Origin of the sequence: Pseudomonas gingeri (genome assembly GCF_013385635.1) — a bacterium.
Taxonomy (GTDB): Bacteria; Pseudomonadota; Gammaproteobacteria; order Pseudomonadales; family Pseudomonadaceae; genus Aquipseudomonas; species Aquipseudomonas gingeri_A.
Genome location: NZ_JACAPR010000011.1, coordinates 1 through 57,671 on the forward strand (window position 1 = coordinate 1; position 57,671 = coordinate 57,671).

Sequence of the window (57,671 nt, forward strand, 5' to 3'; positions counted from 1 at the left end):
CGCAATGGGGGTTTTGAATGAGCTTGCAGAGTCTGATCCTCACTTGCCTGGGCGAGCGCGATGCCCTGTCCCTGGGCCAGGAACAGGTCGCGACCTGGGAGAGTTGGTTGACTCCCATCGACGCGGTTTCCCCGATGGGCGAGGCTCCCGGTTACGACGATGACTTCCAGCGTATGCGCGATGAGGTCAATAAACTGTCCGGAGCGGATGCCGGGCAGGTGATCGACCTGGCGCAGAAACTCTTCAGCCAGCGCTGCAAGGATCTGCGCGTGGCTACCTACTATCTGTGGGCGCGTCTGCACAAGGACGGCGAGGCGGGGTTGGCCGATGGCCTGAGCTTGTTGGCGGCGCTGATCGAGCGTTATGCCGCTGAGGTGCTACCGGCCCGACCCAACAGCCGCAAGCTGGCCCTGGAGTGGCTGGCCGGCAGCAAGGTGCTGGACAGCCTGTCGCTGTACCCGGAAGTCGTCAAGAGCGAGGCCGAGCGCACGGTGGCGGCACTGGCCTGGCTGGAGCATGGCCTGGGTGCGTGGCCACCGGAGCAACGTCCGGTCCTGGACGCCCTGTATGGCGCGTTGTCCACCCGGCTGGCGCAATCCGGCGGGGTGGATGCGGTGGTGCCGCAGAACAGTGCCAGCCATGAGTCGAATATTCAGGCTGGCGCGCCGTCTGCTCCGGCGCTGAAGTCCGGGCGCGACCTGTTGGACAGTGGTCGGGCCTTGGCGGCTTACCTGCGCGAGCAACCCCAGGGTTGGCTGGCGGCCCATCGACTGATGAAAAGCCTGCGTTGGGACACCGTGCACCAGACACCTTCCCAGGAAGTCGACAGTAACACCCGCCTGGCTGCCCCCCGCGCCGACTACCGGGCACAGCTCAAACGCCTGCATCTGCAACGGCGTTGGAGTGAGCTGCTCGAACTGGTCGAGCGGGTGTACGCCGAGGGCGTGAACCATTTCTGGCTGGACCTGCAGTGGTACCTGTACCAGGCGCTGAGCAAACAGCCTGCGCCATGGGACGGCTGGGCCGATATCGCCAAGCGTGACCTGGGCATGTTCCTTGAGCGCCTGCCGGGTCTGGAAACGTTGTGCTGGAGTGACGGTACGCCCCTGGCCGACGAGACCACTCGCGAGTGGCTCAGCCAGCAGGTTAGTGGCAATCGGCCGCAGCAGTGGTTGCCCGCGCCGGCGGCGGTATCGACAGCGACGGATACCGAGTGGCTGTCGTTGGAAGAAGAAGCCCTGGCGCAGGCAGACAGCGATGGCGTGGAGGCCGCGTTGGCCTGGCTGGCTGCCCGACCCGACGTGCAATCGGGGCGGCGGCGCTGGCTGCTGCGCCTGCTGATGGCGCGGCTAGCCGAGCAATATGGCAAGAGTGACCTGGCCCTGCACCTGTTGGGCGAACTGGAGGGGATCGCCGGGCGTCAGGCGCTGGTCGAGTGGGAGCCCGAACTGGTGTTCGAGATCAACGCCCGTCTGCTCAAGCTGTTGCGTCTGAAAGCGCAGCGCAACGATACCGACAAAACCACCATGGCCCGAAGGATGGAGGCATTGCTGGCGGCGCTGGTGGCCATTGATCCCGTACGTGCCGCAGTGCTCTGCGGCTGAACCTCATCGATCAGGACGCATTCTGTGAGTAAAGACAATCTGATATTGCAGTATTTCGACGCCGAGATGCGTTATCTGCGCGAAGCCGGCAAGGAGTTCGCTGAAGCTTTTCCGGATCGCGCGGCGTTGCTCAACCTGGACAAACCGGGAGCCCAGGACCCTTATGTGGAAAGGCTGTTCGAGGGTTTCGCCTTCCTGATGGGCAGGCTGCGCGAGAAGCTTGACGACGATCTGCCGGAGTTGACCGAAGGCCTGGTCAGCCTGCTGTGGCCGCATTACCTGCGCACCATTGCGTCCCTGTCGATCGTCGAGTTGTTGCCCGAGCTCGAGACGATGAAGCGCAACCAGATCATCGGCAAGGGTTTCGAAGTGTTGTCACAACCCATCGGACCACAGGGCACCCGTTGTCGCTACACCACCACCCAGGATCTGACGCTGCGCCCACTCACCCTGGAGTTGCTGCGACTGGACCATGAGCCGGACGGGCGTTCGTTGTTGCGTTTGCGTTTTGCCCGCAGCGAGCTGGCGAGCTGGAACGACATCGACCTGAGCCGTCTGCCGCTGTACCTGTATGCAGATGCGCCGCTGGCCAGCGCATTGCACCAGGCGCTGACTCTTAACGCCCGGGCGTTGTACGTGCGCCTGCCGGGGCAGTCGGAGCGTCGTGTGCTGGACGGTCATTTCTCGCCCAAGGGTTTCGCCGAAGAGGATCGCCTGTGGCCCAAGGGTGACAGTGCCTTCAGCGGTTATCAGTTGCTGCTGGAATACTTCACCTTCCGCGAGAAGTTCATGTTCGTGACGCTCTGTGGGTTGGAACAACTGGACATCGACGCGGCAGCACGTTCGTTTGACCTCGAGGTCGTGCTTCGCGAGGCATGGCCCCATGAGTTCGAACTGCGCACCGAACACCTTCGCCTGCATGCCGTGCCGGTGATCAACCTGTTTGCGCTGGATGCCGATCCACTGACCCTGGACCCCTTGCAAACCGATTACCTGTTGCGTCCGATGCGTTTGCAGGATGGTCATATCGAAATCTATTCGGTGGATCAGGTCACCGCCGCGAAGAACGCCCAGCGGCAGGATTATGTGCCGTTCAGCAGTTTTCGCCACAAGGGCGGCATGTTGCGCGACGAGGCGCCCGAGCGTTACTTCCATACGCGCTTGAGGCGTGGCGCCAATGGCCTGCATGACACCTGGCTGATCCTGGGGGGCGACGGCTTTGACCAGGACCGGCTGAACGGCAGCGAAAGCCTGTCCTTGAGTCTGACCGGCACCAACGGTCAGTTGCCACGCAAGGCGTTGCAAAGCACCTTGCTCGATAGCCTGACACTGTCCGGTCAAGAGGGGGGATTGCGGGTACGCAACCTGTGTCCGCCGACCTTGCCGTGCTATCCGCCGAATCGCGACCGGTTTCATTGGCGGGTGCTCAGCCACCTGGGCTCGAATTTCCTGCCGATGCTCGACAGCGCCGAGGTGCTGCGAGGCACCCTGGCGCTCTACGACTGGACAGGCAGTGAGTTGAACCGGCGGCGGCTGGAGGCGATCGTCGAGGTTCGCCATTATCTGCTCCAGCGCTTCGAGAAAGGCTTTCTGCTGCGTGGGGTGGATATCGAAGTCACCCTGGATGCCAACGGCTTCTGCGGCGAGGGCGATATCAGTCTGTTCGGCGAGCTGCTCAATCGCTTCTTCGCGCTGTATGCCGACATCCACCTGTACAACCAACTCACCTTGATCCTGCAACCGACCGGGAAGTGCCTGCGATGGAGCGAGAATCACAGTCAGCGTATTCCCGGCTGAAAGCCGGTGGTTTGCTGGACAACTTTGATGGGCGGGTGGCCGAGGCGAACCTGTATCGCTTCTGCCAGTTGCTGGAACAGGCATTGCCCGATCATCCGCCACTGGGGAGTACCGCCAGCCCGGCGGATGATCCGGTACGTTTTCGACCTGACCCCAGCATGGGCTTTCCTGCCAGCGAGTTGAAAGCCATCGAAACCGACGAGGACAATCCCGGGCGTCCGGCCACGGTGCGCACCCGCCTGCTCGGCTTGTACGGGGTGGGCTCACCGCTGCCGACGGCCTATCTGGACGATATCGCCCAGCGTCGAGAAGGGCATGAGGCACTTGAAGCCTTTCTCGATATTTTCAATCACCGGATTTTTACCCAGTTCTACCGTATCTGGCGCAAGTACTCGTACCCGGCCACGTTCGAAGCAGGTGGCCGCGATGCGACCTCACAGTGCCTGCTGGGACTGATAGGCCTGGGGATTCCCGGTACTGCCGAGCGACTCGCCACGCCGATATCACGTTTTCTTGCGTTACTCGGGGTGATGCGTCTGCCCACGCGCAATGCCGAAGGTGTCAGCGCACTGGTCAAGCTGCTGGCGCCTGGCACCGGGGTACGAGTCACCGCGCACTGGCCACGGAAAATCCCCTTGGCGCAACCGGCCGGTCTCTGCGCGAGCCATCCGGTGAACCTGTCCCAGGGCACGCCGTTGGGGCCTGTCGGGCAAGACGCCAATAGCCAGTTGCACCTCGCGTTGTTCACCGGGGACCGGCACGAGTCCAGAGGCTGGTTGCCGGGCGGTCAACTGTACCAGGACCTGCTGGCGCTGCTGCGCGTGTACTTGGGCTGGCGTTGCACCGCAAAACTGCAACTGTCGCTGCCGGTGTGCAGCCTGCCCGTGCCGATGCTGGGGCGAGCGCCGGTACTGCTCGGCATGACGGCGCTGCTGGGGTTGGGCAGCACAACCTGGCAGGCCACGGAAAACGCCGTTGTCACGATCAATCTCGGCCGCTATCAGGGCCTGCGAAGCAACCCCCAGGACAGGGAGATACACCATGTCGCGTACCCTTTGTAAGTCATTGATGCTCACGGTACTCAGCGCAACGCTTGGCGGTTGCGGATTGATGCAGTCCGTGACGGAAGGCACCCGATCCACCGCCAGGAGTATTTTCTACAAGCAGGTGAATACCCTGCATCTGGACTTCGATGGGCGGGCGGCGATGAATACGGACATGCTGGATATGAGTGCGTTGTCGGCACCGGTCCTGGTGCGCGTGTACCAACTGCGTGACAGCAGGGCGTTGGAGAGGGCCAGCTACGACCGTTTGCTGGATGATGCGTATGGCGTGTTTGGCAGCGACCTGCTGGATGAGCGCGCCGTGATGGTGAGGCCGGGGCAGGGGGCGCAACTGAATGTCCCCATGGACAAGGACGCGCGATTTGTCGCGGCAGTCGCCTTGTTTCGCCAGCCGGATGTCCGGGCCAGTAGCTGGCGTCTGACCCTGGCCCGTGATGACCTGGAGCCGGATCGGGCGCGGGTGATCGAGTTGGGCGACAACCAATTACTGCTGCGCCCCCTGGCGAAGGAATGAGCCATGACCGAGGCCAACCCTTCGCTCTACGAAATGCTCCTGCAGAATTTTTCCGGTGAACTGGATGTGTCCCGAGTCGACGAGGAGGACCAATACACCCTGTCGGTATTGGACAATCTGCAACGTATCCTCAACAGCCGCGCCGGAAGTCTCAGTCATCTGCCGGACTATGGCTTGCCGGATATGGGCAGGGTCCTTCAAGGGCTTCCCACCTCGGCCCATGAGTTGATGGTCACGATGGCCGACACCCTGCTCAAGTACGAACCCCGTCTGGTAACGATTGCCATCGAGCAGTTGCCGCAGGCCCTGCCCGGGCATCTCGAGTATGCCCTCGACATGCAGCTCAGGGGCGGCGGGCGAGTGACCTTCGGTACCACCCTGGAGCCTGAGGGCAAGGTGCTGGTACGACACCTGAAGCGACAGAACTATTTGTCGCACTCATGAATAACCGGATGGGAAGGATGCCGGATGGTGGGGTTGTTTGAAATGCAGGTTCGGGTGGGTGGTGACCCGCGCGGTTTTGATGAATTCACCGCGTTGCGCGATGAGCTGGCCAAATTGAGCCACCCGGCGTGTCCGCCGACGGACTGGGCCTATGTGGAGCGCCTGTGCCTGGCATTGTTCCAGAAAAACGGCGCGGAGCTGCAAACCGCGGCCTGCTTTGCGCTGGCCCGTGGTCAACTTCAGGGACTGGAAGGTGTTGTGCAGGGAGTGGCGCTGATCGAGGCGCTGGCGGAAGAGTGGCCGCGCTTGTGGCCATCCGAGGCAGCCATGCGCCTGGATATTCTGGTCTGGTTGTTCGCCCAGCTACAGCTGTTGCTGCGTCGGCTGGAAACCAGTACACGCAGTCTGGCGGCACTGATTCGTCTGGATGCCGGGCTGGAGCGTTTGAACGAGACGCTGGATCGTCAGGGGCTGGCGTCTTTCGTGGCGCGACAGCTCCTGCGCCAGCAGGTCGGCAGCCTGATCCGACACCTGGAGCGCAACCCCTCTTCGGGCGAAATCGTCGTGCCGCCGTCGAGGCCTGAATCGCCAAGTGTTATTCCGCTGATGATTCTGCTGGGAGAGCGCACTCCCGATAGACCCTTTCCCGTCCCGGCAACCAGGCGCCGCCGACTAGCCCGATGGATGCTGGCGGCTGTCGCCCTGGTTGTGATCGGTGCCGGCTGGTTGATCGCTGCGCAAGACAATGGCCTGTATCGTCGGGCGACATTCTATTGGTCGGAGCGAACGATACCGGCTCCGGTACGCCTGGACAGCTTGTCACTGTTCGATGTCGGCAGTGTCGAACTCAGGCCCGACTCTACCAAAGTGCTGATCGATGCACTGGTGGGCATCAAGGCCCGGCCCGGCTGGCTGATCGTCATTACCGGGCATACCGATGCAACGGGTGATGCCGGGCAGAATCTGCGATTGTCCCAGGCCCGCGCTCAGGCGGTACGTGACTGGATGCAACGCATGGGTGATATCCCCGACGACTGTTTCGCCGTGCAGGGTTTTGCCGCCAGCCAGCCAGTCGCGGGCAATGACAGCGAAGCCGGGCGTGCCGCCAACCGGCGTGTCGATATCCGCCTGGTGGCGCAACCGGGGGCTTGTGGACAGCCTTCCTGGGGGTAGCGCCGGAGTGTCAGACATCAGCCGCGACTTCAGTTCGCAGGTAATAGCGCCGCCTGACTTTAGTATTCCGGATGCTCCAACTGCCCACGCGGCAATAATGGGCTTCGACTCATCGGTGTCTATGCGGGTTGTTCTTTTGTGCGAAAGGCGTGGCGCGCCGCTCATTACTTCCGATTGGATGAAAGGAGCGAGACGCGCCCAGAGAATATTATCAACATAATAATGACGTCAATATGTTGCCAACACCCCTTGTTGTACTCACACATGCCCATGGACAGCTGCATTCTCGCATGTCGACGGGTATGTAACATGCTTTTGCGGAGTGCCTGGCGAGAGGTTTTCCGTGTCTCGTGCCCGGAGTATGAGTATCGACGGATTGTCCGACGTTTTTTCAACTAAGCCGCCACTTGGCCTTTAATTGACACCGCACCAATTTAACCGGAGCCGGTACACACTCAAACGCGTGTCCCGGCTCTCGGCGACACTCCTAGGCGCAGACCTTGGCAATCTGTTCGCGCAGCCAGGTGTTGGCGCTGTTCTGGCCGGCCTTGCGGTCCCACAGCATGTCCATGGTGAAGCTGGGCAGGCCCGCCGGGGGTTTGCAGAAGGCGAACTTGGTTTCGTCGCAGATCAGCGCCTGTATGCGCCGGGGCAGGGTGAGCACCAGGTCGGTGCCGTTGATCATCTCAAGCGCCGCGACATAACTGTTGGAGCGAGCAACTATCTGCCGGGTATAACCCTGTTTGCCGAGCCAGCCGTCGACCATGTTGGTGTCCGACATCCAGGGCGTTGGAAAGATATGTTGGCGCTCGACAAAAGTTTCCAGGTTGAACTTGTTGTCGGGTGGCATGAAGTTCTTGTCGACCACGCACACCAGGTCGTCGTCCAGCAGTATTTTGGATTTGAAGTTCTTCGCGTCGCGATGAAAGTTGGGGCCGGAGCAGATGACCAGGTCGAAACGGCCATCGGCAAGTTTCTCGACCGGAATGTCTTTATGAAACTTGTGGATGTTCAATATGACCGGGAAGCTGCTCTTGATAAAACTCTTCAACAGGTTGGGCAGAATCAATAGTTCAAAATATTCAGGTGCACAGATATTGAACGTGATCTCTTTCTTCGCCGGATCGAAGGGTTTGGTATCCGAATGACAGAGGTTGATGCTCTTGATGATGTTGATGACATGGCTGTACATGCTGGTGGCCTTGCTGGTGGGCCACATGGCATTACGGGTGTGGATGAACAGTTCGTCCTCGAAGCTGGTGCGCAGTTTTTTCAGGCAGTAGCTGACGGTGGACTGGCTGACGCAGAGGGTTTCGGAGACCTCGGTGACACTGTTCTGCTCATAAAGTGCGACGAATACCATCAGGTCCTGCATGTCCAGCTTTCTGAGCAAATTGCTATTGAGCATAAAATCCGTCTCGGTGAATATCCATGGGTATTACTTTTCGTCATGTTTGTAGTAAATCTGCCTATTGGTATATTAGCGGATGCATTTTAGTTTTTAAATAGCCTGTAGGAAGCCTCCTCCATATATTCGCGTCTCGCATTTTGATAACCCCTGCACAGGGACGGAGGAGGACGAAATGTTGGTACGTGTCACGGAAAGTCAGACACCCTTGTGGACGCAGGCGACGGAAGTTGTGAAGGAAAAATTTCGCAGCTCTTATAAGGCAAGCGTGGAACCAAACCCGCAATATTTTGCACTAACGCAAGACGCCGAGGAGCGGATTCTTTCTTGCGCCGGTATAACTTTTGCCGATCATCGAACACTGTTTTCCGAGCAGTATCTGCCGGAGCCGGTAGAGACGATTCTGTCGCGACGCTTCGAGAAAAGCATTGATCGCTCGAACATCGCCGAAATCGGCAGCCTGATCTCCCATCACCTGACGGCGGGCATCATCATGGTCAACATGATTCCCCTGCTGGCCTGGTGCATGGGCGCCCATTACCTGCTGTGCACCGTCACCCCCCGGGTCCGGGAGATGATGGAAAGCTGCCAGATCGTCTTCGAACCGCTGCTCGCCGCCGACCCGCAGCGCTTGGCCGATGAGGCCGGCAAGAAGTGGGGCAGCTACTACTCGAAATTGCCGGTCACCGGTTTTATCCGGGTCGATCCGCAACGCTCGCGATTCGCCGCGCTGACCCTGAACACCCTGTTCAGCCAGCTGCCGACCGACCTGCCAGCGAGGGCGCAACCATGAGCCGCGCGTTCATTGCCGACTTGCGGCTGGCCTTGCAGGTCAATCGTCATGAAGTCTGTTCGGTCGATTGTGTTGCCGCAGGTCCCGAGCATGGGATTGCCCTGACCTATGGCGAGCTGGAATACCGCGCGTTGAACCTCGCCGCCGAGCTGCAGCGCCGTTTCAGCGCCGGTCCCGATGGCGAGCGGGCGGTGCTGGGGATTGCCACGCGCAACAGCAGTGACTGGCTGATCGCCGATCTGGCCTGCCTGTTTGCCGGGATCACTGCCTTGCCGCTGCCCCTGGCATTCAGTCAATCCCAGGCCGAACACCTGGCTGAGCGTTGCGACGGTTTCCTGGTCGATAGCGCGGGGTTGCGCACCCTGGCCGAGCGCTGGTTGCTGGATTTCCCCGCCGACCGCCTGCGCCGCATCAGCGAGCCGGCTGTGGAGCAACCGTTATTGCATGAGCCGGACGACGGCGACTGGATCTGCAAGATCATCCACACCTCGGGCACCACCAGCCGGCCCAAGGGCGTACGCTTGAGCACGGCGGCGGTAGGGGCGGTGCTGACTTCCCTGCGCCAGGGCATGCCGGCCGATGCCCATCGTCGTTACCTGTCGCTGGTGCCCTTGAGCCTGTTGCTGGAGCAGGTGACCGCCGCGTATCTGCCGCTGCTGGCCGGCGGGACCGTGTATTTCCTGCCGGAAGAAGAGGCACTGCTGGGGGAGCCGGGGGCATCGCCCCAGGACTTGATCGACTGGATCCTGCGGGTCCAGCCAACAGCCCTGACGGTGCCGCCGGTGATGCTCAATCGTTTCTACGAGCAACTGACCCGGGTCGATACCCAGGGCGAGCGTCTGTCGCGCTACCTGCATTCGGGGGTGCACATCACTTGCGGCGGCGCGGCGGTCAGCCTCGATATTCTCAACGCCCTCGCCGAAGACGGTATCCCGGTGTTCCAGGGCTATGGGCTGTCCGAGAACGCCTCGGTGGTCAGCATGAACACCGCGCAACACCAGCGCCTGGGCAGCGTCGGCAAGCCACTGCCCCATGTCCAGGTGCGCATCGGCGCCGACCAGACCATCGAGGTCAAGAGCAGCTCGCTGTTCAGCGGCTACTCGGGCCTGGACCCGAGCGCCTGCTCGATGTCCGCGGATGGTTGGATGGACACCGGCGACCTGGGCGAGTTGGACGCCGACGGCTACCTGTATGTCCGGGGGCGCAAGAAGAACGTGATCTGCCTGCCCAATGGTCGAAACGTCAGCCCCGAGCAGGTCGAGCTGGAATACCGCGAATACCCGGGTGTGCGCGATGCCGCGGTGTTCTTCGATGAGGACCACGGCCTGGTGGCCCTGCTCTGCGTCGAGGCGCAACCGGACCAGGCCGAACTGGCCAACTGGTCGGGCCGGCGCTTCTCCGATATCGAGCGCCCGAGCCACCTGTGGCTGCTGACCAAGGACGATCCGCTGCTCGAACAACTCTACACCGTGACCGGCCGCCCGAAGCGCGCCGATATCGCCACTGTCTTCGCCACTCTGCAAGGGAATGCACACCATGAACACGCCTGCCTATCACTCTGAAAACCCGGATATCTCGATTGTCGAACCGCGCCATTTCGGCAGCCTCGGCAAGACCGAACTGTACGAATTGCTCGGGCACTACGGTGTCGTGCTGTTTCGCAACTGCATTCACAACGCCGAGGATTTCAGTGCCTTTGTCCGCCAGCACAGCTCGCGGCTGAGCCTCGATCCGGCCCGGGTCATGGTCGGTGGCGCGGCGCAGCTGGTGGACGCGGGCCGCGATGCCGTCGGCCTGCATTGCGAAAACGGCAACTCGCCGTTCTGGCCGGACATTACCTGGTTCTATTGCCAGGAAGCGCCGCGCAAGGGCTCGCAAACCACCCTGTGCGATGGCGAGCGGGTCCTGGCGAAGCTCTCCCCTGAGTGCCGCGGGTTCTTCGAGCTCAACCCGATCCGCTACAGCCGTACCGTTGCCGGCGACAAGTGGCGCCGCCTGGTCTGCCATTACTCATCGACGCTCTCGGACCCGGCGGCGGTGGTCATCGAGGACCTGTTGCAAGTCATCGGCGATGATCCGCGCACGCAGATCTCCTTCAATCCGGAGGATGACTCGATCCATTACGCCTTCACCACCTCGGCGATCCTGGTCTCGGAATTCAGCCAGCGCCCGGCCTTTGCCAACAGCATCCTCGGACCGTCCTTCAACTATGAGGCGCCGGTGATCGACACGCTGTCCGGGTTGCCGATCCCGGGCGAATTCCTCGCCGAAATCGCCGCCGTGACCGCCCAGGAAACCTACCCGGTGGGTTGGCGCGACCATGACATGGTGATGATCGACAACCGCAGGGTGATGCACGGCCGCCAAGCCATCGTTGACGACCGTCGGCGCATTTTCAACGCCCTGAGCTACCGCTGAGACCTCTCTATGAAAACCAGGAACAAACAAATCATCACCGGCCAGTACGAGACCTATACCGACGGCAACGGTCGCCAGATCGTCGACCTGAGCGGCGGCTTCGGTTTCCAGGTGCCCGAGGTGATCGACGCGGTCAGCCGCCAGGCCGGCATCATGGGCCTGTCCAACCGGGTGCTGATGTCCGAGCCGCTGATCGGCCTGTGCCGCACCCTGGCCGAGCTGTTGCCCGAGCCGCTGGTCAGCTCCTATGTGTGCAGCTCCGGCGACGAAGCCTTCGAGGGTGCGTTGAAGCTGTGCAAGGGCCTCAAGCCCAAAGGCAAGACGATTGTCTTCATCCAGGGCGGCGACTATGGCTCGCTGAGTTACGGGCGCTGCCTGAGTGCGTCCCAGGATTATCAGGAGATCCAGCGCTTCCTCGGCTTCGAGCGGGTGGCGATCAGTCGGGTCGGTGACCTGGACACGGTCGACTGGAACGACTGCTTCGCGGTCTGCCACACCAGCACGGTGATTGACGACAGCGGTCACCTGCGCCTGATCGAACAGGCGCTGCTCGACCAACTGTATGCGCGGGCGGCCAAGGCCGCGGCACCGGTCGTCGCGGTCGATGTACAAAGCTGCCTGGGCAGCCTGGGCCACCTGTTCGGTTTCCAGCGCTACCGCAACACGCCGGATATCGTGGTCCTCGGCGGTGCGCTGGGTGGCGGTGCGATTCCCATCGGCACCTATACCTGCAGCGAACAGATGGCCTATGACGTCTATGGCCGCAGCAGCCCGGCGAAACACGGCAGCACCACGGCGGGCAACCCGATGGCGTGCGTGGCCGCGCTGACCGCGCTGGACTATGTGCGCACTCACGATTCGGCCAGGCAGTGCCTGGACAACGGCCAGCGCCTGGCCCAGGCCCTGGCCTCGGTCGGTGCGGTCGCCTGCGGGGCCTGGGTCAGTGTGCCGCTGCCCGACGACCTGACACCGAGCGAACTGTGCGAGGCGCTGTACGAACAAGGCGTCTACGTCAGCGAACCGCGCGGCCGCGAATTGATCCTGCGTTGCCCGATCACCGCGCGCCCCGAACCCATCCAGCGTGCCGCCCAGCTTATCAAGGAGACTTTCAGCCATGTCCTTAACCCTGCCGCATGAGCAACTGCTGGATGATTGCCAGCGCCACTGGAGTGCCTCGGCGGCCAAGCTCTATCGCCTGGGCAAGACCAGCGTCGAACAGCACACCGATGGCATCTATGTCACCGACCATGCTGGCAAGCGTTTTATCGACTGCGCCTGCAGCTACGGGGTGTTTATCGTCGGTCATCGCAACCCGCTGGTGCGCGAGCAGGTACAGCACCAGCTGAACCGCATGGCCTGGGTCCCCGAAGGTCGCGTGCACCCGTTGCAGGAAGCGCTGTCCGAGCGCCTGCGCGACCTGGTCCCGGGTGACTGGGGCGATGTGCAGTACATGGTCTCGGGGGCCGAGGCCATCGAGCAGAGCCTGCGTTACGTGCTCAAGGTGCAGAAGCACCGTCGCGGCATCGTGGTCATGGGCGATTCCTATCACGGCAAGACCCTGGCGGCGATGAGCATCCTCGGCCAGCAACAGCACCATCGCAGCTACGGCACCCATGCGCCGCAGGTGACCTACGTGCCGTACGGCGACTTCGCCGCCTTGCAGAAGGCGGTGGGCGAGGGCGTGTGCGCGGTGTATGTCGAGCCGATCCTCGGCGGCGCGCACCTGCAGGTTCCGCCGGTGGGCTACATGGCCAACATCCGTGCCCTGTGCGACGCGACCGAGACCCTGCTGGTGGCCGACGAGATCCAGACCGGCTTCGGCCGTTGCGGCAAGTGGTTCGCCGTGCAGTATGACGAAGTGGTGCCGGACATCATGATTCTTTCCAAGGGCCTGACCGGCGGCTACACCTCGTTTGCCTGTGCCATGTACAGCCAGCGCCTGACCCGGCAGCATCCGCTGCGCGAGATCGAGCCGGACCAGCGTACCAACGGCGGTCACCCGGTGGCCTGTGCCTCGGCCCTGGCGGCCATCGATTACATCGAGCAGCACGACCTGGTGGAGCAGTCACGGGTCAATGGCGGCCTGCTGCGCCACGGCCTGCAACGGCTGGCCGAGCGCTACCCGCAGATCGTCGAGGACGTGCCGGGTGTCGGGCTGATGACCGGCCTGCGCCTGCGCGGCTCGGTCTATGAAGCGCTGATGAGCATGGAGCTGGGCAAGCGCGGCATTCATGCCGGGCATTCGATGAACGAGAAGGCCAGTCGCCCGGTGTTGCGTTTCTATCCGCCGTTGAACATCACTCCCGAGGCGCTGCGGCATGTGCTGACCATGACCGAGGAAGCCCTGGAGGCCATCGCCCAGCGGCCGGCCCTGGGGATCAAGGCGTTCTCCCTGGTGGTGCGCAACATGTACCAGATCCCCAACAAGCTGCTGCGCAGCAAGGGGGAGCGCTGAACATGTTCAATCCGGACACTCTGACCCTGCGCGAAATGGCCGGCCTGCTGCGCCGTGGCGCGCTGACCAGCGTGAACCTGCTGGAGTTCTACCTGCAGCGCATTGCCGAGCGTAACCGCTCGATCAATGCGCTGATCCAGCTGGAGTCGGTCGACGAACTGCGGCGTCAGGCCCGCGAGGCCGACGAGCTGGCCAGTGTCGGCAAGCTGTGCGGGCCTTTGCATGGGGTTCCCCTGACCATCAAGGACGTCTGCCATGTGCGTGGTTTTCGCATGTCACGGGGCTTGGAGGAGTTGCTCGGCGAACCCAGCGAACAGGACGCCACGGTGGTGGCGCGACTGCGCGACGCCGGGGCGATCATCCTCGGCATCAGCAACGTGCCCGAACTGTGCATGGCCTTCGAGACCGAGAACCTGCTCTATGGCCGCACCCTAAACCCCTACGATCCGCTGCGCTCCGCCGGCGGCAGCAGTGGCGGTGAAGCCGCTGCCATCGCCGCCGGTTGCTCGCCGGCGGGGCTGGCCTCGGATGCCTGTGGCAGCGTGCGGATTCCGGCGCACTTCAACGGCATCTGCGGCCTCAAGCTGACCCAGGGCCGGGTGCCGTTGACCGGGCAGTTTCCCAATGACCGCTCCGGCCTGTTCCACCTGACCTCGGCGTTTGGCGTGATGGGCCGCTATGTCGACGACCTGGCGTTGCTCGGGACGTTGATCAGCGGTGCCGACGGCCAGGATCCGGATACCGTCGATGTGCCCTTCGTCGAGAGCAAGCCCCTGGCCGAGCTGCGGGTGGCGCTGTCCTGGGAGTCGGCGCGAAGCCGCGTCAGCCCCGGCGTGAAGCAGGTGCTGCAGCGGGTCGAGGCGTGCCTGGGCACGGTGGTCGCCGGGCTCTCCCCGGCGGTACCGCCGATGCTCGACGAGGCCTGCGATGTGTTGTGGCGGGTGTTCATCACCGGGGCCGACGGCGGCCGTGGCTGGCAGCGGTTGTTCCAGGCGATGAACAAGCAGGCCTATACCCCGGCCACGGCGGAGCTGGTGCGGCTCAGCGGCGAAGTCGAGCTGAGTGTCGATGAAATGAAGCGCGACTGGATTGCGATCGATACCTTCCGCTACCAGCTGGCGAAGTTCTTCACGGCGCACGACCTGTTCATCTGTCCGGTGTTCCCGGACGTGGCCTTTGCCCATGGCGAGTCCCTGGACGACCGTGATCGCTACGCCTTCGTCTTCCCGTTCAGCCTGTCCGGGTCGCCGGCGGTGGTGATTCGCGCCGGCCATGATCCGGACAGCGGCTTGCCGATCGGCATCCAGATCGTCGGGCCGCATTGGCAGGAAGAACGCTTGCTGGCCGTCGCCGCGTTCCTTGAGCGCCAGCTGGAACGCTGGACCCCGGTGATGCCACGGGGGGCGACGACACACTGAGGTCTTTTACGCCAGCACGGGTTTGGGGGTACGGCTGGTCATCACCAGCACCCCCATGCCGACCGCTACCAGCACGGCACCGACGGCTTCGACCAGCGTCGGTTGCTGGCTGAGCCAGAACCAGTGGAACAGGGTCACGAACAGCGTGTTCAGGTAGACATAGGAAATCACCGTCGACGGCGCAATCACCCCGATGGCCCGATGCAGCAGCCAGAAGGTGGCCAGGGTGCCGAACAGCGCCAGGTACACCAGCCAGAACATATCCCGCCCCGTCAGCAGCACCCCGCTGCGCCAGCCCCCGCCGAACAGACAGAACGCCAACAGGAACAGCGCGCCGAAGAGCATGTTCCAGAAGGTCATCGCCACCGGATCGCGGCCCGTCAGGACACCGGCCTTGAAGCGCTGGCTCAAGGGTGAATACAGCGCCATCGCCAGGCAGCCGACACTGAACACCAGTACCGGATACAGCGCCGGCAATTCACCCGGCGCCGAACCCTTGAGAATCAGCAGCACGGCGCCCACTGCCGCGAGCAGCATCGGCGCCAGGCGGGTTTTCAGGTTGGGCCCGGGTAACAGGAAAACTTCGAAGCACAGCGTCATCAGCGGCACCAGGGTGTACAGCGTCGCGGTATTGACCGCCGTGGTGTAGCGCAACGCTTCGAACAGCGAACCGAAATACGCCGCCAGCAACAGGCCCAGCACGCCATGGGCGAGCAGGCCTTTGAGCGAGATCGGCGAGGTGTTGTTCAACAGCAGCAAAGGCAGGAACAGCAGGGCGGAAAACAACAGGCGCAGCCCGGTCAGCAGGATCGGATCGATCGACTGGCCGACCTCGGCGGCGGCAAAAAAAGACGCGGCGATCAGGATCGCCCAGATCAACATGCCGCCGTGAGCGGTGGCAAAACTGGCTGGTTTCATGAGTGTTTCCAGGGTTGGGCGTGCGTGGCCATGATGGCCTGCGGGCACGGGTGGGAAGAGGCGTGGCGCAGTGGCGCGGGGAGACTGGAAACGGTCCTTTCAAGGCTGGCCGGGCAGCCGCTGGGGAGACCCTGGAAGGACCGTCGACGCTTACTGGATATGCTGTGCGTAATGCTTGGGGTTGAAGCGCAGCACCATCACGATCATTACCGCCATCACGGCCGCGAGGGACCACCAGGCCCACTCGAAGCTGCCCAACTGGTCGCGGATCATCCCGGCGATCAGTGGCGAGAGGCCGGCGATCAGGTAGCCGATACCTTGCACGAAGGCGGTCAGGCCGCCGGCCCGGCGCGGGTTGTCCAGGTGGTCGAGGGAGACGATCAGGCTCATCGGGAACAAGCCGCCGATCCCCAGGCCCAGCAGGCATGGCCACAGCAGGGTGAAGCGCTCAGGGCTGAGGATCAGGCCGCAGAAGCCGGCGATGATCAGCAGGAGCAGCACCGCCAGCACCAGGCGACGATCCTGGCTGCGGTTGGCAATCGCCGGGGTTACCAGGCCGGACACCACTTCCATGGCGGTCAGCAGGCCCAGCAGCAGGCCAGCGCTCTGTTCGCTCCAGCCTTTTTCCACGTAGTAGGGCGCGAGCCAGGCCAGTACGCAGGTGTAGGACGCGGTACCGAGGCCGAAGAAAATCGCCAGCAGCCAGGCCCGTGAGTTGCCGAAGAACGATTCCTGGCGCTCGCTGGTCGGTGCCTGTGGCAAGTGCGGCACCGCCGAGCGCTGGGCGAACCAGACGACCAGGCCCACCAGCGCCAGCAATCCCCAGACCGCCAGGCTGATCCGCCAACTGCCGGTCTGCGCCAGGACGAACGGCGAGAACGACGCCGCCAGTGCCGCGCCGCCCATGATCGAGGTGACGTAGACGCCCATGAACAGCGAGACATTGTTGCTGAAGCGCGACTTGATCAACGCCGGCATCACGGCCTGGATCAAGGCGATGCCGAGACCGGCCAGTACCGCGCTGAGGATCAGCTCGGCGGTGCTGTCCAGGTACAGCCGCGAAGCGGTGGCCAGGCCGATGACCAGCAGCGACACGACAATGGTGCGGTGCTCGCCGAAGCGCTGGGCGACGCGCATGCCGAGGAACATCGCCAGGCCCATGGCCATGACCGGCAGCATGGTCAGCAACGCGGCGGCGCTGAAACTCAGTGGGATATCGCCACGAATGGCCGACAGTAGCGGGCCGACAGCGGCCATCGACGGTCGCAGGTTGAGTGCGACCAGTACCACGCTGACCATCAGCCAGACGGCATGAGCGCTTGAAGCTCTAACGTTTTCCATGTGGGAGCCTTTGATTACAAAGCTCCGATTAGGCCATCGCGGGTGCGCAAGGGCAATTTGAAAACTAGTGGGTGATATCGAGAAACTAGGATTCGCCGCCTTGCGGCAAGAAACGCCACGGGATTCGGGTGGCGTTTGCCCGCGTCGGTGTTACGGCTTGAGTTCCACCAGCGACTTGCCCTTGTGCACGATATAGGTGGCCAGTTCCGAGGCTTGGTCCTTGCCGATGTTCTTCGCCAGGTGGGCGATGCCCTCGGGGATAAACAGCGAGTCGCCGGCCTTGAGCGTCACGGGCGGCTGCCCTTCGAGCTCATATTGCATGGTGCCCTTGAGCACATAGGCCACTTCCACCCCCGGATGGGAGTGCCGGGGCGCGGCCACGCCGGGTTCGAAGTCGACCCGGGTCTGGATCACTTCGCGGCCGGACGTGGCGTCGAGGTCCTTCTGCACCAGGTCGGTCCGGTGCAGCCCGGTTTGCCAGCTCTTCATGGCCGGTGCCGCGGTTTCCCGGGCCTGGGAAAAACCCGAGAAGGCGGCGAGGGCACTGGCGGCCAGGATCAGGCCGAAGGTTCCAAGGGTATTACGGGACGCAATGACGGACATCATGGTTCTCCTGCACATGCACGGCTGGGCCGCGCGGGACGCCGCGAATACGGCGACCCCATCAGGCGCTCGCCATGTATCGCGTACATGTCGCGCAGGCCTGGGTTTGTATGCGCAGTTGGCTGGCGCCAGTCGGGATACAGTCACATACAAATCCGCCGGCATCGGCCCTCAGTCATCCGTCTGGTCATCGAGCGGTATGCGCCGCAGCCGGCCGGTCAGGGGCGCCATGCCGTTCTGCGGCGTGGGCAGCGTACGGCCGGTCAATCCCATGCCTTCGCTGACCACCACCGCGCCCGGCACCAGGCACAGGTTGGACGGGGTATCCAGGCCACGGGCGAGCACGCTGACCTGACCCGTTCGCAGGTCGCAGCTCAGCAGCCGGCCACTGAACCGCTCGAAGCCGCCATGCCGGGTTTCGCCCGCCCAGCCCGGTGGCAGGGGTTCGAGCAGACGGTCGCAGAGTTCCAGTACCAGCAACTGGCCCGTGGACGTCAGGGCGAGGCCGGTGGGCAGTTGCAGACCGCGCACGACGGTCTCGATCTGCCCGTTGGCCGGCCAGGCGCGGATGACCTGTCCGGCCTTGCCGGCGAAGTCGATCCCCTGCTGTGCCGGAGTACTGTGCAGCTCGCCGGAAAACAGACTGATCAGCACGGCATCGGTCGCGGGTTCATGGACCAGGGTCACCGGCACGGCGTCCTGGCCCTGGTCCAGGTCAGGCAGCTCGACCAGCACCTGCTCCCCGTGTTCGGCGGTGAATTCAACCAGTTGGTTGGCGTCGGGCTTGACCGCCAGCCAACTGCGCCGGGTCGGGTGGTAGCACAGGGCATTGAGATTGCCGCGGCTGCTGAAGACCGGTTCCGGAGGACTGTATTGCAGGTCGAGCAGCCGGGAGCCTTCGACATAGTCGGTCAGGCTGACCAGGTAGCGGCCCTCGCCATGGGCGATATCGGACAGCCCCATGATTTCGTCGCGCAGCATGCGTGCCTGCATGTTCATCGAACGATAACCCTGGGCCAGGATTTGCGCGGGCAGATAGGCGCTCGGGTGCCGTGGATCGGGGAGCAGACGGCTGATACGCCCGCTGAACGGCTGGTCCGGCAAGCCGGAGCCGGCCTCCACCAGCAGCAGGCTGCCGTCGAAACGTGCACACAGGCCGCGCGGGTTCAACAGGCCTTCGGCGATGATATGGCCTGCGCGCAGGTTTTCGATCGGTTGATCGGGAATGGTAAGGGTCATGGCAACACTCCATGTTCAATGGTGCCGGGTGACAGGGAGTCACCCGGCGTTCCGTTGGCGGTGGGCGGGTCAGTATCGGTCGTAGTCACTCATGCTGAGGGGTAGCGGTGGGTAGTTGCGCTTGACCAGTGCCTGCGCCCAGAGCTCCAGCACGGCACGGCGGCTTTGCGACATGTCGCGGGTGATGGGCATCGACAGCGTGCTTTCCTCCTGATACTCCTTGCTGATCAGCACGATCAACTGGTCGACGGCCCCCTCGATCCGCTCCAGGGAGTTGAGGGGCATGTACTTGCTCATGATCGGGTACAGGTAATAGAAGGGCTGCAGGATGCGCGGGTAGATGAAGGTGTCCCAGATCACGGTCCGTGCGCTGGCACTCTGGTAGATCTTGTTCCATTCGTTGACGAAGTCCTGTTCCAGTTGCGGTTCCAGCGGCAGTAGCCGCAACGGCGCGAGGAAGTCGGTATAGGCCTCGGTGTAGTTGAAGCTGAAGGGGATCTTCGGTGGCTGGCTGCCTTCCTGCACGAAGAACCGCAGGGTCGGAAAGCCCGGGGCCTGGCCCTTGGCGGTCAGCAGTGCAATACCGCTGGCGTCGGTCTGTATCTGGGTGACGCTGTAGTTCACGACACTGTTTTTCGGGTCCTGCAGCGTTCCCTGCATCGCTATCGCGTTGTTGAAGGCCAGGCTGGGGGCCAGGGCAACCGAGGCGGCGGTCGGCAGGTACTGTTGATAGGTGATGGGAATCCCCTGATCGGCTTCAACCTCGGTGTCGATGGCCGTGAGCCGGCGACCGCTGCCCGTGCTGGCATGCACGGATTTTTGCAGGCTATCGACAAACTGCGGCAGGTTGGGCTGGTTCTGCTTGCGATTCTGCGGATAGTCGTAGAACAGCGTGAAGTCGGCTGCATTGCTGAACGTCAGGTAGTAGTTGCTGGTACTGAGCATGAAGGCGTTGGCGTACTCCGCGACCCATAGCACGGTGCCGGCCGGTGCCGGCTGGCCATCGCGCTGCACCATGATTTTCAGGGTCCGGCTGTCGCCGACATCGATGAAGCTGCCGCTTTCCACCACTTCGGCGGTCCATTTCTGCTGGGTCGCGGTCGGTAGGGGTTTGCCTTTCTGGCGCAACTCCAGCGCACCGCTCTGCAGCTTTTGCCGCAGTGCCGCATTGAATGGCAGGTCGAGGATGCCGGAGCGCTTGTCAAAGGCGGCCTGTTGATACTGGGCGAAACCGAAGTCGGCCACGGCGGTGAATTGACCGGCGTTGTTGACGCCCAGGGTGAAATCGCCGACCTGGTACTTCTCCGCCACGGGAATATCGGCATTCGGGTTGGCCTGGTAGAAGGGGAAGGTGGTCGAGAGGTCCAGCGATAGCGTATCGCTGTCGGACTGCAGGTGAGTCGAGGTCACCCCCAGTTGGATTGCGACACCCGGTGGCAGCGTGGTATCTCCGGGCACCGTCTTGTACAGGCTGATCGGCGCGGCGGGAACCAGGCGTTGCCCCGCCGGCGCGGAGGGGAACTCATCCTCGAACCACAGCCCCAGGGTGCCGGCGGTACGGCTGTAGGCCGGGTTGAAGAAGATGTCGGCAACGTTGTCCAGGCCCTTCTGGTACATCTCCTGCACCTTGGCGTGGGCCGCGGCGCTGTTGGTGTGGGTATCGATGGGCGGGTAGTTGTTGAAAATGCCGTTCTTGTCGTAGCAGGTCAGGTAGGTGGAGAAGCGGAACATCAGGCCCTTGGCGTTCTGTTGATCCATCTGTTGCTGAAGGTTCTGCAGCAATTGCGAGTCGCCGATCACCCATTGGATATGGTCCCTGGGAAAACAGGTCTGCCAGGTGGTGGTGACACTGATCAGCCCGCCCAGTGGTGCCCATCTGAAGTTGAGGAAACGGTCGAGCATCCGGTGCTGGCGGTTGAGGGTCAGGCCGCACTGGGCGTCGCCCAGCACCAGTTTGTCGAAATACAGCGCCGTGAAGGTGTTCTGCCAGGGGCTGACATCGACAAAGCGCGCCGGCGGCAGGCTGTTGCTGCCCAGCGGATTGCCCAGCAACTGGTAGGGCTTGTTGATCAGCGTATCCTGGTCGATGTACGCACCGGTCTGGATTTCGCCGCCGATGATCACCGAGCGGGTCTGGCCGTAATTGACCGTGCCGCAGGCGTTGTCACCGAACAGGTCCCATTCGGCAGGAATCATCGGGTAGTTCTTCGGGTCGGCGTTGCCCGGTACCTGCAGCACATAGTCGGGAACATCGCCGAACGCCAACGGTTTGATAAACCATGGCATCAGGGTGCTGTCGGCATTGGCCGGGGTGATCTCGTAATTGGCGAGAAAGGGCCAGTTCATCTCCATCTTGACCGCTTCGTAAGCCGGGAACACATCGTTGTTGTTGGCTGTCGGCGGGTTCCAGAACATATGGCCGTTGAAGTAGATGCGAGGGAAATTCAATACGCTCATGTCATGCTCCTTAGCGTTGCCACTGGGCGCGTTTGAGCGACCAGACAAAGTCCAGTTTGTTGTAGCCGGCAAAGTCTTTTTCCGGCACCGGGGCGGTGGGGTAGACGACACCACCCTGTTCCTTCATGGCGAAATTGAAGTAACCCTTCTGGACCGAGTACGCCGCCGTGCCGTGACAGGCAAAACACGACGACTGGCTCTGGAACGCCGACTCCAGTTGGGAGTTGGCGAGCAGGGTCGGATGGGTCTGGACCTGGGTACCGATCAGTTCGTACTTCGCCAGCGCCGGGTAAGCCGCCTGGAACGTGGTGTTGACCGGGACGGAAGCGGGCGTCGGCCCGGTGCTGTTGGTCATCGGCGTGGGCGGTATCGCATTGGTGACGGTGTACTTGCTGTTGTTGATGTTCTCGAAGGTGGTCCAGACCCAACCCGGATTCAGCTTGTTGATCACGTGCAGGCCGCTGAGGGCCGCGTAGCCGACCTGGTACTTGTTGCCTTCCTGGTAGTAGGCCTGGGCGATGTAGTAGCCGTCGTCCTGGAGGGTCTTCTGGTATTGGGTGTCAGTCCCGATCCACAGCCACGAGGCTTTCAGTTCCCAGGCCGTGGACGGGAAGTCCAGGTTGCTGGTCAGGGCGGCCTGGCCGTTCACGTTGTAGACCTGCTTCTGCACGATGTAGTCGAAGGTGCCTTCGGACATCAGCAGTTGGAAGCGCACCGGCTTGCCTTTTTCAGCATCCGGCACGGCGCCGCCCATCTCCAGGATCATGCCGTCGACCTGTTGCGTGGCATTGAGGTTATGGAACAGCCGGTTGGGGTTCAGGCCCAGTGTCTTCGCCTGGGCGAGCACCGCGCTGGGGGGCGGCACGCTCTGGTTGTAGGGCAGGGGCTTGGCGCCGTCGCTCAGGTAGACCTGGTCGGAGGGTTTCAGGGTTTCCCAGACCAGGTTGGGGCTGCCGCTGGCAGCAGGCTGGTTCAGGCAGACGAACCAGTTCCAGGTCAGGGTCTCGGGGCCCTTGAGAAACTCGGCCCGGGTCTTGTTGACGTCTCCCCCGAACTGCAGGAAGTCGTTGCAGTTGAAGCTGCTGGCGCTCTGAGCCTGGGCCAACCCGGCCAGGGTACTCAGAACTGTTATCGAAATGGCTCGCCGCATGGAAGCTCCTTGGCATTGGCCTTGTCACGGTAGGGCTGCCCCAGGAAATGTTGCAGGAGCAGTTGCTTTACCGCCGTCACCGGAAGGTGTTCCGGCAGCGGCAGGTCGCAATTGGTAATCAGCAGTGGCCCGTTGGCGGGTTTTTCGGGGAGCCGGCCGTGGCTGCCGCGAATCATCCGGGTGTCCAGCGGGATCAGGTCCATGTAGTAGCGAAAGCCGAGTTTTTTCTGCAGCAGGCGGCGCGCTATTTTCAGTTTGGGAAAGCGGATGGCCGGGTCGACGAACAGCTCCAGCGGGTCGTAGCCGGGCTTGCGGTGGATGTCCACGGTACGGGCGAAGTCGGGTGCCTTGCGGTCGTCGAACCAGTAGTAGTAATCGAACCAGAAACCGGCCGCGGCCACAGCCACCAGCTCGCCGCTGCGTGGGTGATCCAGTTGCCAGGCGCGTTGTTCCTGCTTGTCCAGCGCTTGCTCGACGCCGGGCTGGCGCTGCAGCAGGGCCTTGACCCTGGGGATGTCCCGGGCCTGGCGGACGTAAATGTGGGCAACCTGGTGATCGGCGACCGCAAAGGCCGCGCTGGCACCGGGGTCGAGCAGTTCCCAGGACAGTGACTGGCGCACCTGCAGCAAGCCTTCGGCCCGCAACAGGCGATTGAGCGAGATCGATTCGCGCACCGGCTCGATACCGTACTCGGACAACAGCATCACCGCCGCGCCCTGTTGTTCGGCGAAGTCCAGCAGGCGCCCGACCTCGCTATCGATGGCCCGCAGTTCATCGGCGATGGCCGGGTGTTCGGGGCCCAGGCGTTGCAGGCCGTAATCGAGGTGCGGCAAGTAGACCAGTTGCAGGTCGGGCCGGTTGATCTGGTACTCGGCCATCGCACAGTCGACGATCCAGCGGCTGGAGGCGATGCCGGCGGCAGGCCCCCAGAAACCATGGAAGGGGAACTCGCCGATCTGTCGCTCGATGGTTTCGTGCAGGGTCGGCGGTGACGAGTACAGGCCGAAGACCTTGCGCCCGTCAGCCGGGTAATGTGGACGCGGGGTAATGGCCGCCGCCACGTCCGCGTACATGTTGAACCACCAGAACAACTGGCTGCAGCGAAAGCCCGGCAGTTGCCGTTGCAAGGCCTGCCAGACCTTCTCGCCCTGGATCAGCGCATTGGGCTGCAGCCAGAAACGCACCTCGGCCTGGTCCTGGAAGTACCAGCCGTTGCCGACGATGCCATGGCCGGAGGGCGGCAGGCCCGTGAGGATCGACGCTTGCACCGTCGAGGTCACCGCCGGAAAGACCGGCTGCAGATGGGCCATCCGGGCGCTACCCAGCAGTTGGTTGATGCGTGGCGTCGAAGCGCCGAGCAGGGCCGGTGTCAGCCCCACCACATTGATCAGCAGCAGCGGTTGGCGTTGATCAGCGGACATGGGCGCGGGCCTCCTGCTGGCGTGGCCGGGGACTCAGCAGGCACCGCTCGTGCAACTGCGCTTCGACCCATTGCAGTTCCGTCGCGATGCCTTGCAGCAGTTCTTCTTCGGTCTGCGGACGCAGTTGCGGTGGCAGGACGTTCCAGCTGTAGGTTTCCACCTCCAGCACCGGATGGAAGCGGGGATGGTCGGCGAGAAAATCGAAGGTCTGGAACAGCGCGTCCTGGCTGCCGCCGAGTTCCGGCAACAGCAACTGTTCGCTGAACAACGGGACGTGGAAATGGATTCTCAGTTCGGCACACTGCCCAAGGTCCAGCGCCCGGTGAGCAAGAGCCGCGGGCAGGTCCGCCCAGGCCAGCATCCGAGCCTGCCGGTCACGGGCCTTGACCTGGTGCAGGTAGGTGCTTTCGACAAAGTCGCCCAGGGCCTGCAGCACTTGTGGATGGCGTGGGTGGTTGGGGGCGGGCAGTGTGCAGACCAGGGCGTTGGACAGCTGGATCTTGCCGATCGCAATCCCGGCCCGCAGCAACCTGTCCAGCGACTGGTAGCAGTCTTCGAAGACCACCGCCTGGTGACAGACATCGAAGCACAGCGCCAGGTGGGCATGGTGCGGGTCGCTGGCCTGCCAGTGACGGAAGAACGCGATGGCCTGGTCGGTGGTTTCCAGCACGCAGTCCGGTTCCATCTCCAGGCAGAGTACGATCTGCTTGCCGGTTTCCCGCTGCAAGGCAGCCAGTGCGGCGGTGAGCTGGCGCAGTTGCTGCCCGGCCCGTTGCTGTCGGTGCGTGTCCCAGGTGGCGGCATAACCCAGCGGCACGCTGGAAATCACGCCCCGCGCGCAATCCGCCGGCAACGCCGCCGCCAGCAGTCGCGCCAGTTGCAGGCTGTATTCCAGCCGTCGGGGATCGGCCCAGTCGGGCAGGTAGACCTCGGCCTTGACCGCGCCCTGATGGAACTGACCATAAGGGAAACCGTTGAGCGACGTCAGGCGCAGGCCGCTGTCGCGCAGCAGGTCGAGAAAGGCAGCACGCGCCGCTACGGACTGCAATTCGGCGGCGGCGCGGGCGCTGATCCACAGGCCGCTGTCCTGTTCGGCCAGGCCACGCCGGCGGCGTACGCCCTGGAACGGGTGCTGGATCGAAGCACGCAGGGCGGCCAGGTCGGGGGCCGGGTGGACGTTGCCGCAGTAGCCGAGCTGGGCGGCGCTCCAGCCGCTGCCGGGACTCATTTGACCACCGGTTCCTGGCCCCGCAACGCGGAGTTCTCCTGCCATTGGCGACGCTGGTCGATGGGCAACGGGGTACTGACCAGGGTCTTGTCCAACTGGCCGCTCTGGGCGAAGAAGTCGATCGGGTTGTGGAACAGCACCTGCTCGACCTGGGCTTCGCTGAAGCCTGCCGCGAGCATCGCCTGGCCGGTCTTCGGCACCTTGAGCGGATCGCTGATGCCCCAGTCGGCGGCGCTGTTGACCACCATCTTCTCGGTGCCGTACTCCTGGAGCAGCGCCACCATGCGTTGCTCCGACATCTTGGTGTTGGGGTAGATGGAGTGGCCGCGCCAGCAGTCGCTGTCCAGTACCAGCGGCAGGGTCAGCTCGTTCAGGTGATCGATGATCACCAGGTGTTCGGCGATTCCCACTTCGCGAATCACCGCCAGGGTGCGCTTGGTGCCGCCGATCTTGTCACGGTGCGGCGTATGCACCAGTACTGGCAGGTTGAACTGCCTGGCCAGTTCCAGCTGGGCGGCGAGAAAGCGGTCCTCCTCGGGGGTGATGTCGTCATAACCGATTTCACCGACCGCCACGACTCCGTCCTTGACCAGGTAGCGCGGCAGGAGCTCCAGCACTTCGTTGGCCACCGAGAGGTCATTGGCTTCCTTGGGATTGAGGCCGATGGTACAGAAGTGATGGATCCCGAACATGCTGGCGCGAAAGCGTTCCCAGCCCAGCAGCGTGTCGAAATAGTCGACGAAGCTGCCGACGCTGGTCCGGGCCTGGCCTTGCCAGAAGGCCGGCTCGATGACCCCGGTGATACCGGCGGCGGCCATGTTCTGGTAGTCGTCGGTGGTACGGCTGACCATATGGATATGCGGGTCGAAGTACTTCAGCATGATGAATCCTCGTGCAGGGGACGTGTGCTGTCGGGCAGCGATTCGGTACGGGACGGTTCTAGCCGGGCAGGTGCTCGCGCCAGCCCGGCGGCAGCCGTTGCTGCCGGTCCAGCTTGACCAGGCGCTGCAGTTGGAGGGGACTGAGCAGCGCAAAGGCGATGACGTGGGGCAGACCGGCGGAAACGGCGCGGTCGGCGGCGAGTTGTTCTTCCAGCAGATCCAGCGCCAGTTGGTTGAGCGTGTGGCCGCGACGTTGGGCCAGGCCCTCGGTGCGGCGCACATCGAGGCCCATGCCCAGCGCCTTGAGGATCAGTTGATGGAACGCGCGCTCGTCGTAGTGCCGTGCCGGATAAGGGTTGTCCAGGGCGATGGCGGCAAAGACCTGGCTGTTGTTGGTCCGCCCGGCCTGCAACGCCAGGCCCAGGCAACTGCCATGGCTGTCCAGCCAGTCCAGGGCCTTGAGCAGGGCAATCTTTTCCTGGTCATCGGCCCAACGGAACAACTGTTGTAACAGGGGCAGCCGCTCGGCTTCGGCCTGATGCTCCAGGGCCTGGGCCAAGAGCAGTACATGGGCCAGTTGCGTGTGCGTCCAGGCGCTATTGCCGGGGATGTGCTGGCCGGGCCCGCGCTTGTACTGGCTGCTCAACAGCGCCACGGTGTTGGCATCCGGCTGCCGGGCGAGGCGATCGCGCGCCTGTTGCCACCACTGTCGGGCGCTCTCGTCCAGGGGCTCGATAAAGCGCCGGCGCAGTTCGGCGAGGGTATCGTGACGCATGTCGAGTGCCGGGCGGGGTGTTGGCGTGATGGGCAGGTTCATGTCGGTCTGATCCAGCGCTGGAAGTAGGGGAGCAGGAAAAACACCAGGACACAGGCCAGGCTGGCCAACGGCTGGTTGGCCACCGCCAGCACCAGCGCATCGAACAACGGCAGGGCGGCCAGGCCCGCGCCGATAAACGCCCGCACTTGCCGTTGCGCCGGATTGGCCAGGTGCCGCCGGTAGTTCCAGCCCAGCCAGCCGAGCCAGAACAGCAGCACCAGCCAGAACTCGAGATTGTCGGTATAGGCCGCCAGGGCCAGCGGACTGAGCATCAACAGCAGGGGAATGCGACTGAGCAGCTGGTTGCGGTGTTCCTGGCGGGCCAGGTAGGTCAGGCCGCTGATGTAGGTGCCCAGCAGCACGGCGCAGAGCCAGATCGGTTGTGGTGGCGCGGCCAGGCTGGCGGCGGCGGTGATGTACAGGGCAGAGCGACAGGCGCCCATCAGCCAGACGCTGTGGGCGTACTTCTTGTGCAGCAGGTTGTAGGCCAGGATAAAACCCGCCAGCAGGACGACACTGCCCAGCAGCCAGACCGGTTCGTCGATCAGCCGGCTGAGGCCGCCGACTGCGACCGTGGCGAGCAACAGCAGCAACGCGGTGGCGAGTCCGACTTGCCGTCGGTTGACCAGTCCGAGGGGAATGGGGCGTGGGTTCCGGTGCCGGCGATCCCAGTCGGCGTCCAGCAGGTCGTTCAGCAACATGCCGGCCAGGTAGAGCAGCGACAAGGTGACCAGCAGCAGGATCCAGACCAGCGACGAGGGCGAAGCCAGCGCCCCGGCACTGCTGGCCAGCAGCACGGCGGCCAGGGTATTGGTCCACACCGTCGGCAGGTTGGAGACGCGGCCCAGGGTCATCCAGGTCCGCAAGCTCAGGTGCGGGCCGTTCATTGCGGGCAGTCCTGTATCCCGTCCAGTACCGCTCCCGTGCAATGGGACAGCCGTTGCAGGGCCTGTTCCATCAGTGCCGGGTCGATCTCGTGGACATCAAGGGACTCGCCCATGCGGCTGAGCATGGGAATGGATAACTCGCCGCCCAGGTGCTGACGGAACTCTTCCAGCCCTTGCAGGACCAGGAAACGGCCCTGGGCGTCCTTCACCATCAATTCGGGCGGGTTCAGGCCAAAGCCAAGCCTGGACAACAATTGCAGCAAGCGTTCGTTCTCGCTGTCGGACAGCAGCCCGCGGGCATTGGCATACAGCGCATCCAGGGCCATGCCCACGGCCACCGCTTCACCGTGGCGCAAGCGATGCCGGCTGAGTTTTTCCAGCTTGTGCGCGGCCCAGTGACCGTAATCCAGCGGTCGGCCGTTACCCCGTTCAAACGGATCGCCCGCGCCGGTGATATGTCCCAGGTGCAGTTCGGCGCAGCGGCGGATGGCATAGCGGCTGGCCTGCTGTTCGAAGGTGGCGAGGGCTTCGGCGTGCTGCTCCATCCAGAGGAAAAAGGCCGGGTCCTTGATCGCGGCGACCTTTACCGCTTCGGCCAGCCCGGCGATCTGGTCGCGCGGTGACAGGCTGCTCAGCAACTGGAAGTCGTTGATCACCGCCGTGGCGGGGTAGAAGGCCCCCAGCAGGTTTTTCTGCTCGAAGGCATTGATGCCGTTCTTCACTCCGATGCCGGCATCGTTTTGCGCGAGCACTGTGGTGGGGATACGGATCAGGCGAATACCGCGATGGAAGGTGGCGCAGGCATAGCCCACCGTGTCGAGCGTGGCGCCGCCGCCCAGCGCCAGGACATAGCCATGGCGATCCATGCCTTGCTCCAGCAACTGCGCATACAGCCGCTGCAAGACATCGGGCTGCTTGCTCGGCTCTCCTGCCGGCACCGACAGTGCGGGTGCTTGCAGGCGCAGATCGGCGGGGCAGGCGGCGAAGTAGTCATCGATCTGCCGCGACAGCTGCGGACGGCTGTGCAGCAGTTGCTCGTCGGCGAACACCAGGATCTTGACCGGACCGGCCTGCAGGCGTGTGAGTTGTTCCCGCAGGCAAGGGTTCGTGGGGTCGAACACGTACTCGGTGAACACCACCGGATAGTGGTAGCTCACCTCGAAGCGCCCGTGCAGGGTGTGCGTGTCTTGCGGCCTGGCATGCGCCCGGTAAGTCCGCAGCAGACTGCGAGCTCCGAGGAACAGGCCCGGCAGCACCATGCTGGCGAGGATCGCCACCAGCAGCGCGTTCTGTTCCAGCAGGGCCGTGCCGATGGCGCTGTAGGCCAGTGCCAGCCCGGCATTGGCGAGGGTGGTCACCAGCAGGAACTGGCGCAGCGGGTAGCGTTGCATGCCGGCCGCGACCACCGAGGTTTCCGCCAGCACCGGAACACCCCGCAGGCACACCAGTGACAGCGTCCCCAGCGGGGTGGCGAACGCTCCTGGCGTACGCTTGGCGGGATCCAGCCGGGGCGACAGCAGGCGGAAGTAGCCGGCGCCCAGGCCGTAGCCGAAAGCGGCCCCCAGGCACAGGCCGACGAAGATGACCAGGTAGCCGCCGACGCTGCCGAGCAAGGCGACGGCCAACAGGGCGACCATGCTCGAAGGCACCGGCAGCACCACGTCCAGCACCAGTAGCGCGATCAGCAGGAGTGCCAGGTTGATTTGCTGGGTGGGGGTGGCGGGGTGAGACAGGCTCAGATGTTCGAGGAAACCTTGGATCTGCTGCTCGAACAACAGGAAACTGGCGATGACCAGGCCGGCGAAACAGGCTAATGACAGCCAGTGATTGTTGGCTGGTCCCTTTTTTGAAAACGCACGATACCACCGGCTGCGCTTCATCAAGCGTCCCTCTTGATTATGATGACTGAGTTCCGTTTCAGTATTTGAAAGCGATGTCGTTTTTATTGTTCTAGGAGGGTTCTCCGGTTATTTCAGCGGTGGGCCGGGTGTGTGCCTGGTCACTCTCTCAGTTCAGTAGTGATGAACTTAGACGGCCATGGGCTCTTTGCCATTATTGGTTGGCTATACCACTTATTGCGCCTGGCTATATAAACGTGCCGATAAACAAGGCCCGGGAGCTGATACGTCCCGGGCCTGTCCACGTCATGGCATTTGCGGTAACTCCTCCGGCCGCAGGTCGAACACCAGCACTTCGGCATCCACGCCGTTGCCCAGGGTCAGCAAGCGCTCCTTGCGCACCCGCACGCCATCCCCGGCCTGCAAGGCCAGTCCATTGAGTTCGACGCTGCCACGGGCCACATGCACATAGGCGTAGCGGTCTGCGGCCAGTTCGACGCTGGCGGTTTCCTTGCCGTCGATCAGACCGGCGTAGACTCGGGCGTCCTGACGCACCTTCAGCGAGCCCAGGACTCCGTCGGGAGAGATGATCAAGGCCATTTTTCCGCGCTTCTTCTGGGTACTGAAGTGCTCCTGCTGGTAACGCGGTTTCGCCCCACTGACCGCGGGCACGATCCAGATCTGCAGGAAGTGCACCGGGCGGCTGGCCGAGTGGTTGTACTCACTGTGGGCCACGCCGCTGCCGGCGCTCATCAGTTGCACATCGCCGGGTCGGATCACCGAGCCGGTGCCCAGGGTGTCCTTGTGTTCCAGGGCGCCTTCGAGCACGTAGGAGAAGATCTCCATGTCGCGGTGCGGATGCTGGCCAAAGCCTTTGCCGGCCGCTACCCGGTCATCGTTGATCACCAGCAGGTCGGAAAAACCCTGCTCGTTGAGGTTGCGGTAGTTGGCGAAGGAAAAGGTGTGGAACGATTTCAGCCAGCCGTGATTGGCTATGCCGCGATCGGTGGCTTTGCGCAGGGTCAGCATGATGGATTCTCCTCTGGGGACGTGAATTCGTCCGAGTGAGGAAAAGGTTAATGTTTACCCTTCGCTGCAATAAGTAGATGGAAATGGTAAGACTGTCTCTCTGTAGTTGACAGTTTTTTTATCCCGATGCTGTATTCTCTGGCGGTATTCATCCCGCGCCGGTCAATCGTGGCCGGGTCCCTCGGCAGGTGAACGGGCATGAACAGTCTCAGGCAACCAGGCAGCGACACGGTACTGCGTTTCGGCAACCACGCCTTTCACCTGGGTCAGCGTCTGGTCCTGGCCGGGGATCGTCCGCTGCGCATGGGCGGGCGTGCGCTGGACATTCTCCAGGTGCTGCTCGAACGCGCCGGCGAGGTGGTCGGCAAGGACGAACTGATCGCCCGGGTCTGGCCGACTTCGGTGGTCGAGGACATCAACCTGCGGGTGCATATCGCCGCCTTGCGTCGGGCCCTGGGTGACGGCCAGGACGGCCAGCGCTACATCATCAACCTGCCGCAGCGCGGCTACAGCTTCACCGCCCCGGTACAGTACGAACGCGATGCACGGCCGGTGGCCCTCGATGTGCCAGCCCCGCTCCGGCACAACCTGCCGTCCCGGCTGACAGCGGTTGTCGGGCGTGATGCGCTGATCGGCAGTCTGGTGCGGCAGTTGCCAGTCCGCCGCTGCATGACCCTGGTGGGACCGGCCGGAATCGGCAAGACCACCCTGGCCCTGCGGGTCGCCGAATTGCTCCTGGAGCATTACCGCGACGGTGTCTGGATGATCGACCTGTCGACCATCGATGACCCGGCGCAAGTGACCGATCACCTGACGCGCACCCTGGGGTTGCCGGGCGGGCTGCAAGCCCTGGCGCCACAACACGCCTTGCTGGTGCTGGACAACTGTGAGCACCTGCTTGAGCGTTGCCGCGATCTGGTCGGGCACCTGCTGGTCAGTTCGCCTCGGTTGTCGGTTCTCGTCACCAGCCGCGAGCCGTTGCGTGCCATTGGCGAAACCGTCCAGCGCCTGCCGCCGCTGACGACGCCACCGGCTGGCGCGTTGGGCAGCGTCGCCGAAGCAATGGGCTATTCGGCAGTGCAGTTGCTGGTCAGCCGCGCCCGCGCCTGCCAGCAGGGGTTTGTCCTGCGTGAGCGTGACCTGGTGGCGGTGCGCGAGATCTGCCGTCGACTCGACGGCTTGCCCCTGGCCATTGAGCTGGCGGCGGCGCAGATCGATGCCTTGGCCCTGGTCGGTTTGCAGGCCCAACTGGGCAACTGTTGCCAGTTGCTGACCCTGGGGCGACGTACCGCCGTGCCCCGGCATCAGACCCTGAAGGCCGCGCTGGACTGGAGCTACGAGCGCCTGAGTGCCGATGAACAGACCCTGTTGCAGCGTCTCGCGGTGTTCAAGAAGGGCTTTACCCTGGACGCCGCTGTCGCGGTCGCCGGCTGCGAACGATTGGGCCCGGCGCAGTTGCAGGAACTGCTGCCGTTGCTCGCGCGCAAGTCCTTGCTGGTGGTGGCGCGGGGCGTGGCGCGCTACCGGCTCCTCAACACCACCCGTGCCTATGCCCTGGAACGGCTTGAGCGCAGCGGGCAGAAACCGGCCCTGGCGTAATCCCTGTCAGCCAAGGCGAACACAGCCCCTGTAGGAGCCTGGCTTGCCAGCGATGAGGCCCGTGAGGTCGCCAAAAGCTTCGCGGGCAAGCCCGGTTCCTACAGTTTTCAGGCCTTGGCGCGTCATCGTTCCTCGGGCGCAGCGGGTTTCAAGCTGACTGGCGCAGCGGCAGCGCCTTGAGCAATTGCCGGGCGCTGATCAGATCCGGGGTGGCAAAGCCTTCGCTGAAGCGGGCATACAGCGGTGCGAGCAGGTCATGAGCGGACTGGAAACGCCCCTGTTGCTGCCAGAGTCGGGCCAGGGCCGTGGCGCTGCGCAGTTCCCAGGCCTGTGCCCCTTGCTCCTGCGCCACGCTCAAGGCCTTGAACAACAGCGCCTGCGCTGCGTCCGGAGCCTGTTCCGATAACAATACCTGCGCCCTGGCGCGGAGGATTTCCGCCGTGCTCCAGCCCGCTGCACCGCTCTCGGCCCGTTCCAGCAAGGTGTCATCGACGAAGCGGCTGTCGAGGGTGACCATGATCTCCCTGAGCAGGCCACCAGCGGGGGGAAGGGCAGCATCTGTCGCGATGTTTTCGATTACCTGGGCGTAGTGCTGGCCCCAGGTGTGGAACAGCAGCACCGAGTGCTTTTGCGCCTGTTCCAGCAATAACCGCAGCAGTTCGCGGGCGGTGTGGCTGTCGCCGTTGTAATAAGCGATCGGGCAACCGGACAGCGCCAGGGTGTAGCACACCGAGGTGCCGTGATTGATCTGCAACGCGATGTCCAGGGCCAGGCGTGCGGTTTTCCAGGCCTGTTCCGGATAGCCCTGCAACCAGAGAATACGCGCCAGGACGGTCAACGAGGCCACGCTCTGATCGTACTGGACGCCGAAACCCTGGGTGAAGCGGTTACGGTGACCACTGTGGGCCATGCGCTGGACAACCTGTTCGGCGTTGTCCCGGGCCTGCCCCTGGTCGCCGGCGAAATGCAGCGCCAGGACCCGCAGGCGGTGAGTGCTGAGGGACAGCAGGACGTCGTCGCGCAAACCCAGTCGATCGAACTGCAGGCTCTGTTGCAGGGCTTCGCGATAGTGGCCGCAGCTGAGATTGACCGCCATATGACCGGATACGGCGCGCAACTGGCCGTTCACGTCATCGTGGTATTCGGCCAGGGTCCGGGCGCCGTTGAAGGCCTCGATGGTTTCGTGGGTACCGCCCTGGGTGTGATAGCAGGAGCTGCCCAGGGCCAGCTTGAGGGCGATGCTCAGGTGCGGGCAAGGCTGCGCCGAGCTCTCCAGCAGCGCCAGTGCCTGGCGTACATGGCTGCCGTGTTCCCTGAGCAACGACAGCTCCTGCCACAACGGCGTCGACGCGACGGTCAGGCGGATCGCCAGCTCTTCCGGACCCCGGGGACCCAGCCCCCATTCCAGGGCCGCCCGCAGGTCTTCCAGGCTCCTGGCGTAACGCTCGACCCACACGTCGCTGGCGGTGTGTTCCCACTCGTCCCGGGCCTGGGCCATCAGGGCCAGGCAATGTTCGGCGTGAGCCCGGCGAGTACCGGGCAGCTCACAGGCCAGATCGAGTTTTTCCAGGGCATAGCTGCGAGTGGTGTCCAGCAGGCGATAGAACACTTGCTCATCGCCGACCTCGACGTTCAGCAAGGATTTGGCGACCAGTTGGGTGATCGAGGCGAATACCTCGCGGGATTCGACCTGTGCGCCCATCACCACCGCCGCGGCCGAGGCGAGGGTAAAGCCACCTCTGAAAATGCCCAGCCGGCGCAGACAGATCTGTTCGCCAGGGCTGAGCAGCGCGAAGCTCCAGTCGAGGGTGGCGCGCAAGGTCTGATGGCGCGCGGGTGCGGTCAGGCCGCTTTGGGCCAGCAGGTGAAAGCTGCCCTGCAATTGCGCCAGCAGGCCGCTCAAGCCAAAGGTGTCGACCTGGGCGGCCGCCAGTTCGATGGCCAGGGGAATACCGTCCAGGCGCCGACAGATCTCGATGGCCTGCGGCAGTCCGGCTTCCGTCAGTTCGAAGCTGTCCTGGCTGGCCATGGCGCGCTCGATGAACAGTTGCAGGGCGGCAAAGCCCAGGGCCCGGGTGCGGTCCAGGACCGCGACGGGCGGCGGACAGTCCAGCGACTCCAGGCGCTGTACGAACTCGCCTTCGGCCCTCAGGCTCTCGCGGCTGGTGGCGAGGATATGCACCTGTGGTGCACCGCGCAGGACGCTTTCGCAGAGCAGGGCGACGCTGTCGAGCAGGTGCTCGCAGTTGTCGATCACCAACAGCATCTGGCGCCCGCGCAGGATGTTCACGAGGCTGCTGACAGCATCACCTTCGGGCAGGGCGACACCGAGCAGTGTCGCCAGATGACTGCCGATCATGGCCGGGTCGCCGAGTGGTGCCAGGTCCAGCAGGCGGATGCCGTCGCGGTAACGGCCGATCAGTTGTTCGGCGACGCTCAGGGCCAGGGTGGTCTTGCCGATGCCGCCGGGGCCGACCAGGGTAATGAAGCGTTGTCGCGACAGCTGCGCCGGCAGGCTGTCGAGCAACGGCTGGCGGCCGATCATCCGGGTCCGGCGCACCGGCAGGTTATGGCCCAGGAGTGTCGGCGCGTGGCTGTGTGGCCACGCTTCGCGGGTGTCCAGCTGATAGGGGGCGACAAAGCTGTAGCCGCGCTGGGCGACGGTGACGATATAGCGCTGGCCGGCCTGGCCATCACCGAGGGCCTTGCGCAGCGCGGCCATGTGCACCCGCAGATTGATCTCTTCCACCACGCTGTTGGGCCAGACCCGGGCCATCAACTGCTGTTTGCTGACCACCTGGCCTGCGTGCTCCAGGAGGATCAGCAGGATATCCATGGCCCGTCGTCCCAGGCGCAGGGGGCGCTCGGCCTCCATGACCAGGCGTTGCCCGGGATGGATCCGGTAGGGACCGAAACGTACGGTCTGCTCGGGGGGAAGGCTCAACGGCTGGCTCCTGCTACAGGTCCTGTGATTGCCGTAGTGGCGGGTCTGCACCCGTCTATCACGCGGTACCCGGGTATATTCCTCAGGATTGGCCGGCGGCGCAATCGTCCGCCGAGCAACGGCTGCACAGGTCCGCAAGCCCGTGCCGTGGGCAACAGGCGGGTCGGTCACAGAGGGTGTGGAGAAGAGAACGCCGCCGCCGGGCGGGCTGCGGCGTTGAGGGGTTATCGGGCTGCGGGACGTTCGACGTAGCACAGGTGGCGTGTCGTGCGCCGGGCAGGCGCGGCGCCCAGTTTCTGGCAACGCCAGGCAAACGGATTGATGCCTTCGCTGCGGGTGAAGATATGACAGAAATGTGCCTGGTCGCAGAAACCGCACTCCAGGCTGATCCGCGTCAGGCTCAGGTCGGTGTGCTCGATCAGCGTTTTCGCCCGCAGGATGCGTTGCTGCCGGATCCAGTCCTGGGGCGACAGGCCGGTGGTGCATTTGAAAGCACGGGAGAAATGGCTGCGCGACAGCGCACAGGCACGGGCCAGCTCGGTGACTTCCAGGGTTTCGCTCAAACGCTCGAGAATCAGTTGCTTGACCAGGTTTTCCCGCCAGGGCGCGAGACCGCCTGGCGTGGGCGTCCGTGTTTCGCTGGCAAAGGGTAGGGGATTGTTGTGCTGTAGTTGAATCATGAGCAATGTCCGTGTCGGGAGAAAGACGCTGGCGCACAGCACGTCGAGTCAGCGGCGTTCCTCTGGAAAAACAGGTGAGGGGGCAGAGCGGTTCATTCTTGGGCGGGGGGGCGGGAGCGGGCGAGTTAAACGTTGTTAATTTCGGGACATGTCGTCGTGCGTGGAGGCTCTCGAAAAGGGGCTTTCGAAAGAGAGCACGTACATTCAATTTTTCCCAGCCCGGCGCCGGCACTATCGAATGACGGTCCGGCGTCACGACGCCGGTGGTTTTTCATGGCGATGGGTGTGGCATGGACGTTTTGCGCCTGGCGTGCTTGCCTATTCTCTGTGTGCTGCTGGTGGCGCTGTTGATCGTGCACCCGCAATGGACGCTTGCCGAAGGCCCGTTCGACTGGCTGCTGCCGATCCTGTTCACCAGCCTCCTGATTGCCGGCCCCGGGCGGCTGGCGCTTGGTGAGCGTTTCGCCGGGATCTGGCGTCATGCCTGACACCAGGGACGATCTTTTAATCATGCTCACTCTGTCGAAGGAAACGCGATGAACGCCGATCTGATTCTGTTCAATGGTCAATTTCATACCGTCGACCGTGAAAAGCCCCTGGCCAGTGCCGTGGCCATCCGCGACGGGCGCTTTGTGACGGTTGGCAGCGATGCCCAGGCCATGGCCCTGCGTGGCACCGGCACCCAGGTCATCGACCTCAAGGGCCGCTGCGTGATCCCCGGCCTTAACGACTCGCACCTGCACCTGATCCGTGGCGGCCTGAACTACAACCTCGAACTGCGCTGGGAGGGCGTGCCGTCCCTGGCCGATGCCCTGCGCATGCTCAAGGACCAGGCCGACCGTACGCCGACACCCCAGTGGGTGCGGGTAGTCGGTGGCTGGAACGAATTCCAGTTCGCCGAGAAACGCATGCCGACCCTGGCGGAACTGAACCAGGCCGCACCGGATACCCCGGTGTTCGTGCTGCACCTCTATGACCGCGCCTTGCTCAACCGTGCTGCCCTGCGGGTAGCCGGCTACACCCGCGACACGCCGAACCCACCCGGTGGCGAGATCGTCCGCGATGCCAACGGCGAACCGACCGGCATGCTGGTGGCGCGTCCCAACGCGATGATTCTCTACTCGACCCTGGCCAAAGGACCGAAGCTGCCGCTGGAATACCAGGTCAACTCGACGCGTCAGTTCATGCGTGAACTCAACCGCCTCGGCCTGACCAGCGCCATCGATGCCGGCGGCGGTTTCCAGAACTACCCGGACGACTACGCGGTGATCGAGCAACTGGCCAGGGAGCAGCAGTTGACGGTGCGCATCGCCTACAACCTGTTCACCCAGAAACCCAAGGAAGAATTGGCCGACTTCAAGAACTGGACCGGCAGCGTCACCCTGCGCCAGGGCGATGACTACCTGCGGCACAACGGGGCCGGGGAGATGCTGGTGTTCTCCGCCGCCGACTTCGAGGACTTCCTGGAGCCGCGTCCGGACCTGCCGCAGACCATGGAAGCCGAGCTGGAACCGGTGGTCCGGCATCTGGTGGCGCAGCGCTGGCCGTTCCGCCTGCACGCCACCTACAACGAATCCATCAGCCGCATGCTCGATGTGTTCGAGAAGGTCAATCGCGATATCCCGTTCAATGGCCTGCCGTGGTTCTTCGACCATGCCGAGACCATCACCCCGCGGAATATCGAGCGGGTACGAGCATTGGGCGGCGGTATCGCGATCCAGGACCGCATGGCGTTCCAGGGCGAGTACTTCGTCGAGCGCTACGGTGCCAAGGCCGCCGAAGCCACGCCGCCGATCAAGCGCATGCTCGCCGAAGGCGTGCCGGTGGGCGCGGGCACCGATGCCACGCGGGTGTCCAGCTACAATCCGTGGACCTCGCTGTACTGGATGGTCAGTGGGCGCACGGTCGGTGGCCTGGCCTTGCACGAGGAAGGCCAGTCGCGGCAGACCGCCCTGGAACTGTTTACCCATGGCAGCGCCTGGTTCTCCTCCGAACAGGGCAGCAAGGGCCAGATCAAGGTTGGCCAGCTGGCGGATCTGGCGGCCCTGAGCGCGGACTTCTTCAAGGTCGAGGAAGAGGCCATCAAGTGGATCGAGTCGGTGCTGACGGTGGTCGGCGGCAAGGTGGTCTACGCCGCCGGCGACTTCGAGAAACTCGGCCCGGCCAGCCTGCCGGTGCTGCCGGACTGGTCGCCGGTGGTCAAGGTGCCGGGGCACTGGCGTCCTGCCTCGGCGTTGCAGGCCCAGGTCCATCACTGCAGCGGTCCCTGTGCCGTGCACTCCCACAGCCATGAGCGGGCGCGCCTGTCGAATGCGCCGGTCAGCGACTTCCAGGGCTTCTGGGGGGCGTTCGGCTGTTCGTGTTTTGCCTTCTGATTCCCCACCGGCACCGGGCCTTGCGGTCGGCGCCCGCAGCACTCTCACGTCACCAAGGAGTTTCACATGAGCAACGTTCCCTACAAACGCCTGAACAAAGACGACGCGGTGGTCCTGCTGGTCGACCACCAGACCGGCCTGATCTCGCTGGTGCAGGATTTCTCGCCGAACGAGTTCAAGAACAACGTCCTGGCCCTGGGCGACATCGCCAAGTTCTTCAACCTGCCAACCATCCTCACCACCAGTTTCGACAGCGGTCCGAACGGCCCGATCGTACCGGAGCTCAAGGAGCAGTTCCCGGACGCGCCGTTCATTGCCCGCCCTGGTCAGATCAACGCCTGGGATAACGAAGATTTCGTCAAGGCGGTCAAGGCCACCGGCCGCAAGCAACTGATCATCGCCGGTGTGGTGACTGACGTGTGCGTAGCCTTCCCGACGCTGTCGGCACTGGCTGAAGGTTTTGAAGTGTTCGTGGTCACCGATTCCTCCGGCACCTTCAACACCACTGTGCAACAAGCTGCCTGGGCGCGGATGTCGGCGGCTGGTGCCCACCTGATGAACTGGTTTGCGGTTGCCTGTGAACTGCAGGTCGACTGGCGCAACGATATGGAAGGCCTGGCGAACCTGCTGTCGCAGCGTCTGCCCAACTACCGCAACCTGATCAACAGCTACACGGTGTTTACCGCCAAGTAACTGTCACCGATCCTGTAGGAACTGGCTTGTGTCGGAGTGGGCTCGTCGGGAAGCCGCACCGCCGCAAAGCTTTTAGCGACCTCAAGGACGCCATCGCCGGCAAGCCGGCTCCTACACGGGTTGTGTGTGTCACCGATTATGGGATGTCGGGAAGGAGAAAAGCCGCTATAAAGGGGTTTGCTGTCAACCCGAGCGTGACAATGAATCCTTTCGAAGACATGCGTCTGTTCTGTCAGGTCATGGATTCCGGCAGTTTCACCGCGGCCGCGGATCAACTGGGCCTGTCCAAGCAGTTTGTCAGCCGCCGGCTGATGCAACTGGAGGAGCGCCTGGGCGTGCGCCTGCTCAATCGCTCGACCCGCCGCCTGGATGTCACGCCCCTGGGGCAGAGCTACTACGAGTCCGCCTTGCGCCTGCTCGCTGAAGTCGAGCAGGTGGAGCAGGGTATCGCCGGCCAGAACGCCGAGCCGCGCGGCACCCTTCGCCTGAGCGCGCCGCTGTCGTTTGCCCTGGCTCACCTGGGATCGCTGCTGCCGGCATTTCTCCAGCGTTACCGTGACGTCACTGTCGAGGTCGATCTCAGCGACCGTCCGGTGGACCTGCTCGGCGAGGGCTATGACCTGGCGCTGCGCATCGGCGTGCTGGAGGACTCGACCCTGATCGCCCGGCGCATCGCAACCATCGACCGGGTGTACTGTGCCAGCCCGGCCTACCTGGCCGAACACGGCACGCCGCTCAAGCCCGACGACCTGCACGCCCATGACTGCCTGCCTTATGGTCACGGTCGCCAGGTGCAATGGCGCTTCGAGGGGCAGGGCAAGCCGCTGGTGGTCAACGTCACCGGACGCATGCGGGTCAACAATGGCGAGTTGCTCAGGGACGCCGCCATCGCCGGCATGGGCATCGCCTACCTGCCGACCTTTATCGTTGATACGGCCTTGCGCGACGGACGCCTGGCAACGGTGCTCGACCACCTGCGCCCCGAGCCGCTGCGCTTGTCGGCGGTCTATCCCCAGCACCGTCAGGCGTCGCGGCCGGTGCAGGCGTTTATCGAGTTTCTGCGCGAAAGCCTGGCGCGTGACGATGGCGGCCTCTAGCGCCCGGCCGGGAAAATCGCCGCGCCTCAGTCCCGGCTAAGTTTGCCCGGGTAGTCTCCCCCCAGCGCCAGTTGCCGCGCTGCCAGGGAGATAACCTTCACATGAAGCCGCTAACCGGAGCCGACTGGCTCAACAAAGTCCCCGAAGTGACGTTGTCGTTCTGGGTCATCAAGATCATGTCCACCACTGTCGGCGAAACCGCCGCCGACTACCTTGCCGTCGATGCCGGGCTGGGCCAGGGCCTGACCAGTATCGGCATGGCCGTGCTGCTGGCCATCGCGTTGTTCGCTCAACTCCGTACCCGCGCCTACACCCCCTGGATCTACTGGCTGAGCGTGGTGCTGGTGAGCATCGTCGGTACGCAGATCACCGATGTGCTCACCGACCAGCTGGGCATCAGTCTGTATGCCAGCACGGCGGTGTTCAGCGTGCTGCTGGCGATCAATTTCCTGGTCTGGTTCAGGCTGGAGCGCAGCCTGTCGATTGCCGATATCGTCACCCCGCGCCGGGAGCTGTTCTATTGGGCGACGGTGCTCTGCACCTTTGCCCTGGGCACGGCGGCCGGCGACCTGGCGACCGAGGCGCTGGGCCTGGGTTTCACCCTCGGTTCGGTGATTTTCGCCTTGCTGATCGGCGCCACATTCGCCGCCTGGCGCCTGGGCGGCAATACGGTCCTGACCTTCTGGATCGCCTACATCCTGACCCGTCCGTTCGGTGCTTCCCTGGGGGACCTGCTGACCCAGGCCAAGACCTATGGCGGCCTCGGCATGGGCGCGGCATGGACCAGCGCGATCTTCCTCAGCGTCATCCTGATGCTGGTCATCGTCGCCCAGCTCGGCGTCGGCCAGCGCAAGCCGGTTTCCGACTGACCCCGCCTTCAACCTCACTCATTGCAATTATCAAGGAATCATCATGCTGACCGTTCGTAGCACTATTCGCAAAGCCGCCATTGTCTGCGCCATCGCCTTGTTGAGCCTGGCCACCGCCTGCTCGAAATCGCCGGATAGCCCCAAGGCCGGCACGGCCAATGCACAGGCCGATTCGAGCCATGCCTCGCCCTCCAAGCTGGGCGACCTGTCGGCCTTCCAGGGCATCGCCAGCCAGGTTGCCGGGTTGGTCGAGCAGAACGACCTGGCCGGTGCAAAAACACGGATCAAGGACCTGGAGCTGGCCTGGGACTCCGCCGAAGCCGGGATCAAGCCCCGTGCCGCCAGTGACTGGCACCTGCTGGACAAGGCCATCGACAACGCCCTTGAAGCCCTGCGCGCGGGTTCGCCGAAGCAGAGCGACTGCAAGGTCGCCATGACCGATCTGCTGAAGACCTTCGCGAGCCTGCAAGGCGGCAAGTGATAGCCAGCCAGCTCGACCGCCGCGTGCAGCCAGGTCAAAACGCTGCACGCGAGGGGTGACAGGTGCTTCAATAGAGGCTCGGCATCCGCGTCGCGGGTGCCGGGCCTTGCTGATTGTCGGAGAGGGATATGCGCATACTGCTGGTCGAAGATGACCCGATGATCGGGGAGGTGATCCAGGGGGCCCTGAAGGATGCCGGCTATGCCGCCGACTGGGTCAACAATGGCCTGACCGCACTGGCGACCCTGGACACCCAGCACTACGACCTGGTGCTGCTGGACCTGGGCTTGCCCGGCAAGGATGGCCTGGCGGTGCTGGACAGCATTCGTTCCGCCGACAATGCCGTGCCGTTGCTGATCATCACCGCCCGCGACAGCCTCGATCAACGCCTGCGCGGCCTTGATGGCGGTGCCGATGATTTCCTGCTCAAGCCGTTTGAAATGGCCGAATTGCTGGCACGCATGCGTGCGGTACTGCGGCGCAAGGGCGGCAGTGCCTTGTCGCTGCTGAGCAATGGCCTGGTTACCCTGGACCTGGTGTCCAAGCAGGCCAGTACGGCGGAGCACCCCGAGGTGCAACTGTCGAATCGCGAGTTTTCGCTGCTCCAGGCGCTGCTGATCCGTCCGGGGGCGATTCTTTCCCGTGCCGATCTCGAAGATCGTCTCTATGGCTGGGGCAACGAGGTAGAAAGCAATGCCGTGGAGTTTCTGATCCACGCGCTGCGGCGCAAGCTGGGCAGCCAGGTGATCAAGAATGTCAGGGGGATGGGATGGATGGTTTCAAAAGGCGTCTGAGCGAGTCCGTCCAGCTCAGGCTGTCCGTCGGCCTGTCGCTGGCGATCCTGGTCGTTGCGGTGGTGGCGGGTATTTTCGCCTTTGTCTCGGCGTTCGATGAAGCGCTGGAGTTGCAGGACAATACCCTGCGCCAGGTCGCCGTGCTGGTCGAGCGCCAGAACATGACCCTGAGTCCGTCGGCCCCCGGTATGTCGATCAGGGACGACGACGAGGAGTCGCGGGTGGTCGTCCAGTACCTGCGCGATGGGGCCCGGGCTTCGGGCAATATCGATGACGGCGGCCCGCTGCCATTGCCGACGAGCCTGGCCGATGGCCTGGCGACCCTGACCGTCGGCGGCGAGCCGTTTCGCGTGCTGGTCAAGACCCTGGGCACGGGCGAGCGCATCGCCGTGGCCCAGGAAACCGGTGCACGGGACAAGGATGCCCGGGAAAGTGCCTGGCGCGGCCTGCTGCCTTTTCTGATCCTGCTGCCGGTACTGTTGCTGGTGGTGGCCGACCTGGTGCGCAAGCTGTTTCGTCCGATCGCGGTCCTGGCGCAGGACATCGACCAGCGCAGCGAGCAGGACCTGCATCCCATCGACGAACGGCACCTGCCCAGTGAAATCCGCTCCTTTGTGCTCGCCATCAATCGCCTGTTCGACCGGGTGGCCTGCTCGATGGACAGTCAGCGGCGTTTTGTCGCCGATGCCGCCCACGAACTGCGTTCACCCTTGACCGCGTTGTCGCTGCAGGCCGAGCGCCTGGCCGCCGCCGAGCTGTCGCCGGACGCCCGCGAGCGGCTGGTGCCGTTGCAGCGGGGCATCGAGCGCGGCAAGAGCCTTATCGATCAGTTGCTGGCGCTGGCCACGGCGCAATCGACGTCTACAACCCCCGCCGCGCCGATCTCCGTGCATGGCATCTACCGCCGCGTGCTGGAAGACCTGCTGCCACTGGCCGAACTCAAGCAGATCGATGTCGGCGTGGAAGGCGAGCAGGACATGCGGGTGTCGCTCAACGAGATCGACCTGTTGGCCCTGGTCAGGAACCTGGTGGACAACGCCATCCGCTATACCCCGCAAGGCGGGCGGGTGGACCTGTCGGTGAGCGCGGAGCAGGGCGGCGTGCTGTTGCAGGTCCGGGACAACGGCCCGGGGATTGCCATCGAGGAGCGCGAGCGGGTGTTCGACCCGTTCTACCGCAGCCTGGGCAATACCGAGGTCGGCTCGGGGCTCGGGCTGTCGATCATCAAGGCCATTGCCGAGCGCACCGGCGCGCGTATCCGCCTGGGGTACAGCGATGAAGTACGGCAGCGCGGCCTGAGCGTTTCGGTCTGGTTACCGGCGGCCGTGGGCTGAGGCGTGCCTATCGCACCGTGCTGACCCCTGCGAAAGTGCTGGTGAGTTCCTGCGTGAGCGACTGGACCTCCGTGAAGGTGGCCTGTAACAATTGCGCAAACAGGAAATACCCTGACGTTTATCGATTCAAGGTTGAAGGTGCATTGCATAATGGATGATTACAACGATAGGGGGGCTCAGGGGAGCGATGGCAATCCGGCTTTTCATGGCTTCATCTATCAGAAAAAAGTCACCGTATGGATCGCGTTGCAACTACTGTTGAATCGTGTCGATGGCTGCAACGAAATCATCGTTGAGCCAGTCTCGCAGGAAGACGTCGAGGCTTGCATCGATGACGAGGAATCGACAGTCAGCATTGGTGGCGTCCATAAGCTACTGATTCAGATAAAAAACCGCGGAAAGGGCTATTGGACGGCCAGCGCGTTTTCGGAACTGGTCAAGGACCGGGTTGCACGAAGTGCTTCGGGGCCAGGTACCAGGCCCAGGGGAAAGGCACTGCTGCTGGAGGATCCCTCCCGGCGTTATATTTTTATTACCAATTGCAGTGTCGCTGGGGAACTGGCGGCAGCCGAGCTTAAAAATGTCGATGAGGCACTGGACCCTTCGTTCCTCCCTCCAAAACTGACAGAGATAGAGGCCGAACAACAGGCGCTGACCGGTCGTTGGGGGCTTATCCAGAATCTGACTGAAAATGACCTGCAGGCACGTATCCATGACTTGCTTGAATCCAGGGGCAAGGTACCGATTTCGAACCTGCCGGCGGCGATAGATAAGTTGGAGCGCTTGGTCGAACTGCGTATGGCGGGGCTGGTGGAGCCCCTGACGCGTGATCATGTTCGGGATGTCATCACCACTGAAGGCGGGGGAGCGGTACGCGACCAGGAGTTGCGCGAGTTCATCGCACCGCCTGCCTTGGCACGAGCAGAGTCGCTGTTGGACACGTTGCATGCGGTGATGCTGATCGGACCGCCAGGCTACGGCAAATCGTTGATTGCCAAAAACATGGTTCATGCCCTGCGTGAAAGACAGCGACCCTATGAGGTTGTGAGGGAGTCGGCAGGGCTTGCCGCAATTGAGCGCTATCTGGCGCAGAGGGGCTTGTATGTCTTTCATCTCGACGACCCCTGGGGGCAATCGAAGCTTGAAGCCGATGCGGACAAATGGGTTATTCAACTCCCTCGGTTGCTGGCGCGTGCCTCTGCCGACAAGCTGTTCATCATCACTTCGCGTACCGATATTCTTCGTCAGAGTCGGGTCGGGGAGGATGAAGAACCGTGGCGTTCGCTGACCTGCGAAGTATCGGATAGCGATTATGGCGATGACGTCAAATGGAACATCCTGGAAAAGAAGCTTGAGCAAGCCCAGGCATGGATGCTGCCGTTCGCCGAGCGGTATCGTTCCGGGCTGCTCCAGGTCCTGCAAAGTCCCCTGGCAATCGATCGCTTCTGCAAAGGCTTGCTGGCTTGCGGGGACGAGTCGGTTGCATTGATCGAACAACTGGTCGATCAGGCACAGGTTTCCAGCATTCGCCAGATTGTCCGTCAGCAAGTTCTGGGATGGCCGGAACGCGGCGTGGAGTGCGCTACGGTGATCTGGGCGATGATTCGCCGGAACCAACGTATTTCATTTGAGGGGTTGAGTACGATCCGGCGTGCCCTGGATGACCTCAGTCCGCCGCTTTCCATTGATCTCGAGCGCTTCGTACAGCATTTCCTGATCTCCACACTGGACGAGGATGAGAAAGAGGAGATCGGTGCCCACGGTAAGGTCATTGAGGCCTTTGAGGAAGTGATTACCGACAGTCCCGCTGTATTGGAACGGACCTTGGGCCGGTGCGTGGAGGCCCTGTATGCGCAGTGGTGCGATGACCCCGCCTGTCTCAACGCCTTGATAAATCTGCTTGAAGCAATCAGCAGTCTGTGGCCCCAAAAGCTTCGCCTGAATCGTGTTCAGCAGGACAAGGTCGATGAGTTCCTGCGCAAGTGCATTGCTACCACCGATGATTTTCAGTTCGATTACTATTTTGACCGGATCATCAGATGGGGCTCGGAGCGTTGCGCCATTGCCCGGTTCTTACGCGATTTGACAGCATTCAAGCCGGTGGCATCCGGGCGAGAGGTGAAGTACTGGAGTGCGCCGGCGCTGAGTCCGGAGTTCAGGCGGGTATTGGAAAGAGATCCATTGATACCGCGGCTCTTGAGTTCATGGATACGTTATCGATTTATCGATGGCGACATTGTCTATGACGGTCCGCAGCTTTTTACCTGGCTCACCGGGTTGGGCGGGGACCTTGGGGAGGCTTGGGCACAATCCTGTAATTGGGCGGCCCCGGCAGGTCGCAACCAACCTAATACACTGGCGCTTTTCCAGTGCGCGGCGCTGGCCGGTGCTTTTCATTACGATGATGAGATGTTCAGTCTGATTGAGGGTATCGAGGACGGGCTACGTGAACACCGGTACGAGGTGGGTGACTACCAGGAGCAGAGTTTCCAGGGCATTGACGATGCGTCGATTGAGCTTCTGTTCAAGAACATGCTGGATGATGATCAGGAACTGATTCATCGTCTTACCATGGCTTACGTCCAGATGCGCCGCCGGAATGACGGGTATCAATGGATTGAGGGCCACCCACGCCATGATCTGATTCTCCCCGCCTGGTCGATGACCCTGGATGAGCAATCCTCGCAGGTGTCTGCCTTGGAGAGGGAGAGCCTTGAGCTGCTCAAACGTGCCTATGATCAGTCCCTGATCCTGGCGGATCATGATCTCGAAGGTATTTGCGAAGACCTGGATATCCCCGATATCGATGATTTCCTCCAGCTTGAGCCGATGAAAATTGTTGAAGAACTGCTGAGCTTGGAGACACAGCGCAATGGCGATCCCCATGAGCTGATCGAGCAAATGTACTACCTGGAAAACCTTGCAGTCGCCAAGGCCTTGAGAGAGGCCGTCGGGCGTATGGATGCCGTGAGTGTGCGCAAGCATCTTCCGAGCCTCATGGAGCATGATCATGCCGATGTACGCAGGCATGCCGTGAGTTTTTTTGCCGGCCTGGTCGAGCCCCTGGGGTTGAACAGATATTGGCTCTACAACGGTGCCAGCGATAAAAGCGCGCACGTTCGTCTGGAGTTGGCGAAGGTCATTGGCCACTTCAAGTGGCAGGACGGAGTGGAATGCCTGATTTCCCTGCTGTCGGATTGTCGGGATTATCAGGCGGACGAGGGGGGGCCGCGTTTTGAGGTGGCCCGCGCGGCTGCCCGGACACTGGCGGGTATGCACAATCTTTCAGAAGAACATCGACAGGCGATACGAACGTTCTTGAGTCAGCCCCCTCGGGATCTGCAAGATCCTGTCGTCAATGACTTGCTCAATAGATCGTTCCCACGCTCTGCGTGGGAATGCAGCCCGTGACGCTCTGCGTCACAGGTCACAGCTTCGCGGGCAAGCCCGCTCCCACAGTCAAAACCCGCTCCTACAGCGTAGGAACGATCCAATGAGCGGTATCAGTCGGCTCAGGTCGGAGAGATGGTGGCCAGCAGGCCGATTGCGATTGTCAGTAAGAGAAAACCACCCAGAAAAAGCGCCATCTTGCCCATTTCAGGCCTCCTGAATCACAGGGTTGCGGTACAGCGGAAAAAGAGTCTTGGAGAACTCTGCCTTGAAGCGCCGCCCGAGGCCGGGTGGCAGGCTTATTGTCGGGGGGAATCTGATCTCGATACAGAGGCAGGTAGTGCAGAAAAATACGGATCAGATGGGGAGGGGAGGTGTTCTGGCGTGAGTTCACGCCAGATCAACAGGGTGGCGAACGGCAAAGCCCGTTCGCCACCGGTACGCGCGTGCCGTCAGTTGCGATCCAGCCACACGGTCTGGGCGTTGCAGAACTCGCGTACGCCGAAGTGCGACAGCTCGCGGCCGAAGCCGCTTTTCTTCACGCCGCCAAAGGCCACCCGTGGGTCGGAAGCGCTGTAGCCGTTGATGAACACGCCACCGGTTTCCAGTTCGTCGGCGATCTGCTGCGCCAGCGCGACATTGGCGGTGTAGACCGTCGAAGTCAGGCCGAAGTCGCTGTCGTTGGCCAGTTCCACGGCGTGCCGGGCATCCCGCGCGGTGATGATCGAGGCGACCGGCCCGAACAGTTCCTGCTTGAACGAGGTCATCTGGTCGGTGACATCGGCGAGGATGGTCGGCTCATAGAAGTTGCCATGCCCCGCGATCTTGCCGCCGCCCAGCAACAGGGTCGCGCCCTCGGCCAGGGTGGCCTGGACCTGCTGGTCCAGTTCGTCACGCAGATCGAAACGCGCCATCGGACCCACATAGGTCTCGGCCAGCAGCGGATCGCCGACCACCAAGCGACGGGTCGCCTCGACGAACTTCTCGGTGAAAGCTTGCACCACCCCTTCCTCGATGATCAGGCGCTTGGCCGCCGCACAGACCTGCCCGGTGTTCTGGTAGCGACCGATCACCGCGGCCCGGACCGCCGCATCGAGGTCGGCATCTTTGAGCACGATGAACGGGTCCGAACCGCCCAGTTCCAGTACGCACTTCTTCAGGGCCGCACCGGCCTGAGAGCCGATCGCGGTGCCGGCACGCACGCTGCCGGTCAGGGTCACGGCGGCAATGCGCGGGTCGGCGATGGCCTTGGACACGCCGTCCGGCGTCACGTTGATCACCTCGAACGCACCCTCGGGGAAGCCCGCCTGCTTGAAGGCATCGAGCAGCAGGTAGGCGCAGCCCATCACGTTCGGTGCGTGCTTGAGCACATAGGTGTTGCCGGCCAGCAGGGTCGGTACCGCACCGCGCAGCACCTGCCAGATCGGGAAGTTCCAGGGCATCACCGCCAGGATCGGACCCAGTGGACGGTATTCGATACGCGCCTTGCCGTTGTCCACCAGGGTCGCTTCCGGCGCGAGCATGGCCGGGCCCTGGGCGGCGTACCAGTCGCAGAGCTGGGCGCATTTCTCGATTTCGCCACGGGCCTGGGTGATCGGCTTGCCCATCTCCCGGGTGATCATCTCGGCCATGGCGCTGGCGTTGTCGCGCAGGGCCTTGCCCAGGGCGATCAACAGCTGTGCGCGCTGCGCTACGGAAGTCCGGCGCCAGCGGGCGAAACCTGTGGCGGAGCGGGACAGCGCGGCATCCAGTTGTGCTGCCGATTCATAGGGGTAGTGGCCGATCTGCTCGCCATTGAGGGGGGTGATCGAGAGCGCGTGGGTCTGGTTCGACACAGTAGTCATGGCACCGTCCTGCTGGGTGGGTAATGAATCCAGCGTACGGGGCTGTTGCTTTTCTGGAAACTGAATAATACTGAGTGAAACGTTCACAATTGGAGAATGACTTGGATCTGGTTCAGCTGGAGATTTTCAAGGCCGTTGCCGAGCAGGGCAGTATCAGCGCCGCCGCACAGTTGATCCACCGGGTGCCGTCGAACCTGACCACCCGGATCAAGCAACTGGAACAGGACCTCGGGGTCGATCTGTTTATCCGCGAGAAAAGCCGCTTGCGCCTGTCGCCGGCCGGTTGGAGCTTTCTCGACTACACCCGGCGCATTCTCGATCTGGTGGCCGAGGCGCGCCTGACCGTTTCCGGTGAAGAACCCCAGGGCTCGTTCGCCCTCGGCTCGCTGGAAAGCACGGCGGCGGTGCGCATTCCGGCGTTGCTGGCGGCCTACAACCAGCAATACGCCAAGGTCGAACTGGACCTGTCCACCGGACCTTCCGGGACCATGATCGAGGGTGTGCTGTCCGGGCGCCTGGTGGCGGCGTTCGTCGACGGACCGATCCTGCACCCGACCCTGGAAGGCGTGCCGGTGTTCGACGAGGAAATGGTCATCATCGCGCCGTTGCACCACGCGCCTATCACCCGCGGCGGCGATGTCAACGGCGAGAGCATCTATGCGTTCCGGGCCAATTGCTCGTACCGGCATCACTTCGAAAGCTGGTTCACCGAGGACGCGGCGGTGCCTGGCAAGATCTTCGAAATGGAGTCCTACCACGGTATGCTCGCCTGCGTCAGCGCCGGTGCCGGCCTGGCGTTGATGCCCCGCAGCATGCTCGAAAGCATGCCCGGTTGCAGCACGGTGAGCGTCTGGCCGTTGTCGCAGAAATTCCGTTTCCTGCAGACCTGGCTGATCTGGCGACGCGGTACCGTGTCGCAGAACCTGAGGGTATTCGTGCAGTTGCTTGAGGAGAGGAAATGACGCTCAGCTTGGTAAAGATGCATGCTCATGGCGACGACTTCGTCATCATCGACCGCCGCGGCGAGGCTGACCCGATAACGCCTGCCGTGGCCCGACGGCTGGGGGATCGTAACCGGGGTATCGGCTTCAACCAGTTGGCCGTCGTGCTCGACTGCGAGGATGCCGCCGCCCGCATCGTGTTCTGGAATCCCGACGGCACGCCTCTCGACACCTGTGGCAGCGCCACCCGTGGTGTGGCCGACACCTTGATGCGCCAGGGTAATACCTCGTCGGTGCTGCTGCGAACCAACCGCGGGCTGCTGAGCTGCGTGCGGCAGGCGGACGGCGGCGTTTCGGTGGACATGGGCAAGCCTTCGTTGCATTGGCAGGACGTGCCGCTGGCCAGGGAAATGGATACCCTGGTCTTGCCGCTGGCGGGCGAGCCGGTGGCCTGCAGCATGGGCAATCCCCACTGCACCTTCTTTGTCGAGGACCTCGCGGCTATCGACATCGCCGCACTGGGCTCGAAGATCGAAATCGACCCGTTGTTCCCGAAAAAGACCAACGTGCATTTCGTCCAGGTCATCGATCGCGGCCATATCCGCCTGCGTATATGGGAGCGTGGCGGCGGTATTCCACAGGGCTCGGGTTCGTGCTGCTGTGGAGCGGTGGTCGGCGGCATTCGGCGTGGGCTGCTGGACGACAGCGTCGACGTGGAATGTGACGGCGGCACCGTGAACGTGAAATGGGACGGTAGCGGCGGGGTGATCCTCAGCGGACGGGTGGAGAAGGTGTGGGAGGGGACGGTAGCGGAGCATTTGCTGCTGGCTTAGTGTTGCGAGGCTTGAGGAGAGTGGCTATTTGATATCTCTGCAAGTAATCTGCGCGGCGGATCTGCCGCGTGAATTTCTTTTCAAGGAGCCATGATTGATCAAAGCACTCTGTATCGCCCTGACGCTGGTCTGTCTCGCCGGTTGCAGCAAACCAGGACCTGTTGTGCTGGACAAAGCCGGGCATGGGCTGCAGCAGAAACAGCGTCCGCTGATTGTCGGTAGATGGTACAGCGACTCGCCGACCACTGAAGGTGGGCATGTCATGGAGATTGCCGAGCATCGTGCCAATGGCACCTACGTGGTCAGCTTTCGTGTCATCGACAAGACGGGCAAGGTGAAGGACTCCCAGGAAGCAGGTTTCTGGGGCACGGCCGGGAACATCTACTTTACCATCACCAAGGGCTGGATCCAGGGTTCCAAGTTCATCCCGGCCCCGCCAGGCTTGGCTGATCTTGAAGATGCCTACCAGATTCTCGAACTCAAGAATGGGAAATTCCGCTACAGGTCGGTCGAGAACAAGAATGTCTACAGCGCTATAAAAGTGGACGACACCTTCCAGTTCCCAGGCATCCCGCCTTCGAAAGGCTGATGATCCATAGGACCGAAAGCACGTGCGGTGATCAGGCGCGGTGATTATCCTTCACCGTGTTTTTAGCCACCTGTGTCAGGGTGTCTCCCGTTAGCGGGCAATCATGAAAATGAGCAACGAGATCTCCAGCAATGTCTGAAACCACCGATGATTCGTTCTACGACCGCGCGGACGAGCATATCCATCTGTCCAACGAGCAACTCAAACGGTTCGACGACTTTGGCAAGGTCAACGCCTCGATGATGTTCGGCACCACCCGCTTCAACGCCTGGGTCAGCGCGCGTGGCTTCAAGTCCGGCGAGGAGATGGCCCAGGCCCGCGAGGCAATGCTGAACTACTTCTGCAATCAGTACCGGATGATGCTCGAGGACAACCTCGACGACCATATCAACAACTTCAGCCAGTACATGGGCGCGCAGCAGGGCTGACCGCCAGACCTGCCTCCCCGACGATGGTCTTTGCCCGGACCATCGCAGTCCGGCCAAAGACACTCACGCCATCACTTGGCAGCCGTGTCCTTTGCTGCGCCGCCGGTGCCATACAGCGCCAGATGGTTGGCGATGCACATATCGAACGCCTTGACCTGAGTGGTCGGCACGTCCCCGGCAGGAAACTCCTTGTCCGCCAGCAGAGCCACGTCGATAGGACCGGTGAACCCGGCCAGCAGCGAGGTCTTGCGCGGTTGTGAGTGCAGGTTGGCGTAGGTCACGAAGTGCAGCACCTTGATCGTCGGTAGGTTGCTCAACTCCGGAAACTTCTCATAGGCACAGTGTGCCAGCCGCCGCGGGCCGGTGGTTTGGTCGAATCGTCCACCACGCGATCAGGCTTGGTAGTAAAGTGAATAAACGATTGAAAAAAAACGCTATAAGCTTTACTTGGAAGGCATATTGCTAGTAATCAGTCAGTGAATATCGCCAGTTTTGGCGCAGGGAGCGTTGATGAGTGTTCGTCCACTGACTGATTCCCCGGGACAATCGAACGATTACGATGTTGTCGCCTCTCAACTGAAAGGGAATCCGGATACGGTCGACATGGCCTACGCGGGCAACGAGGACACGATCGAGCACCTGCTGGACTCAGCGCGCACCTGGGGCCATACCAGCGCCTGGGTGGTTTACCGCGCCGGAGAGCAAATGCATCGGGTCGGGCAGGGCGACCCGTCGCTGCCGTGGCCCTCAAGCATTGCCAATGACGAGTTCGAAACCTTTTGCCAGAGCCGCCAGTTGCACCGCTGGCCTACCGGCAGGGGCGAAGGCGTGCTGGGTTGGCTGCTCGCGCCCGCCAAGGATGCAGCAGAACCGGCCCTTGCCGAGTTTGCCCAGCGCCTGGGCATCGAGGTGCAGACCAATACCCTGGCCCGCGCGCAGATCACTCAGCGCGTGCTCTATGAAATCACCTACCTGGCCAGCTCGATCCGCGACCGCTCGGTATTTCTGGTGGGGGTGCACCAACTGCTGGCGAGCCTGATCGACGCCGAGAATTTCTACCTTGCGCTGTATGACCCGCTCACTGGCAAGATCGACTACCCGTACTACGTTGACATCATCGATGTGGATGCCCTGGAGTCCGAGAACTACGAGTACCTGGACGTTTCGCACTTGTCCCTGACCGGCCAGGTGTTGACCAGCGCCCAGCCGTTGCTGATCGACTCCGCCGGCATTCTTGCGGCCCAGGCCGAGGGGCGTTTCTATTGCGTGGGCGATCGTCCCGAATTCTGGATGGGCGCACCGTTGAAAAACGCCTCGGACGAGGTGTTCGGCATGCTGGCGATGCAGGTCTACGACGTGGCCCGTATCTACAGTGCTGAAGACCGTGCGCTGTTCCTGGTGGTGGCCCGCCACGTCGCCATGGCGCTGGACCGCATCCTGCACCGGGCCGACCTGGAAGAGACGGTGATGCGCCGCACCCTGGAGCTGTCGGCCCTCAACGATACCTTGCGCCAGGAAGTGGTCGACCGCGAGCGCGCCGAACACCTGCAGAGCGCGCTGTTCCAGATTGCCGAGCTGTCGAGCCGGCCCGGTGACATGGCCGAGCTGTTTCAAACCCTGCACGGCATCGTCGGCGAGCTGCTGTTCGCGCAGAATTTCTACATCGCTCTGTTCGACGACACCACCGGCGAAGTGACCTTTCCCTACTATGTCGATGAGCGCCAGACCGTCCGCCCGGCGGCACGGCGTGGGCGCCGCGGCTTGACCGAGTACATTATCCGCCAGCGCCGAGCGTGCCTGATCGACGTCGACGAAGCTCTGCGCCTGGCGGCGAACTACGAAATCGTCCTGGGTCATGAATCTGTTCGCTCCTACTCCTGGCTGGGCATCCCGTTGTTCGACGGCGACGTGGTGCGCGGCGTGCTGGCCGTACAAAGCTATACCTCGCAGGTGAGCTACAGCCTGCGTGACCAGGAACTGCTGACCTTCGTGTCGCGACACATCGACACCGCGTTGTCGCGCCGTACCGCCGCCGAAGCCATCCACGCCGCCAACCTCATGCTCGAAGCCCGGGTGCAGAACCGCACCCGCGAACTCGATCACGCCAACGCCAAGCTGCAGCACGAGAACTCCCACGATGCACTGACCGGGCTGGCCAACCGCACCTACCTGCAACAGCGCCTCAACCAGGCCTGGTCGCGGTTCGACAGCGAAGGCGGGCACCTGGCGGTGATGTTTATCGACCTCGACCGTTTCAAGATGGTCAACGACAGTCTCGGCCATCACTTTGGCGACCTGCTGCTGATGCAGGCCGCCGACCGTCTGCGTGGCTGCCTGCGCGACAGCGACATGCTCGCGCGCCTGGGCGGCGACGAGTTTTCCGTGCTCGCGCCCGAAGCGCCGCTGGACGTGGTGATCGACATCGCCGAACGGATCCTGGTGGCGTTCGACCTGCCGTTTTTCATCAATGGCCATGAAGTGTTTTCGTCCTGCAGCATCGGCATCGTCAGCGCCGACGGCCAGTTCCACCACGAACCGGCCGACCTGCTGCGTGATGCCGACGCGGCGATGTATCGGGTCAAGAGCGCCGGGCGCGACAGCTACGCGGTGTTCAACCAGGAAGTGCGCCGCGAAGTCTCGGACCAGGTCGAGCGGGAAGGGGCCTTGCGCAACGCCCTCAAGCGCACCGACGAACTGCTGCCGTATTTCCAGCCGATTGTCAGTGTTGAAAGCGGTGAACTGCTGGCCCTGGAAGCGCTGGTCCGCTGGCACCAGCCGGGTGGCCGGGTGGTCGCACCGGGCGAGTTCCTGCCGGACTTCGAGGGCCTGCGCCTGATCGGGCGTCTGGACCTGTACATGCTGACCAGCATTGCCGTGATCCTCGCCCAACCCCAGCACGCCAACTGGCCGCCGGTGCACGTCAACTGCTCCAGCTACAGCATGACGCGCCCGGACTTCGCCAGTGAAGTGCTGGCCCTGCTGGCGCGGCACGGCGTCGAGCCGTCACGGATCTGCCTGGAACTGACCGAAGGCGCGCTGGTGGCCGAACCGGCGATGGCCCGGCGCACCATGCAGCAACTGGCCGACAACGGCATGTCGGTGGTGCTCGATGACTTCGGGGCGGGGTTTTCTTCCCTGAGTTATGTGCACCAGTACCGTTTCAGCGGCTTGAAGATCGACAAGTCGTTCATTCTTGAGCTGACCAGCAGTTCGCGCAGTAGAGCGATTGTTCGAGCGATTGTGCGGATGGCGGAATCGCTGGATTTGAGTGTGGTGGCTGAGGGGGTTGAGGACGCCGCGACGTTGGCGTTGCTGCGGGAGATGGGCGCGGGGCAGGCGCAGGGGTATTACTTTGCCAAGCCGATGGGGTTGGAGGGGTTGATGGGGTGTTTTTCTGGTGCAGAGTCTTCGCTGTGGTACAAGGGGCCGTGACGGCCGCTTTGCTCGAATCGACCGCAGGGGCGACTCATTTCCCGTAATCCGAGGCTCCATGAATACCCCGCTCGCGCGTTTGATTTCTGACTACCAGGCCGGCGTCCGAGCGGCGGTGGTGCTCATGCACCGATCTGGTATCCCTCTGCCTGCGACCAGCACAGACTGGGTTGTATCTGATATTCCCCAGCAGGGGACACTGGAGGGCGGCATCCGCACTGGATTGCCGCTGGCGAAAATGTGCAAGTCGGGATGTCCTGGACACCACATCTGTCGAACAAAGTCTCGAAGTGAGCTTCCCTGAAAACGTCTATGAGCTGGTATTCAGCCTGGGGGCGGACAACCTCTGGACGCAGGCCTGAGCGGCGCCGCAGTGGTCAGTTGGAACCGCCCCGATCCAACGGAAGAAGGCTTGGCGCTGACATCGAAAAACATCGTGTAGTGAAAGACCTGAACCAGGAAAGCAAAACGGGAGGCGAGGTCTCCCGTTTGTGCTCGGGCATCTCCAGATGCAGATCTAATTTCCGTGATAGACAGGTGATCTCCCTTCAGCTTCTGCCTTGCGCCCTTCCTGAAAGTCCTTTGATTTATACAGCGTTGCGCGTTGCGCATCCAATTGGGATAGAGCGTCGGCTTGCACCGGGTCGATAACCCGATGCGCAGATGCCAGCGATGCTTTGATCCCTAATGGCCCATTGGCGGCGATCTTGTTTGCAAGCTCGATCGCTTTGTCGAGGGCTGACTGTGGATCGGGGATCTCCTGGACCGTTCCCATGCGATAGGCTTCACGGGCGGTCCAATGATCTCCCGTGAGAATATAGCGCATTGCGTTGGCCCAGCCGGCTTCGCGCACGAATCGTACTGTCGATCCACCACCCGGGAAACGACCATGCGTATTTTCGTCCTGTCCGAAGTTGGTGTTGTTCGCCGCGACCCGTATGTCGGCGACAAGAAACAGCTCATGCGCCATATTCCAGGTGTCGCCGTGGACCGCTACGATCAGCGGTTTGGTGAGGCCGGGCATTTTCTTGCCGAGCGGGTCAATCAGCCCGTCACCGAGCGTAGGTCCGCCTGTGCTGGCAACGGCCTTAAAGCCCTCAACATCAAGGCCCTGCGAGAAATTGTCGCCGTGTCCGAACAACACGGCGGCACGAAGTGATGGATCATGGTCGTAGTCGTAATATGCCTTGGCGAGGGCCAAATACGCTTCCGGATCAAGCCTGTTCTGAATATAGGGTCGGTTGATGCCAATCAATACGATCTCACCGCGACGCTCGACGGTAATCTTGTGGGATGAGCTTGTCGGAATATCGACCATTGTTACTTCGTTAGGGCGTGATTCGATTTTGTCGGCAGATTGCGCAATGACAGCCCCCGTGAACAGGGAAAGTGCTGAGAATATGATGATCTTCCGGAATAATCTTTGCATCGATACTTCCTGTTGTGAAGTCGGCGGGGTGCCAGGTTGGCGTCGAATCCGGAAGCTTAAAGGCCGGAATGAATCACCTGTAGACGGCAACGGGGACTAACATTTATTCCGGATTGGAATACTGGCTGTACGGTCGTCAATCCACGTTCACCACCTTGCGATTAATGTGCCTTCCTCTTTTCTGGCTCCCTTCCAGATCGCTCTTCAAATCGACATGCCCCTCCAAAAGCAGCCACGTCCTGTTGGCGAATTGATCTCCAATTTACGAAAGGCCCTACAGCACTTTTTGTCGACGATCTGCAAAGCTGATCTGAACGCCGCTCCTGTGGAGCGTGTGGCCACCGAAGTTTCAGCTACGAGGTCAGAAGCATGGCTGCCGATACCAAGAAAAAAGGACTCATCTACCGCCTGGGCTACGCATATGGTTGGCTCTCTGGCTGCTATCTCCGTTGCGAAGAGCCAGTGATTCGCTGGGTCTTGAAGAAGGGCATGCCCGCCACTTTGACGGGCTTGCTGAGTGGGCTGATACGGCTGGCGTTGATAGGAGCTTTTCTGTATCTGGCGTTCTGGGTCGTGGTTGCGGTTGTTGTATGTGCTGTGCTCATGGAGATAGCAATTTGTAATTTCGATTCAGTCCTTAAGGAGGAGATAGTTACATTTAATGCCGATGAGGTATTTCCCGACCCTTACTCGCCAGAAAATATCAATGATCCAGCGTTTTATCGTGATATCTGATCTGTAAAGCTACTTTCATTTATATTTGGTTATTAATTTTTTTGAGGCCTTTTGTACCAAACCTTTACCTTGGCCTCCGTGTTGTTGCGCACTATTTGTTCCCTCTGCAAGCCCTCGCAAAATCTGTCCTGATTGGAGTCCAACCCACGTCAGTGATGTCATCCAGAATGAGGGCATCAAAAGAAACATCGCCCCCATCACAATATTCAACAGAAAATCCGCCTGCTGATTGTTCAACCCCATCAACGGGTTCAGGTTCGCATGAGGCGAGGTGAATCCATACAGGG

Annotated in this window: 47 protein-coding genes and 1 pseudogene (1 of these 48 running past the window's edge); 28 read left to right on the forward strand and 20 right to left on the reverse strand. The window is 62.6% G+C overall.

Translation table 11 applies throughout. From position 1 onward, the window contains the following. Nucleotides 1-17 precede the first annotated feature (17 nt). Genes tssA through HX851_RS13995 form a run of 6 tightly spaced genes read left to right on the forward strand, consistent with a single transcriptional unit; the run spans nucleotide 18 to nucleotide 6,596 of the window. Nucleotides 18-1,604 carry a type VI secretion system protein TssA gene (gene tssA / locus HX851_RS13970; RefSeq protein WP_177065786.1) on the forward strand — a complete coding sequence of 529 codons (1,587 nt, stop codon included), beginning with the start codon at nucleotides 18-20 and terminating at the stop codon, nucleotides 1,602-1,604. Nucleotides 1,605-1,628: 24 nt separating this feature from the next. Next, the gene (tssF, locus tag HX851_RS13975; protein ID WP_177065788.1) at nucleotides 1,629-3,401 is read left to right on the forward strand and encodes a type VI secretion system baseplate subunit TssF; all 1,773 of its coding nucleotides are present in this window, start codon (nucleotides 1,629-1,631) and stop codon (nucleotides 3,399-3,401) included. Continuing rightward, nucleotides 3,365-4,462, forward strand: coding sequence for a type VI secretion system baseplate subunit TssG (tssG, locus tag HX851_RS13980; RefSeq protein ID WP_177065790.1), 1,098 nt, complete (start codon nucleotides 3,365-3,367; stop codon nucleotides 4,460-4,462). The genes tssF and tssG overlap by 37 nt, the downstream gene beginning before the upstream one ends. Continuing rightward, nucleotides 4,443-4,979, forward strand: coding sequence for a type VI secretion system lipoprotein TssJ (gene tssJ / locus HX851_RS13985; protein ID WP_177057951.1), 537 nt, complete (start codon nucleotides 4,443-4,445; stop codon nucleotides 4,977-4,979). Before tssG ends, tssJ begins: the two co-directional genes overlap by 20 nt. Before the next feature lie 3 nt (nucleotides 4,980-4,982). After that, the gene (gene tssE, locus HX851_RS13990) at nucleotides 4,983-5,423 is read left to right on the forward strand and encodes a type VI secretion system baseplate subunit TssE (RefSeq protein ID WP_177057952.1); all 441 of its coding nucleotides are present in this window, start codon (nucleotides 4,983-4,985) and stop codon (nucleotides 5,421-5,423) included. Between the two features lie 24 nt (nucleotides 5,424-5,447). After that, nucleotides 5,448-6,596, forward strand: coding sequence for an OmpA family protein (locus HX851_RS13995; RefSeq protein WP_177065792.1), 1,149 nt, complete (start codon nucleotides 5,448-5,450; stop codon nucleotides 6,594-6,596). A gap of 487 nt (nucleotides 6,597-7,083) precedes the next feature. Here the strand turns inward: HX851_RS13995 and HX851_RS14000 are convergent, their stop codons facing one another. Next, a complete protein-coding gene (locus HX851_RS14000) occupies nucleotides 7,084-8,004 on the reverse strand; it encodes a LysR family transcriptional regulator (RefSeq protein ID WP_177057954.1) in 921 nt (306 codons plus the stop codon). Between the two features lie 175 nt (nucleotides 8,005-8,179). Between HX851_RS14000 and HX851_RS14005 the strand changes: the two genes are divergently transcribed. Genes HX851_RS14005 through HX851_RS14030 form a run of 6 tightly spaced genes read left to right on the forward strand, consistent with a single transcriptional unit; the run spans nucleotide 8,180 to nucleotide 15,088 of the window. Beyond that, entirely contained in the window at nucleotides 8,180-8,797 is a 618-nt protein-coding gene (locus HX851_RS14005) for a thermostable hemolysin (protein ID WP_177057955.1), read from the forward strand. Continuing rightward, entirely contained in the window at nucleotides 8,794-10,359 is a 1,566-nt protein-coding gene (locus HX851_RS14010) for an AMP-binding protein (protein WP_177057956.1), read from the forward strand. The genes HX851_RS14005 and HX851_RS14010 overlap by 4 nt, the downstream gene beginning before the upstream one ends. Next, the gene (locus tag HX851_RS14015; protein ID WP_177065794.1) at nucleotides 10,334-11,215 is read left to right on the forward strand and encodes a TauD/TfdA family dioxygenase; all 882 of its coding nucleotides are present in this window, start codon (nucleotides 10,334-10,336) and stop codon (nucleotides 11,213-11,215) included. The genes HX851_RS14010 and HX851_RS14015 overlap by 26 nt, the downstream gene beginning before the upstream one ends. 9 nt (nucleotides 11,216-11,224) lie before the next feature. Further along, nucleotides 11,225-12,352: an aminotransferase class III-fold pyridoxal phosphate-dependent enzyme gene (locus HX851_RS14020; protein WP_177065796.1), complete on the forward strand. Its 1,128-nt coding sequence runs from the start codon at nucleotides 11,225-11,227 to the stop codon at nucleotides 12,350-12,352. Further along, complete coding sequence (locus HX851_RS14025; protein ID WP_177057959.1) at nucleotides 12,330-13,670, forward strand: aspartate aminotransferase family protein; 1,341 nt, start codon at nucleotides 12,330-12,332, stop codon at nucleotides 13,668-13,670. The genes HX851_RS14020 and HX851_RS14025 overlap by 23 nt, the downstream gene beginning before the upstream one ends. 2 nt (nucleotides 13,671-13,672) lie before the next feature. Then, nucleotides 13,673-15,088 carry an amidase gene (locus tag HX851_RS14030; protein WP_177057960.1) on the forward strand — a complete coding sequence of 472 codons (1,416 nt, stop codon included), beginning with the start codon at nucleotides 13,673-13,675 and terminating at the stop codon, nucleotides 15,086-15,088. Nucleotides 15,089-15,094: 6 nt separating this feature from the next. Here the strand turns inward: HX851_RS14030 and HX851_RS14035 are convergent, their stop codons facing one another. The 13 genes from HX851_RS14035 to HX851_RS14095 form a co-directional block, all read right to left on the reverse strand. Then, the gene (locus HX851_RS14035) at nucleotides 15,095-16,006 is read right to left on the reverse strand and encodes a DMT family transporter (RefSeq protein ID WP_177057961.1); all 912 of its coding nucleotides are present in this window, start codon (nucleotides 16,004-16,006) and stop codon (nucleotides 15,095-15,097) included. A 150-nt stretch (nucleotides 16,007-16,156) separates the two neighbouring features. Then, complete coding sequence (locus HX851_RS14040; RefSeq protein ID WP_177057962.1) at nucleotides 16,157-17,347, reverse strand: cyanate transporter; 1,191 nt, start codon at nucleotides 17,345-17,347, stop codon at nucleotides 16,157-16,159. Nucleotides 17,348-17,497: 150 nt separating this feature from the next. Further along, nucleotides 17,498-17,950: a cupin domain-containing protein gene (locus HX851_RS14045; RefSeq protein WP_177057963.1), complete on the reverse strand. Its 453-nt coding sequence runs from the start codon at nucleotides 17,948-17,950 to the stop codon at nucleotides 17,498-17,500. Between the two features lie 171 nt (nucleotides 17,951-18,121). Further along, on the reverse strand, nucleotides 18,122-19,189 hold the full coding sequence (locus tag HX851_RS14050; protein WP_177065798.1) for a hypothetical protein: 1,068 nt from the start codon (nucleotides 19,187-19,189) through the stop codon (nucleotides 18,122-18,124). Between the two features lie 69 nt (nucleotides 19,190-19,258). Further along, on the reverse strand, nucleotides 19,259-21,646 hold the full coding sequence (locus HX851_RS14055) for a hypothetical protein (RefSeq protein ID WP_177065800.1): 2,388 nt from the start codon (nucleotides 21,644-21,646) through the stop codon (nucleotides 19,259-19,261). A gap of 10 nt (nucleotides 21,647-21,656) precedes the next feature. Next, on the reverse strand, nucleotides 21,657-22,796 hold the full coding sequence (locus HX851_RS14060) for a hypothetical protein (RefSeq protein WP_177065802.1): 1,140 nt from the start codon (nucleotides 22,794-22,796) through the stop codon (nucleotides 21,657-21,659). Next, entirely contained in the window at nucleotides 22,775-24,217 is a 1,443-nt protein-coding gene (locus HX851_RS14065) for an alkaline phosphatase family protein (protein WP_177057967.1), read from the reverse strand. The genes HX851_RS14060 and HX851_RS14065 overlap by 22 nt, the downstream gene beginning before the upstream one ends. Then, nucleotides 24,207-25,445, reverse strand: a complete 1,239-nt coding sequence (eboE, locus tag HX851_RS14070) for a metabolite traffic protein EboE (protein WP_177057968.1) — start codon at nucleotides 25,443-25,445, stop codon at nucleotides 24,207-24,209. The genes HX851_RS14065 and eboE overlap by 11 nt, the downstream gene beginning before the upstream one ends. Continuing rightward, complete coding sequence (locus HX851_RS14075) at nucleotides 25,442-26,326, reverse strand: TatD family hydrolase (RefSeq protein WP_177057969.1); 885 nt, start codon at nucleotides 26,324-26,326, stop codon at nucleotides 25,442-25,444. The genes eboE and HX851_RS14075 overlap by 4 nt, the downstream gene beginning before the upstream one ends. Nucleotides 26,327-26,384: 58 nt before the next feature. Then, a complete protein-coding gene (locus tag HX851_RS14080) occupies nucleotides 26,385-27,143 on the reverse strand; it encodes an EboA domain-containing protein (protein WP_177065804.1) in 759 nt (252 codons plus the stop codon). After that, a complete protein-coding gene (locus tag HX851_RS14085; RefSeq protein WP_177057971.1) occupies nucleotides 27,140-28,030 on the reverse strand; it encodes a UbiA family prenyltransferase in 891 nt (296 codons plus the stop codon). The genes HX851_RS14080 and HX851_RS14085 overlap by 4 nt, the downstream gene beginning before the upstream one ends. Then, nucleotides 28,027-29,910, reverse strand: a complete 1,884-nt coding sequence (locus HX851_RS14090) for a 3-dehydroquinate synthase (RefSeq protein WP_177065806.1) — start codon at nucleotides 29,908-29,910, stop codon at nucleotides 28,027-28,029. Before HX851_RS14090 ends, HX851_RS14085 begins: the two co-directional genes overlap by 4 nt. A gap of 264 nt (nucleotides 29,911-30,174) precedes the next feature. Further along, on the reverse strand, nucleotides 30,175-30,897 hold the full coding sequence (locus HX851_RS14095) for a pirin family protein (protein WP_177057973.1): 723 nt from the start codon (nucleotides 30,895-30,897) through the stop codon (nucleotides 30,175-30,177). Between the two features lie 198 nt (nucleotides 30,898-31,095). Here HX851_RS14095 and HX851_RS14100 point away from each other — a divergent pair, with 198 nt between their 5' ends. Continuing rightward, on the forward strand, nucleotides 31,096-32,496 hold the full coding sequence (locus HX851_RS14100) for an ATP-binding protein (protein ID WP_177065808.1): 1,401 nt from the start codon (nucleotides 31,096-31,098) through the stop codon (nucleotides 32,494-32,496). 148 nt (nucleotides 32,497-32,644) lie between these two features. Here HX851_RS14100 and HX851_RS14105 read toward each other — a convergent pair whose 3' ends face one another. Beyond that, on the reverse strand, nucleotides 32,645-35,440 hold the full coding sequence (locus HX851_RS14105) for an ATP-binding protein (RefSeq protein WP_177065810.1): 2,796 nt from the start codon (nucleotides 35,438-35,440) through the stop codon (nucleotides 32,645-32,647). Between the two features lie 224 nt (nucleotides 35,441-35,664). Next, nucleotides 35,665-36,120: a helix-turn-helix domain-containing protein gene (locus HX851_RS14110; RefSeq protein WP_177057976.1), complete on the reverse strand. Its 456-nt coding sequence runs from the start codon at nucleotides 36,118-36,120 to the stop codon at nucleotides 35,665-35,667. Nucleotides 36,121-36,416: 296 nt separating this feature from the next. On the opposite strand from HX851_RS14110, the pseudogene HX851_RS14115 reads away from it, so the two are divergent. The 9 genes and pseudogenes from HX851_RS14115 to HX851_RS14155 form a co-directional block, all read left to right on the forward strand. Beyond that, nucleotides 36,417-36,608: pseudogene (locus HX851_RS14115) on the forward strand (LysR family transcriptional regulator); the annotation flags it as partial. A gap of 48 nt (nucleotides 36,609-36,656) precedes the next feature. After that, on the forward strand, nucleotides 36,657-38,495 hold the full coding sequence (locus tag HX851_RS14120) for an amidohydrolase (protein ID WP_177065812.1): 1,839 nt from the start codon (nucleotides 36,657-36,659) through the stop codon (nucleotides 38,493-38,495). Between the two features lie 66 nt (nucleotides 38,496-38,561). After that, nucleotides 38,562-39,188 carry an isochorismate family cysteine hydrolase YcaC gene (gene ycaC / locus HX851_RS14125; RefSeq protein ID WP_177057978.1) on the forward strand — a complete coding sequence of 209 codons (627 nt, stop codon included), beginning with the start codon at nucleotides 38,562-38,564 and terminating at the stop codon, nucleotides 39,186-39,188. Between the two features lie 200 nt (nucleotides 39,189-39,388). After that, nucleotides 39,389-40,285 carry a LysR family transcriptional regulator gene (locus tag HX851_RS14130; protein WP_177057979.1) on the forward strand — a complete coding sequence of 299 codons (897 nt, stop codon included), beginning with the start codon at nucleotides 39,389-39,391 and terminating at the stop codon, nucleotides 40,283-40,285. Nucleotides 40,286-40,386: 101 nt separating this feature from the next. Continuing rightward, nucleotides 40,387-41,154, forward strand: a complete 768-nt coding sequence (locus HX851_RS14135) for a COG4705 family protein (protein ID WP_177065814.1) — start codon at nucleotides 40,387-40,389, stop codon at nucleotides 41,152-41,154. 43 nt (nucleotides 41,155-41,197) lie between these two features. Continuing rightward, a complete protein-coding gene (locus tag HX851_RS14140; protein WP_177065816.1) occupies nucleotides 41,198-41,635 on the forward strand; it encodes a hypothetical protein in 438 nt (145 codons plus the stop codon). 128 nt (nucleotides 41,636-41,763) lie between these two features. Continuing rightward, complete coding sequence (locus HX851_RS14145; RefSeq protein ID WP_017128886.1) at nucleotides 41,764-42,429, forward strand: response regulator; 666 nt, start codon at nucleotides 41,764-41,766, stop codon at nucleotides 42,427-42,429. Beyond that, complete coding sequence (locus HX851_RS14150; RefSeq protein ID WP_177065818.1) at nucleotides 42,405-43,763, forward strand: ATP-binding protein; 1,359 nt, start codon at nucleotides 42,405-42,407, stop codon at nucleotides 43,761-43,763. The genes HX851_RS14145 and HX851_RS14150 overlap by 25 nt, the downstream gene beginning before the upstream one ends. Before the next feature lie 150 nt (nucleotides 43,764-43,913). Next, nucleotides 43,914-47,174, forward strand: coding sequence for an nSTAND3 domain-containing NTPase (locus HX851_RS14155; RefSeq protein WP_177065819.1), 3,261 nt, complete (start codon nucleotides 43,914-43,916; stop codon nucleotides 47,172-47,174). A 431-nt stretch (nucleotides 47,175-47,605) separates the two neighbouring features. On the opposite strand, the gene HX851_RS14160 is transcribed toward HX851_RS14155, so the two are convergent. Beyond that, on the reverse strand, nucleotides 47,606-48,997 hold the full coding sequence (locus tag HX851_RS14160; protein ID WP_177065820.1) for an aldehyde dehydrogenase family protein: 1,392 nt from the start codon (nucleotides 48,995-48,997) through the stop codon (nucleotides 47,606-47,608). Between the two features lie 101 nt (nucleotides 48,998-49,098). Here HX851_RS14160 and ptrR point away from each other — a divergent pair, with 101 nt between their 5' ends. The 4 genes from ptrR (at nucleotide 49,099) to HX851_RS14180 (ending at nucleotide 51,788) form a co-directional block, all read left to right on the forward strand. Then, nucleotides 49,099-49,959 (forward strand): putrescine utilization regulator PtrR, encoded by an 861-nt coding sequence (gene ptrR, locus HX851_RS14165; protein ID WP_218170563.1) that lies wholly within the window; start codon nucleotides 49,099-49,101, stop codon nucleotides 49,957-49,959. Then, a complete protein-coding gene (dapF, locus tag HX851_RS14170) occupies nucleotides 49,956-50,771 on the forward strand; it encodes a diaminopimelate epimerase (protein ID WP_177057982.1) in 816 nt (271 codons plus the stop codon). The genes ptrR and dapF overlap by 4 nt, the downstream gene beginning before the upstream one ends. A gap of 94 nt (nucleotides 50,772-50,865) precedes the next feature. Continuing rightward, complete coding sequence (locus tag HX851_RS14175) at nucleotides 50,866-51,360, forward strand: hypothetical protein (RefSeq protein WP_177057983.1); 495 nt, start codon at nucleotides 50,866-50,868, stop codon at nucleotides 51,358-51,360. Nucleotides 51,361-51,491: 131 nt separating this feature from the next. Then, complete coding sequence (locus tag HX851_RS14180) at nucleotides 51,492-51,788, forward strand: DUF3144 domain-containing protein (protein WP_177057984.1); 297 nt, start codon at nucleotides 51,492-51,494, stop codon at nucleotides 51,786-51,788. A 71-nt stretch (nucleotides 51,789-51,859) separates the two neighbouring features. Here HX851_RS14180 and HX851_RS14185 read toward each other — a convergent pair whose 3' ends face one another. After that, the gene (locus HX851_RS14185; RefSeq protein WP_256262408.1) at nucleotides 51,860-52,105 is read right to left on the reverse strand and encodes a hypothetical protein; all 246 of its coding nucleotides are present in this window, start codon (nucleotides 52,103-52,105) and stop codon (nucleotides 51,860-51,862) included. A gap of 193 nt (nucleotides 52,106-52,298) precedes the next feature. Here HX851_RS14185 and HX851_RS14190 point away from each other — a divergent pair, with 193 nt between their 5' ends. After that, nucleotides 52,299-55,220 (forward strand): sensor domain-containing phosphodiesterase, encoded by a 2,922-nt coding sequence (locus tag HX851_RS14190; RefSeq protein ID WP_177065821.1) that lies wholly within the window; start codon nucleotides 52,299-52,301, stop codon nucleotides 55,218-55,220. A gap of 517 nt (nucleotides 55,221-55,737) precedes the next feature. On the opposite strand, the gene HX851_RS14195 is transcribed toward HX851_RS14190, so the two are convergent. Next, nucleotides 55,738-56,649: a crotonase/enoyl-CoA hydratase family protein gene (locus tag HX851_RS14195; RefSeq protein WP_177065822.1), complete on the reverse strand. Its 912-nt coding sequence runs from the start codon at nucleotides 56,647-56,649 to the stop codon at nucleotides 55,738-55,740. 369 nt (nucleotides 56,650-57,018) lie between these two features. On the opposite strand from HX851_RS14195, the gene HX851_RS14200 reads away from it, so the two are divergent. Beyond that, the gene (locus HX851_RS14200; protein WP_177065823.1) at nucleotides 57,019-57,384 is read left to right on the forward strand and encodes a DUF3742 family protein; all 366 of its coding nucleotides are present in this window, start codon (nucleotides 57,019-57,021) and stop codon (nucleotides 57,382-57,384) included. 15 nt (nucleotides 57,385-57,399) lie between these two features. Here the strand turns inward: HX851_RS14200 and HX851_RS14205 are convergent, their stop codons facing one another. After that, nucleotides 57,400-57,671: the 3' portion of a conjugal transfer protein TraG N-terminal domain-containing protein gene (locus HX851_RS14205; protein ID WP_177065824.1), read on the reverse strand. Its footprint extends 1,252 nt past the window's final position; only the last 272 of its 1,524 coding nucleotides appear in the window; its start codon lies beyond the right edge, outside the window; its stop codon occupies nucleotides 57,400-57,402.

Coding starts and splice junctions, on each gene's coding strand:
- eboE (WP_177057968.1), bottom strand. CDS start 25,445: ATGAGTCCCGGCAGCGGCTGGAGCGCCGCCCAGCTCGGCTACTGCGGC.
- HX851_RS13995 (WP_177065792.1), top strand. CDS start 5,448: ATGGTGGGGTTGTTTGAAATGCAGGTTCGGGTGGGTGGTGACCCGCGC.
- HX851_RS14000 (WP_177057954.1), bottom strand. CDS start 8,004: ATGCTCAATAGCAATTTGCTCAGAAAGCTGGACATGCAGGACCTGATG.
- HX851_RS14135 (WP_177065814.1), top strand. CDS start 40,387: ATGAAGCCGCTAACCGGAGCCGACTGGCTCAACAAAGTCCCCGAAGTG.
- HX851_RS14080 (WP_177065804.1), bottom strand. CDS start 27,143: ATGAACCTGCCCATCACGCCAACACCCCGCCCGGCACTCGACATGCGT.
- HX851_RS14075 (WP_177057969.1), bottom strand. CDS start 26,326: ATGCTGAAGTACTTCGACCCGCATATCCATATGGTCAGCCGTACCACC.
- HX851_RS14040 (WP_177057962.1), bottom strand. CDS start 17,347: ATGGAAAACGTTAGAGCTTCAAGCGCTCATGCCGTCTGGCTGATGGTC.
- HX851_RS14015 (WP_177065794.1), top strand. CDS start 10,334: ATGAACACGCCTGCCTATCACTCTGAAAACCCGGATATCTCGATTGTC.
- dapF (WP_177057982.1), top strand. CDS start 49,956: ATGACGCTCAGCTTGGTAAAGATGCATGCTCATGGCGACGACTTCGTC.
- HX851_RS14030 (WP_177057960.1), top strand. CDS start 13,673: ATGTTCAATCCGGACACTCTGACCCTGCGCGAAATGGCCGGCCTGCTG.
- HX851_RS14100 (WP_177065808.1), top strand. CDS start 31,096: ATGAACAGTCTCAGGCAACCAGGCAGCGACACGGTACTGCGTTTCGGC.
- HX851_RS14050 (WP_177065798.1), bottom strand. CDS start 19,189: ATGACCCTTACCATTCCCGATCAACCGATCGAAAACCTGCGCGCAGGC.
- HX851_RS14055 (WP_177065800.1), bottom strand. CDS start 21,646: ATGAGCGTATTGAATTTCCCTCGCATCTACTTCAACGGCCATATGTTC.
- HX851_RS14145 (WP_017128886.1), top strand. CDS start 41,764: ATGCGCATACTGCTGGTCGAAGATGACCCGATGATCGGGGAGGTGATC.
- HX851_RS14095 (WP_177057973.1), bottom strand. CDS start 30,897: ATGCTGACCCTGCGCAAAGCCACCGATCGCGGCATAGCCAATCACGGC.
- ycaC (WP_177057978.1), top strand. CDS start 38,562: ATGAGCAACGTTCCCTACAAACGCCTGAACAAAGACGACGCGGTGGTC.
- HX851_RS14195 (WP_177065822.1), bottom strand. CDS start 56,649: ATGCAAAGATTATTCCGGAAGATCATCATATTCTCAGCACTTTCCCTG.
- HX851_RS14005 (WP_177057955.1), top strand. CDS start 8,180: ATGTTGGTACGTGTCACGGAAAGTCAGACACCCTTGTGGACGCAGGCG.
- tssE (WP_177057952.1), top strand. CDS start 4,983: ATGACCGAGGCCAACCCTTCGCTCTACGAAATGCTCCTGCAGAATTTT.
- HX851_RS14155 (WP_177065819.1), top strand. CDS start 43,914: ATGGATGATTACAACGATAGGGGGGCTCAGGGGAGCGATGGCAATCCG.
- HX851_RS14010 (WP_177057956.1), top strand. CDS start 8,794: ATGAGCCGCGCGTTCATTGCCGACTTGCGGCTGGCCTTGCAGGTCAAT.
- tssG (WP_177065790.1), top strand. CDS start 3,365: ATGGAGCGAGAATCACAGTCAGCGTATTCCCGGCTGAAAGCCGGTGGT.
- tssA (WP_177065786.1), top strand. CDS start 18: ATGAGCTTGCAGAGTCTGATCCTCACTTGCCTGGGCGAGCGCGATGCC.
- HX851_RS14060 (WP_177065802.1), bottom strand. CDS start 22,796: ATGCGGCGAGCCATTTCGATAACAGTTCTGAGTACCCTGGCCGGGTTG.
- HX851_RS14150 (WP_177065818.1), top strand. CDS start 42,405: ATGGATGGTTTCAAAAGGCGTCTGAGCGAGTCCGTCCAGCTCAGGCTG.
- HX851_RS14180 (WP_177057984.1), top strand. CDS start 51,492: ATGTCTGAAACCACCGATGATTCGTTCTACGACCGCGCGGACGAGCAT.
- HX851_RS14110 (WP_177057976.1), bottom strand. CDS start 36,120: ATGATTCAACTACAGCACAACAATCCCCTACCCTTTGCCAGCGAAACA.
- HX851_RS14045 (WP_177057963.1), bottom strand. CDS start 17,950: ATGTCCGTCATTGCGTCCCGTAATACCCTTGGAACCTTCGGCCTGATC.
- HX851_RS14130 (WP_177057979.1), top strand. CDS start 39,389: ATGAATCCTTTCGAAGACATGCGTCTGTTCTGTCAGGTCATGGATTCC.
- tssJ (WP_177057951.1), top strand. CDS start 4,443: ATGTCGCGTACCCTTTGTAAGTCATTGATGCTCACGGTACTCAGCGCA.
- HX851_RS14190 (WP_177065821.1), top strand. CDS start 52,299: ATGAGTGTTCGTCCACTGACTGATTCCCCGGGACAATCGAACGATTAC.
- HX851_RS14140 (WP_177065816.1), top strand. CDS start 41,198: ATGCTGACCGTTCGTAGCACTATTCGCAAAGCCGCCATTGTCTGCGCC.
- HX851_RS14025 (WP_177057959.1), top strand. CDS start 12,330: ATGTCCTTAACCCTGCCGCATGAGCAACTGCTGGATGATTGCCAGCGC.
- HX851_RS14020 (WP_177065796.1), top strand. CDS start 11,225: ATGAAAACCAGGAACAAACAAATCATCACCGGCCAGTACGAGACCTAT.
- HX851_RS14200 (WP_177065823.1), top strand. CDS start 57,019: ATGGCTGCCGATACCAAGAAAAAAGGACTCATCTACCGCCTGGGCTAC.
- HX851_RS14160 (WP_177065820.1), bottom strand. CDS start 48,997: ATGACTACTGTGTCGAACCAGACCCACGCGCTCTCGATCACCCCCCTC.
- HX851_RS14065 (WP_177057967.1), bottom strand. CDS start 24,217: ATGTCCGCTGATCAACGCCAACCGCTGCTGCTGATCAATGTGGTGGGG.
- HX851_RS14035 (WP_177057961.1), bottom strand. CDS start 16,006: ATGAAACCAGCCAGTTTTGCCACCGCTCACGGCGGCATGTTGATCTGG.
- HX851_RS14085 (WP_177057971.1), bottom strand. CDS start 28,030: ATGAACGGCCCGCACCTGAGCTTGCGGACCTGGATGACCCTGGGCCGC.
- HX851_RS14120 (WP_177065812.1), top strand. CDS start 36,657: ATGAACGCCGATCTGATTCTGTTCAATGGTCAATTTCATACCGTCGAC.
- HX851_RS14090 (WP_177065806.1), bottom strand. CDS start 29,910: ATGAAGCGCAGCCGGTGGTATCGTGCGTTTTCAAAAAAGGGACCAGCC.